We start from the raw sequence: 41,300 nt of genomic DNA, 5'->3' as shown, positions 1-41,300 counted from the left end.
TCCAGACAAAGACTGGCCTGGCTCCGCTCTCGCTTCGCCAGGCCAGTCTTTGATTCGTTTACTTCTACCCCTTGCAGGCCTCTTTTTTGTACTGTCCGCACAATATGGGGCGGTTCAAAGGGGAGAGGCGCCGGGCGCTTTTATATGCCGGGCAGGATTCAGCCCGAGATGGCGTTCTCGATGACGCGGCAGAGCAGGGCCAGGTCGGAACCGGCCAGCAGCTCAAACTTGACGGCCCCCAGGCCGGAATACCACAGCTGCAGCTCGCCGTCCAGATCGCCCATGCCGGCGGACTCGATGGCGTAGGCCTGCACCCGGCGGTAGGGCAGGGAGGTGAAGGACTTTTTCATCCCAGTGACCCCCTGGACGTTGATGGCGATGACCCGGCGGTCGGTAAAGACGACGCCGTCCCGGACGCTCTGGAAGGCCTGGACCACCTGTTCACCGGGGGTGAGCAGAGGCTGGATCAGGCGCTCCAGCTTGGAGTCGTTGACCGGGCGCAGCTTGAGGAAGGACGGGTTTTCAAAATCAATCATGGCGGACACCTCTTTCGTTGGATGGTTAGGGTGAGTATAACAGATTCAGACGCCGGGGGCAACCCCGGCCAAAAGGTCCAGCGCCTGCCGGAAATCCCTCCGGCGCAGTCCCCGCATGCTGTCCACCTCCACCAGCCGGGCTTTCAGGGCCGGCGTGCCGGTGAACTCGTCGGGCCGGTCGTCCAGGATGACAAAGCCGGCGCCGGGGTGCTGTTCCAGCCAGGCGGCGATCTCCTCCCCCTTGCTCCGGCCCAGAATGGGGGCCAGATCCCATACCGGGGTGCCGTTGGCCTCCAGGGTGCGGTAGAAGTGGTCCCGGATGGCCTGCATGAAAGGGTCGTCGTCCTCAAAGCTGTACCGCCAGGAGGAGGACAACACCACCCGGGCGCCGGTGCGCCGTACCAGCCGGCGCAGCAGCCCCAGGGCGATGGGGTCAAAGAAGGGCCGCTCCATGGGCCGGCGGAACAGCCAGTTCAGCCGGACGCTGAGGGGCGTGCAGAGAACGCCGTCGATATCCAGGAAAATCACCGTCATAACAGGGCCTCCGTCGGGGTGGGCAGGTGCTGGCTTTATTGTAGCACGGCCCGGCCCCGCCGGCAACTGCCGATTGACGAAACGCCCCAAACGCGGTATACTATAGAGCAGTGCCGGGGTGTTGCGCAGTTGGTAGCGCGCCTGCTTTGGGAGCAGGAGGCCGCGAGTTCGAGTCTCGCCACTCCGACCAAGAGAAAACCCTGCATGAATGCTTGAAAAATCAAGTGTTCATGCAGGGTTCCTTTGCTTTTGTGCCCCGTGTGCAGGTGTCCGCAAATGCTTGCTTTTGAGCCGTTACGATTTTAAGAAATCGTAAAAAACTCGTAATGCAAAACGAAAAGCCCCCGTGTTACACCGTCAAGGTGCAGCACAGGGGCGTTTGTTGTCTTTGGAGTTCAGTTCTTTGACGATCTGCCGCTCGCGGGCGGACAGCTCCCAGATTTTGGCGGCGGTGTCTGGATTGGTGAAGGTTTTCTCTACGGCTGTTTTACGGGCAGCAGCTCGGTCTGAGATCAGCAGGGCGCCGCCGAAGGCTTCTTTGCCTTCAGCCCGCATGGCATCCAGGCCACGGACAAACACCGCTTCCCGCCGGGGCAGCTCATAGAGGACACCGTGCCGGGCAAGGGCGAGGACGCCCTGAGTGGTGAGCAGGTTGGCCGGGTACTGGTAGACCGTCCGCTTGATGGTGCGACCCTTTTGCTGGGCGGCCTTGATGGCCTCGCCGAGATCGGGGGTGATCTCCACTGCGTTGTCCCCGTAGGAGGTCACAAAAGCGGTGTTGACCTGGGCTCCGTTGTGGTAGGTGATGCGGCTGTCGGCGTAGACCACGCCCGCACCGTGCCGGGTCAGGCCCAGCGCGGTCAGCCCGGGCGCAAAAAGGAAAAAGGGGATCTGGCGCGCCTGGTAGAACTGCACGATCTTGGCCAGGCAGGAAAACGGCGGGTTGTCCAGCACTACCGCCCCGGCGGGGTAGTCGAAGTGCTCATAGTCGCCGCCGGGCCAGAAGGGCCGCACCGTGCAGGCCGGGTCGATGCCGTACCGCCGGCAGGCCCAAGCCTTGACCGCCTCATAAACGGCGGGCGGGGTGTAACAGTCATCGGTGGTCTTTTTGGGCTTGAACTTTTCCACAAAGCCCTCGTAATCGTTGAATTTTTCCTCGCGGGTCATAAAATACCTCCTAAAAATCAGAAAAAGGGCAGCCCCCATGTGCGGGGGCTGCCAGTGGATCGATGGGTTTACTGCTTGCGTGCGGCGTTCATGTGCTGGTCACCGATGCGGGCGGGGAGGGTGAAGCTATTGTTCTTCCACCAGGCGGCCAGGGATGCGGCCACCGTGAAGCCGGTGGTCACCAGGGTCTCCAGCTGGCTGTCCTCGATGGGCAGCACAGGGTGGCCGGTGGCCGACAGGATCTGGTTGGTTAATGCCATGGCCAGACAGACGGTGCGGGCGATGGTGCCGGCGGTGGTGGTCAGATTGGTATTGGTGTTCATATTTTTCCTCTTTCTTTCAAAACGTGTTCAAAAACGGGTTAAAAAAGTGAATGAGACTTTGAAAACCCTTTGAAACCTGCTAAAAAATCTTAAAAAAGCAGGTTTCAGACATCCATTTTCTGGGCCACCTGGTCCCGCCAGAGGGCGGGCACCTCGGCCAAGGTCATCCGGTCAGTCTTGATCCAGCGGACATAAATTGCCACCATTATGCCTCACCTCCTGCCTCGGTCGTGGTCTGGGGCGCCGCCAGGGTGAGCAGCTGGGCAACCTGCCCGGCCAGCTCGATCAGGGCGGCATCATGCTCCAGGCTGGCGGCTTCCAGCTGCTGGAGCCGGGCCTCGGTATCCTGGGGCGCGGCGCTGCCATACTGCTGGGCCAGGGCGGTCAGCTCATTGGCCTGGTCCTGGGTGATCTCCAGGGCGTCGGCCAGGGCGGTGATCCGGGCGACAGCGGCCTCCACCGTGAAGGGGCGGCCGTTGGTCAATCTGTTTTTCAGGACTTCATAACTGGTCATGGTTTAGTTGCCTCCTTAAATGCCGGTCTGCGCTGCCTCCAGGGCGGCCAGGCGCTTGTCTATGGATTCGCGGTATTTGTTGCCATCTATCACATAGCTAACCTCCAGCCCGGCCACCGGCTCGGCGGTCGAAACTACGGTGGTTCCGGAGTAGGTTTGCAGTGCGCGGTAGGCGGCGATTTCTTCATCGGAGAGCGGGGTGGTGACAATTTCTGTCGTTGGATAAAGCACGCTAATAGGATTTTGCGCCAGCCAATTTCTCCATGAAGCAATGTCTCCCGTTATGTTGTTGTAAAAAAACAAGTTGCTTCGATTGCTATAAACTACTGCAACGTCTGGTTCAGTACCGCCACTAATAACTTCTGCTTTAAATCTGTCGCATAAAAAGTTTGCGCTGTTATTAGTAGTATCATAATACAAATCCGAAATTTGGATATAAGCGCGATTTGTACTCCCGTCTCCCACTGCTTGAATCATCCATTTTTCGTCGTCCGATCCGTCAAAAATCACTTTTTTTGTATACTTTTTAACTCCATTTTGATCCACCACATCACAAATCCGCTGCTGCCCCGCACTGTCTACATAGTTTCCCCCGCTGGTTACCGGAACGCCGGACAGGCCGGATGGGGTAGAGAGGGGGAGGGACTGGGAGACGTAGGGTTGCCACGGTAACGCAGATGCACCAACGTTAAGCATTGGATAAAACAAGTTGTTAGCAAATACTGTTGATTCCAGAAATTGTTTGCTAGTAACCCAAGTTACCGGAAACGGTGAATCAAGAGTGAAAGCCGCATCTTGATACCCAACACCAGAAATCATATTTACAATTCGCACATCTTTAACATAGTAAGTGCCCGGCAGTAAAGTAAACAATGGGTTTCTATTGCTATAGCTTCCAGCAATATTTACCGAAATGTTTATGCCTTCTTGCATTTGTCCATTATAAACAAGCACTCCGTTTTGATTTTCTACGCTGACTCCGTTTGCAAAGCCAGAAGAAAACCCTGAAATATCAAGTAAATTTGCGCCCGTCACATTCAGCTCAACACTCCCGCCCTCTCCCGCGCTGACGATCGGCACGGGACTTTCAGGAGACGGTGTTCCATTCTGGACACTCTTGCCATAGATCTTCAGCCCCTGCAGCCCCCATGCCGCGCTGTTTTCGCAGACGGCGGGATTGCCGGTGACGGTGGGCCGGATGGTCGCCTCAATGGGTGCCAAGGCTGCCAGGTTGTAGCCGGTGCCGTCGAGCTTGACGGTGACCGACTGCCAGGCGGCGTCAGAGGACACAGCGGGCAGGGCGGGGGCCGCTGCTGCGATTTTGTCCAGGGCCTCGGTCTCAGCATCCTTGACTTTCTGCTGGGCCTCCTGGCCGGCGGTCTGGACCTGGGTCAGGGCTTCGCCGGCGGCTGCGGCACTGCCCGCCGCCTGGCTGGCGCTGGCAGAGGCTTGGCCCGCGCTGGTGTTGGCGGCGCCTGCGCTCTGCTGGGCATTTGCTGCACTGCCGGCTGCCTGGTTGGCACTGGCAGCTGCGGCCTCTTTAGCCTGACCGGTTTGCTGGGCGGCCTGCAAAATGGCATCCTTGTCAGCTGCCATCTGGTTCAGGACGCCCTCCACAATGCCGGGGGTGTAGGGTTCCTCGTCCCGGCCCAGGGCGGGGCTGTGGCTGGCTACGGTATAGGCCAGATCGGTGGAGTTCACCAGGCGGTCCTGGTCGAAGCCCTGAAAGACGATCCTGCCCTGCATCATGCTCAAGGGCTGTGCGGTGGCCTCCCAGGGGACATCCAGCAGGCCATTGGCCGGCAGATGAACCGCCACTTTGCTGGGGTGGAAAACCACCTGGATGGTCAGACCCTCCCAGCCCTTGCCCTGTGTCACTTGGAGCTGTTCGTTGCCATGGCTGCCTGCGGTGCCCAGATGAATGGTGCTGCTTCCGCGGGAGCGTGCATAGTAGCCATCCAGCTCAATGGAATGGGTATTCATACATCAATCTCCTCCTATGTTTTTTCTTCGAGTTGTGTTCGGAGCCGTTCGGTGGTCTGTTCCAGGTCATGGATGCGGTGGTCGGCAGCCTTGCATTTTTCCTCCAGTACCGGGACCCGCTGTGCAAAATTGTTATGGAGCCGGACCTCCCGGGTCAATTCCTCCAGCTTGGTGTCGGTGACGGCCTGGCTTTTGCTGTTGGCAATCAGGACGCCGATCAGGGTCACCACCCCCGACAGGGCGGCCGCAATGATGCTTTCCAACGGCATCACCCCCTCTCAGGTCCGGTAGTCGAAGCGGCTTTTGTCCGCCCGGACGTCGATGTGGACAAAGGTGTTGTAAATGCCCAGGCCGCCATGATTGCCCAGCAGCTGGTCTGCGTAGGCGTAGACCTCGGCGGGGGTGTGGCCCTCCACCCAGATGTCCGCGGCCAGGCCGCTGCAGTGCTGGCTCTTGGGGCTGCTGTCCTTGACGCTGGCGTTGTAGCTGACGGTGCGGTAGCCCGAGTTGATGTGTAGCGGTGCCCCGAAATGCACCCGGATGTTCTCCAGGATGTCGATCAGGGTCTGGCTGATGAACACCGGCCGGGAGCCGTCGCCGCAGGCCACCTCGTGGACTTGGATATGGGGCGACAGCTGCCGGTTGGCCTCGGTGTTTCTGTCATAAACTTTCACGTCGTACATAGAAAAGACTCCTCTCTTACTGGGCAGCTGCTGAGCGGATGGTGCCGCTGACTGCTGCAATATACCCGCCGGTGCCTGAGCTGCCCCGCTCCACCGTCAGCTTGAACTGAAAAGCCCAGCCGTTTTGGGCGGTCTGGTTGGTGAAGGTGATCCGCTCACCGGCTTTGCTGGCCTGAGTAGCGTCCTGCCATACGGGGGCGTCGTCCAGAGCGTTGTTGGTGATCTGGACGCTGTAAGCGGCATCGTCGGGGATGCTGCCCTCCACCAGGATGGAAGCAGAAAGAATTTGCCCATCGGTGCAGATGGGGCTGGCCAGGGTCAGGCTGGCCGCAGCAGCGGCCTTCTCGAACGAGGCGGTGAAAACGGTGCTCAGGTCTCCGTCGCTGGCTGTCACCTGCAGGCTGTGGGGGCCGATGCTGAGGGAACCAAAGCTCTGGTCGCTGGTCATGGCCTCAAAATTGGTGAGGATGCCTCCGCTGCCGCTCCAGGTGCGGGTGGTTATTTCGTCCACTGCTTCGGTGATGGTCAGGCTGTCGCCATCGGGATCGGAGGGGGTGTACTGAAAGTAAAAAGGCGCATTTTGGCTGCCCAGGTTCACCCCGCTGGCCCCGCTGGGGCTGGTGATGACAGGGGCGGAATTGGGGACCAGGGTGCCGTCAACATCCACCGAAGCCCCCGGCGGAAGGATCAATACCGGCCGGAGGCCGTAGCTGCTGGATGCTCCACGGTAGGTACAGTCGCCCGAGGTGCTGGAAACAACCCAGACGCTTTCGTTGCTGTCGGAGTAAAGAGAACGGGTCCAGTACCAGGTGGGGGTGCCGTCCAGGCTGGCGACACGGCGGATGTCGGCGGTGCTGAACCCTTCAAAGTAAGCCAGGCACTTGCCGTCTTCTTTCATGCCGGTTTTGTCCTCGGATGTCCATCCCAGCTCATAGGCCGAGAGCAGAAAAATCTGGGTTTCCAGGCCATCGGAACCGCTGTGAATGGAACCACTTTCTAGATAGGGAATTTTCACCGTCTTAACCTGAGCCTGGACGGTACTGTCCAGAACGGGCAGAAAATTCCCTTTCAACCAGGTATCTGTGGCCGCAAGGCTGCTCCACGACCGCTTGGCGTACAGGTCTTTCATCATCAGCCAGGTGCCGTCACAGCTGGCGTCGTAGAGGGCGGGATCAGGGTTGCCCTGGTGCACCACCAAAAAGTCTGTGAGGCTATTGCTTACCTTCAGTGACAACGTGTCGCCTACAGCGAAATCACACAGTTTTTTCATGCTGCCCTCCTTATCAGAACTCCAGGCGCTGAAGGGCCTGATTCCAGACACCGGTATAGACCAGGCCGCTCATGGTGCCAAAATCTGCGCTGTAGGGCTGATCTACGGCGCCCGAGCCTCCGCCGCCGGTCAGTTCCAGTGCCTTGACCCGGGCTTCCAACGCGTCCAGCTGCCGGTCCATTTCTGTGGCACTGGCCGCGCCGATGGTGCTGCGGACACTGGTCCGGTCTCCATCGGTCCAGGCGGCGGAAGCCCAGGCTGAGGCCAGGGCCAGCTTGACCGCCAGAGGCAGCAGGGCAGGCACAATGGGAGCCCAGGCATCGGTCATGGCGGCCAGCTGCTGGGCGCTGGCCGGCGTCAGCTGAAGGCGACCGCCGGAGGTCTCCAGGCCCCCGCCGCCGATCAGGATGGTGCGGGTGGTGACCGCGCCGGTCTTGGGGTCCACGGCATCCACTGCCAGCAGACCGCCGGCCGCAGGGGCAGAGGGCCGGGCCACCGCACCCACCGCCTGGGCGTCCAGGGTGACGGCGCCGCCCATCCCGTTGACCGACAGCACAAGGCCTTCTTCGGGGGCAATGGCTTCGGCCCGCTGGGCAGCAGCTTCGGCCCGGTCTGCGGCCGAGGCCAGAAGGTTGGCGGCCTGCACAGCCTGTTGGGCGGCTTTTTCGGCACGGCTGGCCGCCGAAGATGCGGCCTCATTGGGGGCAGTGGGGTCGCTGGCGTCGGCCACGGCTCCCCGCTGCACCATGCACAGCAGCTCCCAGGTGTGCAGGCGGCTGCCGTCGGTCCCCACCAGGGCGACGTTGACCGCCACAGGCCCCGCCTGGCGGCACAGATTCCAGTCCAGCTCAATGGTCAGCACGCTGCCGGACAGGTTCCAGGCGCTGCGGGTGGTGCCGTCCGGGTCCATGATTTGACTGTAACTGCCCACAGTACCCGAGGCCCGCCGCCAGCCGATGATGCAGCTGGTGCCGGCCGGCGGGGTGTAGGGCTGGCCCTCGACATAAAGGGACAGCGCCGCCAGCCGGCTGTACTGGTCTCCGGCTGCGGCATACAGGACGGCAGGGGGGCCGGGCTGGGTCAGTTCGATGGGGATGTTTTGGGTGGTTGTCATGGTCTCACCTCGTTCACAGAAAGCCATAGAGGATATAGGGCACGCAGCTGGACGGGTCGGGGATCAGCTGCTGGTCAGCGGTACAGCTGGCGCCTGCGCCGAAGGTGATGCCCTTGGGGCCGGCGGTGAAGCTGCGGGCCCGGGGCACCCCGTCCAGACAGACCACCCGGTTTTCCACCCCGTTGGTGGGGGATACCACAAACTGGAGCGGCCCGGTCGGGGGCTGGCCTTCGGCGGGGTTTTGGGTCGGGGCCGAAGCCAGAAACCCCACATGGACCGCGGCATAGCCGGACAGCTCCAGCTCCAGCACCGTGCCCTCGGCCATGCCGCCGGCCGGGTCAGGATTGCGCCAAAGGACGGTCTGGTTGCGCACCCCGCAGAACCGGAGTCCGTCGCTGCCCACCTGGACACTGACCGCGCTGCCGGCGCTGGCCCGGCCAAAGGTGATGGTATCGCCGGCGTCGGTAATGTAGGCAGTGGCGGTGGAGGCGGCGGTGACAGCTGCCTGGTTTGCCTTGGCCGCAGCCAGCTGGGCCGCGGCGGCTGCGGCGGAAGCCGAGCCGACCTGTTTGTCTGCACTGTAGGCCCGGATGGCCGCGTCACGGGCCACCGAATAGGTCTGCCCGGCGGTGGCCGACAGGGTGCCCGGGACAGTGGACAGGGTGACCTCGTTTTTCTCGGGGCGGCAGGGATAGCGCTTGAACCGGGCGATCTCCTGATAGCTGCGGCTGTAGTCGTCCCGGTCGATCAGGATGACGGTGTCGTAGAGGTCGATTTTCAAATGGGCGTATTCCTGGGGCCGCAGGCGATAGAGGTCCGCCACCTTGCAGGTGTAGCTGCGGGAGATGGCTGCCGCCGTTTTCACCTGGCTGGCAGCGGTGGTCTGGAGGGTGTCCAGGTCGGTGATATCCTCGTTGACTTCCACATGAGAGACGATGGGCTCGTTTTCTGCCCGGTGCTCCACATAGAAAGGCTCCGGCAGCATCAGGCCGTCGGCCCCGATCAGGTACAGCCGGTTGTAATATTCGCCCCGCTGGGCCTTGCCCCGAATCTGGGGCGACTCCAACAGGTTTAAATCCTCGGTCAGGTAGGCGCCGGTGGGCTGCCGCTGGCCGGGGGAACACAGGTGCACGATCTTTTTGGCGTTGTCGTACTGGGCCCCCAGGTCGTTCCCCCAGACCTCCAGCGCCTGGGTGATGGCTTCCAGCGGGGTGCCATAGAAGGTTTCCATCTGCTGCACGTCCACCCGGCCCGACTGGTCGTCCACCGTCCAGCCGGTGCCGTTCAGGATGGCCCGTACCGTCTCGCCCAGGGGCAACCATTGGGTGCCATGGGCGTCGGCCCGGTTGTCCCAGCCGATCAGCGCCCCCGCGCACAGGCTGTCCAGATCCAGCTCGGCTTCCAGGTCCAGGCTGCTTTTGCCCCGGTCGTACTTGCTGACCCGATAGACCTGGCCGTCCTCGCTGTCATAAATCTGGGTGCGCTCCTGGATGGAGAGCAGCTGGGGATGGCCTTTGGGCAGGCTCAGATGAAGAACGTTGTCCGCGCCGTTCCACTCGTCCTGGATGTAGTAGTCCTCGCAGTCCACAGTCTGCATGGCGCCGTCCTGCATGATTTCCAGCATGGGCACCTCCTCACAGGTAAATAGGGTAATATTCCACGGTCAGGGCGTCGGGGGCGGTCAGGATGTTTTCCCCCGGCGCCAGCAGAGGCCAGCGGGTCAGATCGCACTGGTTCAGGGCGTTTTCGCCGTTGCGGGTAACGATTCGGTGGATTCCGTCCAGACAGAGCACGTCCCCCGCCGACACCGTGACCCAGAGAATCCCCGCCATCAGGTAGGAGGTGGACAGGGCCCCTGCGGTGCAGGTGATCCGGCATTCCATGTCGGGGGCGGTGCCCTTGACCCAGATTCTGCCGCCCCCGGCGGGCAGGCAGACTGTCTCCAGCGGCCCATGCCGGAAGCCGCTGAGCTTGTAGCTGCCCGCCAGAATGCAGCCATCCTGGGAATATTCGGTCACTTCCCCGATCTCGTCACAGCTGGCGGTGTAGAGAAAGCCGTCCGGCAAAGCCAGCTCCACCGGGTCGGCCAGCAGGGCGGCGTCCAGGGCGCTTTTCTTCTGCTGGGCGTCCCGGGGGCTCTGGCCGAAAACGTGGACCGGCAGGGAAAGCTGTTTCAGCCCCACCCGGCTGCCTGCCGGCACAAAACGCATCCCGGCAGCGGGACGCACCCGGGTGCGCTCCAGGCTGGCCCCGCCCACGCTGTAGCTGGCCAGCAGCCGGGCCCCGAACTCGGAGGAACCCCGGCCGTCAATATAAAAGTCATCCATCAGAATGCAAGCTCCTCATCCATGTAAGGCGCGGTGGCCCGTGCGATTTCTTTGCCGTCCAGTTCCAGCACCGTGGTGCTCTCGCCATGCCAGCTGGCGTTCAGCCGGGCGGTGGTCTGGCCGCTGCCGGCCTGGTAGTTGGTGACCGCCCGGGTGTTCTGAAGTTGGACGGCCGCCCGGGCCGCCGCCAGCATGGCGCTGTAATCGGTGACGCCGGTGGTGGGCCCGCCTCCGCCGGTCTGGTACCGGGGCGGGTTGCGGATCAGCTCGGTGTTTTCCTCCAGAGCGGCGGTGTTTTCTTCCAGGGCATCGGTATTGGCGGTGTAATCGGGCAGGTCGGCGGAGAGGTCGGTTTGGGTGTCTGCCTTGGTGGGGGAGGCGCTGGTGATGGTGTTGGCGGCCTGTCCTTTCCGGCTGGCGGAGCCGTCCGGCAAATCAATCACCTTGAAGCCCAAAAACCGCAGCAGTGAATTGATCAGGCTCACCACCAGACGCACCGCTGCGTTGATGGCCTGGGCCACCCAGAGAACCGGCTGCAGCAGCCAGTTCAGCAGCTCGCCCAGGGCTTGCAGCGCCGGAGACAGCAGGGCCGACACGATGGAAGCAATGGTGTTCAGCAGCAGGGCCAGGGTCTCCAGCAGGGGGCCAAGGGCCATCAGGATGGGCTGCAGGGCGGTGAGGGCACTGGTGACCAGGCTGCCGAACAGCCCCAGCAGGGTGCGCAGCAAATCGCCGGTGGCTTCCAGGGCGGGCTGCAAAGCCAGCAGCACGGGCAGCAGGGTGCTCAGAATCTGCTGGATGATGGGGACCATGGTCTCCATCATCTCGATGCCGATGCCTGCGATGGTATCCGAGATCAGGGCGGTGAGCTGGTCCAGCTGGGCCAGCATTTCGCTGCTCTGCTCCAGGAAGGGCTGCAGCACATCCAGCGCGGCGCTCAGCCCGGCGGTGAGGGCCTGGCCGTCGGCGGTCAGTTCCTGGACTTTGGCCTGCAGAGCCTGGCTCTGCTCCACCGTATAGGCGAAGGCGGAGGCCACCCCCGCCACCCCCGCGGACACAGCGGCCGCGGCGGCCGCCACACCCAGCACGACAGGCCCCAGCTCGGCGATAACGCTCAGCAGACCCTCCACCCCGCCGGAAATGCCCACCTGGCCCAGCACGTTGTCCAGCAGGGCGCCGGTGACCGAGCTGGTGTCCTGCAGGCCGGCCACCAGGCTTTCGGCGATGGTTTTGCCGGCCGCGGCCAGGCCCGCAAAGCCGTCCTGTGCAAAAGCGGTTTCCAGGGTATCGGCCCAGCTCTGGGCCAGGTTCACCAGTTGCTGCCGGGTGGCAATGTCCAGCTTTTGCCAGGCGATTTCACCAGCATCCAGCAGCGCATTGTCCAGATTCCCGCCCAGGACGTCGGCGGCAAGACTTTGCAGCTTTTTCAGGTAGCCGCTGTTCCAGGTGTCGGCCAGCTGCTCCTGGGCTGCTTCCAGCTGCCGGGCGGCCTGCTTGGCTGTATCGAGGCTGTCCCGGTAGGCGTCCAGGGCTTTTTTCGCGCTCTCGACGGCGTTTTCTTCCTGTTCCAGCTGCTGGGCCAGATATTGGCTCATCTCGCTGGCCGCGCCGGAGCTGGCGATGCTGTCGTCCAGCAGCTGCTTGTACTTGCCGACGTTGGTCTGGGCGGTATCGTAGGCCGCCTCCAGGACGGCCAGGCGGCTGGCCTGTTCCTGGGCGGCGCTGCCGGTATAGACAAAGCTGTCGCCCAGGCCGGCCATGGCCTTTTCGGTTTTGTCGGCCAGAGTTTCGGTCTGCTGGGCGGCCTTGGCGCCCGAGGCGGAGAGGGTGTCCAGGGCAGTGGAAAAGGCATAGGTGGACGCCGCAGCCTTTTCGGCTGCGGTGCGGTAGTCACCATCCTTCTGGTCTTGATCGGTGGTTTGGAAATGGTCGCCGAGCTGCTTCCAGTAGTCGTCGTTCTTGACGCTGCCCCGGTGGTAGGGGTTGGCGGCCTGGTCAATGGAGGCCCCTGCGTCCTGGACGGCCTCGCCGCTCATGATGCTCTGAACTGCGTTCCAGCCGTCCCGGGCTACTTGCTTGGCGCTCTCCACCAGGTCGCCCACCGCGTTGATGACGGTGTTGACCAGGTTGGGCAATGCGTCCACAAAACCCTGGATAATGCCCGAGATGATCTGGATACCGACGTCGATAAAGTCGCCCGACAGGAAAAAGTCGATGATGGCCAGGACGATCTGGGCGACGGCGGCTTCCAGGTTTACCATCATGCCCAGCAGGCCGGCGATCAGGCTGCCGATCATCTGGCCGCCCGAGTTGGCGACGGCAGGCAGGTTCTGAATCACACCGGTTATAAAATCGGTGACGGTCTGAACCGCGGTATTAACCACCTGCGGAAGGGCAGAAATCGCGCCCTGGGCAAATTCAAAGACGATCTGCACACCGGCGGCCATCATGGCGCCGGGGCCTTCGCTTTGCAGGGTTTCACTCAGGGTGTCAACCCATCCCGCGGCGGCGGATACAAGCTCTCCCTGGGCCTCGAACAGGCCCTCGGTGAGGGCGCCGGCAAGCTGGGCGGCATTGTCGCCTAGGGTGTCCATCTGGCCCTGCAGGGTCTGGCTGTAGGCCTCCATGGCGCCCGCATACCGGCCGCCCTCGGCGCTGGCGGCTTTCAGGGCTTCGGCCAGCAGGTCATAGCTGATGGTCAGCTGCTGGACTTCATCCCGTGCCAGACCGGTATAGTCGGCCAGCAGGCCATAGATGTCGATGCCGGCATAGGCGAACTGCTTGATGTCCACCGCCGCTGCCTCGCCCACGTTGGCGATCTGCTGGAGGTTGGCAGCCATCCGCTGCAATTCCTCGTTGCCGCCGCCCGAGGCGCTGACTGCATTGCCCAGGGCGTTGATGACCTGCCGGGCCTCCTCGGCGCTCTGGCCGGTGGAGATCAGCAGCCGGTTGGCGGACACCAGCCCCGCCACGTCAAAGGGGGTCTTGGCGGCGTCGGCCTTGATGGCGTCCAGGGCCGCGTTGGCGGATTCGGCGTCCCCCAGCAGGTTTTCAAAGGCCAGCTGGTAGTTCTCCATCTGGCGGTTGAACTCCAGGCCGGTGGAAACCACCGTGGACACCATCTGAACTGCCTGGGCGCCGATTTTGGCCAGTGCAGTGCCGGCGGCCACCGAGATGGCATTCATCCCCATCGAGATCAGGGCGGAAGCTTTGCCGGCTTTGCTGGCGCCTTTGTCCATGGCGTCGCCCAGTTTTTCGGTCAGGCCCTGGGCGGACTTCTCCGCCTGTGAAGTGTCAATCCTTGCTTCGCCGTTGATGCTGAAATCTGCCATGTGTCCTATCACCTCTCAAACAGGCGCGGGCACAGTGGCACAGGCTCTTAAATCTTGATCTCAAACTCCCGGCGACAGGCCGGATTCTTACATTTTACCCACAGATCGCGGGCGGCGGCGCCGGGGCCGGCCCAGACCACGGCAGCTTTGCCACAGTAGGGACAGAGGACAGGGGACCGGTCATTTCTTCCCAACTTGCCGCCGCAGCCGTTCGATGAAGGCGGCATCCCAATCGGCTTTGGTTGCATAGACCCGTTTCTCACCTCCCAGATCGGCCGGCAGGGCAAACTTGCGCTTCATGTCGGAGTAAAAGGCCAGCTGCTTGCCCTTCAGGCCGGTCAGATCCGCCGTCCGCCAGCCGATCACCCGGCAGAACCGGCACTCGTCTGGCAGGCCCTGCATCAGAGCCTGAAACCGCCACCAGTGGAGGGTGGTGCCGGGATCGGTCAGATCAATCTGGTATGCAGCCTGGAAGGCTGCCGTGATCAGCGGCCCGTCGATGATGTAATCGAAGGCCAGGGGCGGCCGGGGGCCGGCCGATTTGCTCGGGTCGGGAGCAGCCTGGCCGCCGCGGTAAAACCAGAGAAGCTGGTCAAAGGCTTGCTGTGTGGTGTACTCTGTCTGCCAGCCTGCCCCCAGGAACCTGTCCAGTGCAGAGGCCATCCGCGGGGCGGCTTCCTGGTCGTCCTTGACCCGCAGCATGTCCGCCTCAAACTGGACAAACAGCCGGTAGTCGGGGTCGATCAGGTCAAGCTGCGGGGTTCTGCCGGGCAGCGGGTCAGCGATCAGACAGTGATCCATCACTTGCGGCCTGCCAGGGCTTTGACGTAGGCCCGGCGTTGGGCGCGGTTCATCCTGGAAAAATCCACCGGCGCGGGGGCGGCCGGCTGCGCCGGTGCGGCGGGCATTTCCGGTGCGGCGGCGTCCATGGCGTGATTCTGCGCAGCGGGCTGGGGCAGGCTCTGGGCGGCCTGTTTGGCGGCGGCCGCTGCCCGGGCCTTGACGTCCACACCGGCCGCCGTGGTCACCGCGCCCATGGCCTGAATTTCCTTCTGGACGGCGGTGCAGGAGTCCAGCATCTCATAATAGACGGCCTGCAGCTGGCGCAGGTTGTCGGTGTCGATGCCCAGCCGCTGGTCGTAGTCCTCTCCCAGCAGGTCGGCCAGGAAATTGTCGATGGCGGCGCAGTTGGCCCGGATGATGGACCCCAGGCCGCCGACCTTGGGGACGGCTGCCGCGGCGGCCTGCATCTCGTTCACGGCCTGCTGGAACCGGTCGGCGTCGGCGGCCCGCAGGATATCAAAATCAAACTCCACGTTGCGGATGTTCATGGCGTGTCCTCCTTATTCCGCGGAATAGGTGTACTCGGTCGGCTTGCCCACGGCATTCAGCTGGGCCGAGAAGCCGGCGGGGTTGTTGGCGGCGTTGGATACGTCGTTGTTGACGATCAGCACGGCTTCGCCCTGTTCGCCCTTGCCGGTGCGCAGGGAGAAGTAGACGTACTTGACCACGGCGTCCTGCCCGGTGGCAAACAGCATCTTGTTGGACAGGGCGAAGTCCTGGAAGGGATCGCCCGCAAAACGCTCGCCGTTGATGGTGATCTGGCGCTGGGCGCCGGTCTTGGTGGTGACGGTGCCGGTGCGGATGTAGGCGGTGTCGGTGGTGCTGGCGTTGATGGCGCCGCTGTGCTCGGTGACGTGCTCCTGCACCACGGTGTACAGGTCGGGGGTCTCCTGGCCGGTGGCGGCGGTCTGGACGCCCAGGATGAAGTTGTCGGTGGTCTCGACGCCGGTGTATTCGGGATCGGGCACAATGCCGGCGGCGGTAAGTGCTTCCTTGACGGTCATGTGGTTCCTTTCTGCTGGTAATACTCCAGCCTGATTTGGATTTGAAAGCGGCAGGTGCCGTCCTCGCTGGTGATGATGTAGCCGGAATTGGTGACGGCCACCCGTTCGGCGGTGCGGCCCTCGCCCAGGTCGGGCAGGCGGCGGGCATCGCTCTGGGCCTCGATCCAGTCGGCGAAGTCATCCCAGAAGCCCGAATTGGCCGCCTGCTGGGCGATGCTCTCGCTGTACTCCATCCGGCTGGCCAGGACGTAGTTTTTCGCCTTGCGGCGGCCGCTGAAAAACTCCTGCAGCACGGGGTCGCCGGGGGAATCCTCAATCGAAAACTGGGTGGTGTCCTCGGGCAGGTAGTCGATGTGAAAGGCGACGTTGTTCCCCAGCTGCCCCGCTACCAGGGGGCAGGTTTTGAGCCACTCTTGCATGGCTTTGATAGCTGGTTTCATAAGGTGAGCGCACCTCCTGAAGGCTCTTTCCTCTTGCGCTTAGCCAATTTCCCCGGCGGGCCGCAGATGCGCCCTTGTGAAAATTGGAGCGCTGCGCCAGCCGCACCCCGCCTGTTTCGTCCACTGGACGCGGCGGGGTACGGCTGCCATTCCTGCATGGCTTTGATGGCAGGTTTCATTTCTTCAGCTCCTTTGCGACAGCCCGGCGGGCGAACTGGACGAAATAAGGGTGAAAGTCGGCGTCGCACCGCTGGCCCCAGTAGGAGCCGCGGCGGCCGCCTTTGACATCCTTCACGCCCTCGCCCATGGGATGCAGGTAATACTGTTTGCGGGCGTAGGGTGTGTTATAGATCAGCACGCCGCGCTCGTAGTCGCTGGCCAGGTGGACGCTGTTTTTCAGGGTGCCGGTCCGGAAGGGGACGTATCGGTCCATCTGTTTGGCCACTTCCTGGGCGAAAATGGCCTGGGCGCTGGTAAACCCTTGAGTGAAACGAGGACCGAAGCCGGGCGCCCACTCGATCCGCCAGTACAGCTGTCCCTTGTACTGGCCTTTGGTGTAGACCTGGGAGACCACCTTTCCCCGGGGCGTCTGGAAATAAATCCGGTCGTTCTGAAAGCTGGCCATGGCTCACAGGCTCCCTTCCAGGTAAATGTGGGGGAATGCGGTGCCCAGATGGTCATGCCAGGCTTTCACCCGGGCGGTCTGGACCTGTTTGCGGAGGGCGGAAAGCTCCGCGTCCGTTTCCACCACAGCGGCCCCCAGCACCAGCAGATCGCTGGTCTGCGGGGTCCAGCCGGGCTCCGCTGCCTGGATGGCCTCGGCCGGGATGCGCACCTTGACGGTGGGGGAAGGGGCGGCGCCGTTGCGCTCGGCCCGGGCGGCGTGGTCGGCATACCAGCTGCACCCCGCAAAGGTGCGGCAGGTATAGCTGGTCTGGTCGGCGGCGCCGTCAATGGTGCAGCGGATGACGGTGACGGTCTTGTCGGCCTTAAACACAGCAGCCCACTCCTTGATAAAGCAGCCCATAGACATCCGCCCCCAGGGCGTCCCGCAGCAGGTCCCGGCAGCCAACCTCGGCGGCCCGGCGGGCGGCCTGGGCATCCAGATACTGTTCGCTGTAGCCGTCGGTGGCGGCCGCCGCCCCGATTCCCCGCACTGCCCGCTGAAAGGCCATGTGCCTGCTGTACAGGGTGTCGGCGATCTGGAAGCAGGCAGTCTCCAGCGGGCCGATCAGGTCGGGGTGGGCTTCCAGCGCCGGCTCGGCCCGGCCCAGGGTCAGCCGGTCGATGACCGCCGACGCCCTGGCCCCAAACACGGCGTACTGCTGCTCCAGCAGCAGGCCGCCATATTTGCCGCGGTAGTCCTCATAGGACAGGTAAAGCATGGGGCGTCACCTCCCTGTGGATCAGCCGGCGGTGGTCTCGACCCGCTTGATGTAGAGGGTCTGGGGCTTGGACACCTTCAGGCCGTAGACCTTGCGGCCCTGGACGGCGGACGCGCCGATGTACTTGCCGGACCCGGCCAGGTCCTGCAGATGGACGGCCACCTGCCACTCCTGGACGCGGTGGCACCAGTTGGGGTGCCCGGCGATGAACTCGGTGGTGGTCTTTTTGCTGTCCACACGGGTGGTGTTCTCAAAGTCCATGTTGTTGGTCTCGAGGACGTTGAAGCCGGCGATCCGGCCCACTACGCCAGACTGCACCAGCTGCTGGGACAGGTCGCCCTGCTTGATGTAGTGGTCGTCCAGCATCAGGACCTCCAGGAACTCAGGGGACGCCAGCAGGAAGCGGCCATTGGCGGGCACCCCCCTTGCGGGAGAGGGTCCGCTTGGCGGCCAGAACTTCCTTGTAAGCGGTGGTCTCGGTGCAGGCGGTCTTGGTGGCGGAAACGGTGGCGCCGCCGGACGCCTCGCCGCAAGCCTCCAGGGCGCCGATGGACGCCTTGTCCAGGCTCAGGGCCAGAGAATAGCCGGCGGAATCCAGCCGTTCAGCCACAATGCCGTCGGGGACCGAGGCAGCGTCGAAGCCGTCAATCAGCTCGTTGACCGCCTCGTCGTGGTCGATGGACAGGTCCAGATAGGTGGTGGTGCCGGCGTCGGGGTCGATGCCGTTGGCCTTGTCGTAGTCCTTGACCTCCACCTCGGTGTCACGGACGGGGATCTTGACCTTGCCGGCCTTGGGGTCGCCCTCGTAGCGGTTGTTGAAAACGAGGTTGTCACGGGTGACAAGGGTGTTGCGCAGCTTCTCGTCTACCAGACGGGACCAGCGCTCCTGGTTTGCATGTGCCATACTTGGCTCCTTTCCGCTCGATCAGAGCTTCAATTCAGGGTTGAGTGCAGCGAAGGCGGCGGCCACACCGTCCTCCTCGCCGGCGCTGCCGCCGGTGCCGTGCTCGCCGCCGGTGGAGAAGGTGGCGCTGGGCTTGCCGCCGGCGCCGCCTTCGCTGCCGCTGGGGGCAGTCTCGAAGGCCCAGGGGTTTTCCTTGACAAGGCCCTCGATGGCGGCCTTGATATCGGCGGAGCGGTCCTTGGAGGCCTTCAAAGCGTCCAGGTCGAGCATCCCGCGGATGGCTTTCAGGTTGCGGCCCTTGGCGTCGCGGATCGCGCCGTCGAGCGCGGAATCGAAGGCCCAGCCGTCCTTCATGTCGGCAATCTCCTGGCGCAGTTTGTCGCTTTCGCCCTTGAGCTTGTTCACGTCGATGCCATCGAAGGCCTTGAGCTTCTCCTGTACGCCGGACAGCTGGGAGTTGGCGGCGTCCAGCTGCTTCTGCAGGTCGGCGGCCTTGTTTTTCTCGCGGTTGATGTCGGCGCCGTTTTCGTCCATCAGCCACTTGAGGGCCTCGTCGGTGATGTTGGGGATGTGGTTCTTTACGTCTTCGCGTTTCATGGTCTGTCCTTTCTCTCTACGGCCTTTTAACGCCATGCCCGGGGCAAGGTGGAAAAGGCGGATAAAAATACAAAAAGCCGCCTGGTTCAGCGGCTTTTCAACAGGGGAGTGGGGAAAATGGGCAAAACAAAAGCACGGTGCGGTTTCGCATCGTGCTTTTTAGGTGATATAGGGAGAGGGACTGCATTTCTGCAGCCCCTCATGGGATAGGCATTTGGCAGGCGTACCCTCCTCCTGCATCTCTCAGGGTCAAAGCCCTTGTCAATACCAGCGGCGCGTGGTCGGTACGAAATCTACCACCTCAAATGCCCATCTTATCCTATGCTTATTGTAGCATTTTTACACGGCAATGTCCAGTATTTTATTTTGCCCGGTAAAGGATCTCTTTGTTGCGGATCAGCCGTTCCCATTCTTTTTGCCGGATTTTCAGGAAGGTAATGATGGAATTTTTGTAATGCTGTGGGTCTTTGGACGTTACCAGCCGGAGCGCAATGCGGAAATGCTCTTCCTGGTCGCCCACGGCGATCTCTTTCAGAACAAGGCCTGTGTTCGGGCGTTCGTCCCGGATGATATAATCAGGCCGCTGAATGATGTCGACCAGATAGCTGCTGAATCTTTCGTAGTCATCGGGGTGCCGCTCCTGCACATGTCGGATGCGCTCCTCGGTGATGATGACTTCATCGGTCTGAATGTCGTCGGATATGACGCTGTACAATTTTCGGTCCAGTTTGCATACAAAATTCACGTCCGGGTTCCTGCCATTCCTGTTGGATGGTTCTATTATAGCATCGGCGGCCGGCGTGTGCAACTACCGCGCCTGGGCCGTCGCCCGGCTGGATTCACTCCGCCCAAACCCTGCAACGAGCGTCCGGGCGCTGTCGTTCCGGCCGCCGGTGTCTTTGACAAACTGGGCCAGGCTCTGCCGGGCCTGCCGCAGCTTGACGGCGCTCTGGGCGGTGTCCAGCCCGGCGGCATCCTCGGCCAGAAAGACCTTTTTCGCGGCCCGGACTTTCCGTTCCAGGGCGCGCTGCTTTTGGCTGATCTCGTACGGACTGTACATCTTGCCCTGATAGGAGATGTTTTTGGCGTCCAGGGCGGCCAGCTCCTCCTCGGTGTAGGCGGGCCGGGGGTCCAGGTCGGGGTCGATGGCGAAAAAGCCGTGGCGGCAGTTCCAGCCGCACAGGCCCGCGCCGGTGCCGTAGCCGGTGGACCGTTCAAAATCCGGGTAGTATTTGCCGTTGTAGGTGATCGCCCCGCCCCGGTGGTACTGGCGGCCCTGCCACTTGGCGTGCTCGGGCCGTGCGCCGGCGTGGGCGGAAACCTCCACGAAGCCCCAGCCCATTTCTTCCATCCGGGCGATCTGCAGCTTGCCGGCGGTCTGGTTCACGCCGGTCAGCACCGCGCGCCGGACGGCCACTTCCAGCGTATCCCGGTGGCCGGTGGGGTAGGTGACGCCCGCCATGTGCGCGGCAAGGCCGTTCACGGCCCGCCGGACGGCGGTGTTGTAGTCAAAGGCCCCGCTGGCCACCTGCAGCCAGGCGCGGTCTGCAGCGGCTGTAAACTGCCGGGACACGGTGTCCGCCGTAGTGGCGGTGAGGTTCTGCCAGGTGCCTGCGGTCTGCTCGTAGCCGGCGTTCAGCAGGTTCAGCAGGGCGGGGTCCTCGTTGGGGGGCAGGGGGTCGAGGCCGGCGGAGGTGTAAAGCCGGTCGTCCTCCTCCAGGGCTTTGGCAGCGGCTTCCTGGAAGATGCGCCGCAGCTCGGCTTCGCTCCTGCCGGAATACCGGGCCAGGATCTTGAGAACCTGCCGGTTCACAAGCCGGGTCTGCTCCCGCCGCCACAGCTGCCAGTCGGCGGTGGCGGTCACGTCGTCCATCTTGCCGATCCGGCGGGCCACATCCTGCAAAATATCTTCTTCCACCTGCTGCCACAGGCGCATCATGGCCGCGGGGACGTTTTCGAGGTAGTCCGGGGTCAGCATCAGGATTCACCAAAGGATAGCGCAGGGGCCGCGTTTGTCTCGTTCTGGGCCTCCCGCACGGCGTTGCGTGCTTCGTCCTCGCTCATGCCGTACCACTCCATCAGGTACTGGTACTTGGGCAGGAAACCGGACAGACAGTCGTCCTTCATCTGCGCCCGGCGGGTCTCGCTGTCGGTGATGTAGCTGTCGTCGAAATTGACGGTGACGGCGGTGCCGGGGTCGATGTCGGCCCCCAGCAGGTTCCGCCCGGCCCACAGCAGCGCCCGGACGATGCCCAGCAGGGCCGCCTCAATGCCGATCTGGTGGCGGTTGGCGTGCTGGACCATGTCCTGGCGGTCGCCGGTGTACTCGGTGGCAGTCTTGATGCCGGAGGCCTCAAACCGGTACCGCCTGGTACCCAGGCCGCACTTGAAACTGAAATAGTCCAGGGCATCCTGGACCGCCTTGCCGTTCTGGTCGCAGCGGAGGTCGGGGTTGTACTCGTGCCAGCTGTCGGGGGCGTCAGGGTCGGACTTCTCGGTCTGGACGAAAAGCTGCTGCCGGATGTCGTCGGGAGCGGCCCAGTGGGCGTTTCCGTCGGCATCCAGGATGGGTTTCAGCATGGTGGCCGAATAAAAGACCTTTTTGCCGCCCAGGTAGAGGTCCCGGCAGTAGTTGTCAAAGGCCAGGTCACACATCTTGGCCTCGTCGATGGCCTCGGCAAACACCGCCTGCCCCAGCCCGGCCCCGCCGGTGCGGTTTTTCACCGCCGCCGGCCGCAGCAGGGAAAACCAGGGCACCGGGCTGCCGGTACAGAAACTGGCCGCCATCCCTTTGGGCAGCGCGGCGGGGGAGTAGCCCTCCTGGTCGGTGTCCTCGTTCTGGCTGGTGAAATACTCGTTGGTGATCTGGTAGCCGGCGTCGGTGCGGGTGTGGGTCTGGAGGTAGATGCAGCTTTTGCCCTCCACCGTCACCTCGCTGGCAAAGGCCACGTCGATCACCTGGCCGTGCCGGATGGTGATGGGCAGGATGCACTCGGCGGGCAGATAGTCCAGGCAGAGCCTGGCGTCGGGACTGGGGACGGCCTTGCCGCCCTCTACTTTCAGCCCCTCGCAGCTCATGACAAAGGCCCCGGTGCCCGACCGGAAGGCCAGCTCCACCAGGGTGTTGGCGTGGGTCCAGAAGTCCAGCTGCCCCAGAATGCCGCCGGTCTGGTCGGCGTCCTCCCCAAGCAGCCAACGAGCCGTGGCTGCGTCCTGGACCGTGAGGGTGGTTTTCTCGTTCAGCAGCAGGGATGCCCAGTCCTCGCAGGCCCGCTTCGGCATCCCCAGCCGGTACATGGACCGCTTGCACGGCTGCCCCCGGAGGTTCATCTCATGGACGGTGTGGAAGGGCTCAAACCAGCCCCGCCACCAGTCCCGCCACTGGATGATCTCGGAGTAGTAGGCCCCTTCGATGTGCCAGTCCTTCAATCTGTTCAGGTAGGCGACGAATTTTTGAATGTTCATGCAGCTAACCTCAAAAGGCGGGCGCGTTCCCGCTCAATGGTGTACTCGAAAGCGTCCAGGGTGTCGATGTCGGTGGTGCCGTCGTCCAGGCGCTGGTCCTGGCCGGGGGTCTGGCCGCTCCACAGGGCGGTGGAAAGGGCTTCGGCCAGACTGGCCGCCCCTGGCATAACCCAGAACCGTCCGCCGCCCATCAGGATGCAGGTCAGGCGGATGCGGTCGTTGATGGGGATTTTCTTGGAATTGCCCACCCTAGCCGCCAGCCAGGAAAAACGACTGGCCAGCAGGGCCGACCGGAGGGAGTTCTTCAGCACCTGCTCGGCGCTGTCACAGTAAACGGCGTGGATCTCGCCCCAGCCGGCAAAGACCTGCCGGACAAAGTCCAAAAACTTCCCGGCCAGGAAGGCGGTGTCGGTGCCCTTGGGGTCCACCCGGTCGGAGCACAGGGCCACCACCCCGGCGGCAGCGGGCAGGATACCCACCGCCACAAAGGCGTGCTGGCTGCCGTTCCCGCCGAAGTCCACCCCGATCTGCACCCGTGTGCCGGCAGGGAGGGGCTTGTCCCGGGGCCAGAGAAACCGGCCGTCGTGGGCGGCCTGGCTGTCGGCAAAGATTCGGTAGATGATCCCCTCGGCGGCGCACCACTGGCCCAGGATGAATCGGTTATAGTAGACGGTGCCGGCCAGCTCCTGTTTCAGCTGGGCCACAAAAGTGGGGTCCAGAGTGGGGTTGTCGTCGATGGTGGAGGTCTGGCAGAAGATGTCGGCCCCTGAGTCGATGAATTTTTTCAGCCAGTGGTGGGGGTCCGCCGGGTTGGCGGTGCCGTCAAAATGGGAGTGGGCGCACCGCAGGCGGGTTTTGAGCATCTGGAATAAATCTTCGTTCCAGGTGGTGACTTCGTCTCCGTAGGCGTACTCGATGGTCATGCCCTGGATGCGGGCTACCTGGTTCCGCTTGTCGGCGCCCAGGACGTAGACCTTCCGGCCGAACAGCCGGGCGGTGTTGTCGCTGGAAATGGTGCCCACCAGAGCCTCGCCCCAGATTTCCCGCATGGGGTCCAGGATGTTCCGGGACAAAGTGCCCTGGGTGTGGCCCAGCAGCACCGCGGCCCCTTCGCCCCGGAGGGCCAGCAGCCGTTTGGGGATCACCACCGCATAGTCCAGCCAGCTTTTCCCCGAGCCGGTGGCGCCGATCTTGAAGTTCCAGCGGTGATTGCAGGCCGCCAGATATTCCAGCTGCTTAGTCGATAACACTGTCGATCCCTCCCAGCAGCTTTTCGGCGGCGGCCAGCTGGGCCGCTGCGGGATCGTCCCGGCCGTCCTCGCCCAGAATGTCCAGGATCAGCCGCCCCGCCCGGGCGTCGCCCTCGGCGGCCGCGTCGGTCAGGCCCGCGATCATGGCCATCTGGTTGTCCACGTCCTCGGGATCAAGGCCCCGGCGGGCCAGGGCGTTCCACCGCCGCTTGTCCGATACCGGCAGGGACAGGTACAGGTCGGCGGCCTCCTTCAGGGCCCGCTTGCGGCGGCGGGCCGCGCCGGATGCCCGGCCGCCGGAAGCAGCTATTTCTCGGAGTTCCTTCGGGGTTCGCTCGGAGTTCGGAATCAGATTTTTCTCATTCGACACGGTCACCACCTTCCTTGTTGTGTGTTGCTTTGGTGCGGCTGCCCGGAGTTGAACCGGGCCGGGGAAAAATCGGGAGGTCGATCATGCCTGCAAACGTGAACCCAATCTGCGAAAAGGAGAAACCCCGTATCCCAACGATCAGCCGCATATAAAAAGAGCACCGGCCCTTCTGCCGATGCTCTGCGGATACAGTTTACCATGGGCGGACAGTGAAATTCAATGAAATCTTATGCAATTTCCATCCGGTCCACAGTGCTGCGGTGGAGCTGGAGCACCCGCCGCAGGGTGAAGTTGTTGTCCGCGGCGATCCGCTCCCACCGCTGGCCCAGGATGTACCGCCGTGTGAGAATGTCCCGCCGCAGCGGGTCAGCCACCCCGTCGATGGCGGCTTTGACCTGGTCGTGGACATTGACCGCCCGGACAGCTTCAGCGGCCAGAAGCATCTGCGTTTCCATGATCCGCTCCACCGCCCGGGGCAGGGCCTGGCCGTCCCCGCCGCCGGGCATCCCGGTGAGGGCCTGGGTCACCCAGGCCGCCTGGCAGCGCAGCTCCTCGATTTCTTGGGCGATGATTTCCTGCCTGTGAACAGCCTGGCGGTAGCTGCGCAGAAAGGCGATTTTCTCTTGGTAAGTCATCTACGCTCCTTTCGATTTATCATTTGCTGCCTGACGCATCTGCAAATCGCCTGATTTGCAGATTTCGGGCCAATTTATTCAAAGCATTATGTTTGATCTGTTCAATCCGGTTTCTGGAAATCTTTTTGTCCGTTGCAATTTCGGTCATTTCATGCCCTTCCCAGTAAATACAGCGGATTACATCAATTTCATTTTGGCTCAGCTTCTTCATGGCATCTTCCAGAACGGCGTGCAGTTCTTCGATGTAGATATCAGCCTCTGCTGCCTCAAATTCTGCCGATGCAGCCGGGTCTGGTAGAAGACCGGCCAGCGTGTATCCGTCTTCATCATCAGCGCTTAAAGGGGCGTCCAGACTTGTGCAGCTGTTCAAAGGATTGGCCGATATTTGCGCCTGCCGGCCGTTTCCCATGGTAACGCTCATCGAGTGATCGCCTCGAATCGTCAAGCTGATCTGCCGTTTTACAGCTATGGCAAGAAATGTCGTAAAACTGCCTTTTTCTGGGCTGTAATGCTCTGCGGCGTACTGAACGGCAAAAAATCCCTCCTGCTTGAGGTCCTCCATCGTCAAGCCGTGAGCTTGCGCGGTGTCCCGATTCTTCCTATACCACCTGCCAAGCTTTTGAACAAGAAACCACCGATTGATTTCCCACAGTTGCCCCAGGGCAGAGCGGTCTCCGGCAGCGGCCAGGGCGGCCAGGGTTTTATTGCATTCTTGCTGATCTGGCGTTTTAGCGTGCGCGTTCGTATTCATTTATCCATAGTCATCAACACGTTTTGAAAATGTGGCAGTGATACTACACAATTCTCATTCCGATTTTGTTACCACGGTATCAGCGCCCTGGACGGTCACCCAGCCGTGTTCCATGCGGGCCTGGGCTTCCAGATACTGGATCAGCTCGGGGGTGATGGACTGGGCGACGGACTGGTTGGCCGCAGCTTCGGCATCGGCGGCAATCTTGGCGGCGTCGGCATCTGCCTGGGCTTCAATCAGGGCAACATCTGCGGCGGCCTGGGCTTTGACTTTATCGGTCTCCGCCTGGGCCATGGCAGTCTGTTTTTCCAGCTCGGCGATTTCGGCGTCCTGTTTTGCTTGCTCTTTGGCCTGCACCTTTTGCATGAGGGTGTCATCCAGTTCCACATCAATCACCAGAGCGCTCACAACGTTGATGCCGTACTCGCTGGACAGCTTCTCATTGAGATATTCGGTGATGGCCTGATTTACCTCAGACTTTTTATCGGCATAGATGTCCATGACGGAGAACCGGGGCGTCACCTCCTTTACATAGGCGATGATGCTGTTCTGAATGCGGCTCTCCATCAGAGATTCGCCGTCCATGCCGTTGAAGCGGCTGTACAAATCCACCACACGGTCCGGCAGAAAGTTGTAGTTCACGGTCAAGTTGATCTTGACCATGCCGCCGTCTGCGGGGGCGTCGATGGACCAGTCGGCATGTTCTTTTTCGTTGTAATCAGCCGGGTCATCCGAGAAAACAACCTGCTGCTGGGAAATGGGGAATCGACTGACCTTCTTCAGCGGAGACATAACGTGCCAGCCCTGAGAAAGCGTCTGGTCTTCCACGCCGGCCGCTGAGTAGACCACGCCCACATAGCCCACGGGCACCCGCTCAATGCAGGCCATGGCCCCAACGGCCAGAACCACGGCGCATGCGCCGCTCGCAGCGATGATTGCAATACGATTACGATTCATAAAAATCTCCTTTTCTTAATCATCAAAAAAAGACCGGACGATGTAATAGCAGATTCCCCATAAAACAAGAAACAAGGAAACCGTCTGCTTCATTGGGAGGTTCTCACTTCCTTTCTGCATGCCGCCCGGGGGAGGATTCAACTTCCCCGGTTAATCCAGCAGCCCATCCTGCGCAGCATATACGGCCAGAGTGCTCAGGATATCGGTCAGCGCCTTGTCATAGGATGTGGCACTTATATGGCCTTCCTGGATGGTTTTGCTCCTGGATAGTTTCCGCCGAAAATGCAGGTCAAACACGATGGCGCTGATTGCTCCTTCCCGCGTGAGGTAGTAGGCCTCGGTTTTCTGAATCGCAAGCAGCCAGCGCTGTTCTTTGGAGTCGGAACACCTTTCCAGCAGGCCCCAGCAGTTCAGATAGAACAGGCAAAGTTTACGGTGCTTGGCTGTCATAATGCTGCGCCTCTCTTTCATTGGGCCAGAAACATCGGGCCGTTTCTTCGCGGGTCATCCCGAGGACAAAACTCAGCTGCTGAGCCTCTGAAATGCTGAAATCTGTTTTCTTGAGTAATTTGTTCCGCAGGGTGCCATCGCTCATGTGCAAAAAGTGGGCCAGGTATTTGCGTTTGTATCCACTGCGAGCAATCAGCTTCTGCAAGTATTCGGTATCAACCATTCTGATCTGCATCCTTTCTGATCCGTCTTTGTCGTCTGCTATGGATGTATGATAGAAGCCGCGGGCGAAAGCCCACGGCTTCAGCGGCACCATTATACCCTAGATTGAGAGCTCAAAAATTCAGTTTTTCAAATCAGTCCATAATTTTTTGCAACCAAATCCATGAACTCAGTATTCCAGTCAATCGCCGTATGAGCGGAAACCCCAACCTTCAGAGCTGCGCCATAGAGCTTGTGGGACTTTTTCCAGTAGTACAAGTCAATGACTTCCAGTTTCGCATCCCCGTTTTTAGTAGCTCTGACGGCATCGATCGCCTGACGCACGGCTTCCAGCTGTCGGCGCTTGGCTTCCGGCAGCTCGCGCAGATTTGCATCTGCGGTTTTGCCAGTGTGCTCTTCTTCACGGCACAAGTGTGGGTAGTTGTAGATCATGTACCGTACAAAGCCTTTCCACGGCCGTCTCGTTTTGCTCACTTTCCAGCCTCCTTGTCGTGGATATTTCCGACCACTTTGCTGCGTGCTATTTCTTCTTTCATGTTGAAATAATACGAAATCGCAGGATTGGGATCTCCTCCCACCCAAACAAGTTGCCAGCCCCACATAGATGCGTCGTACGCGTCTCCGAATTCAAGCATTCCGAGCCACGTGCGCGGATCGGGCCTTTCCGTGAATTCGAGGATGTCATTTTCAAAAACTTTGTTGCCATCGCTGTCGGTCAAGCCTGTGTACCGGCAAATAGTTTCGGGGGCGACTTCGTAAAAGTTACTACCGTTGATGCTCCAGTCGTCGCAAGCTGTCCCTTGATATTTGGAGATACTAAGACCGCCCACGAAAAACTTTCTCATTTCAGGCCTCGTCTCATCGTTGTCAAAAACGTAGCCCTCAACCCATTCGCCATTGTCAATGCGTTTGGCCTTAAACAGAATCTCAAGTTTGTTCACTTGGCGCCTCCCGGCTTTTTTCTTCACGGTCGGTCCGGCCTGATAGGATCGCCGCACAAATGGTCCCGGCTGTGCCCGCCAGCAAAAAGAGCACCAGCACACCCCCGCCCAGGCCGGCGGCAATGCGGACAATCCATTCCAATCCGTTCATCCCAGCGCCTCCACCCGAATGAAAATCCCTGGGGTATTGGCCCAGAACTTTTCCGAAATCTCGCTGGCCACCTGGGCGTCGTCATGCCAGAAGTGCAGCCGGGTCATCTCGTCTTTCAGGGCCTTGTCCAGGTTGTCGGTGTCGGGCCTGGAGGTTTTCCAGGCGCCGTCGGGGTGGCGGCCCTCGGCGGGGAACAGCCATTTCACCACCAGCCGCACCGGCCCGCCCAGAGGGGCGGCGGGGGCATGGGGCGCAAGGCCGGCCCGCAGTTTGGCCCGGGCGGCTTTCAGCTCGGGGCTGTCGTGGAGCACCGCACAGGGTTTGCCGCCCCGCATGAAGGCGTGAAGGTCCTTGTCGTGGTGGGTGACGGTGGGCGGGCGCATGGGGATAAAAAACTGCATGGCTTGTCTCTCCTCTCTCGAAACATGGCACAGTGTTGGGAGGGGGTTCCCCGTGTGGGGCGGGGTCTGACGCCCCCACACAGGGGACACCCAACACAAATGCAAACTTGCTATATATAAGGCATTTTCCCATCCGAAATACGGAAAATAGCGGTATTTTACAGGCATTTTCCCGTTTTCGGAAAATGCAAAATTCCGCTATTTTACTTTCCCGTTTTCGGATAATGCAGGCATTTTCCCGGATTATCCAGCGCTGCCAGGTTCGCGCCGGCCTACCTGTTCACCGTCAATCCAGTAACCTCCGTCGGCCCGCAAGCGCCGCTTGATCGTATCTGGTTTCAGATCCATGTACTCGGCCAGTGCATAGATGGTGACTTGCCCATCCATCAGGCAGGCATCGAAGGCGGCGGAAAGCTCTTTTCGAGAGCGCTTGGCGGATTCCTCTTTGCCGCCCGGCCATCGTGCGGCAGCCCCCGCTCTGCCCAGCTGTTGGGCGGGGCTCTCGGGGTTCAAATCCTCCAGCACCCCGGCCTTCACCAGGATGTCGCAGGTGGCCTCCATCAGGTTCACCAGGTCCACACGGCGGTGGTCCGGCATGTAGTAAAGGCAGCGCACATTCACAGCCTCAGAAATGGCCCTGTGAGGCGTTTTGATTTGCCACAGACATTTTTCCTGGTACAGCAAGAAATCCTTGCTAGGGGCCACAAATGGCCGCCCTGAGCGGTTTCTGAGGATTTGCTGGTGATTTTTCTTGGTTCGGGGTGCGCCTTTCAGCGTGGCGCACCAGAGCAGGTCATTCATTGGGTGCCTCCTTTGGCTTGAATTTGCTGCAGAAATCATTTTCCTTTACGGTCTCCCCGCTATGTCCGCACTGTTCAGCATTTGGCCAATAACAATCGCAGTCTTTGCACCGGCCGATCGGAGGCGCGGGGCGGCGATTCCAATACGCAATCGCCTTTTGAAGTGTTGGGCAAGTGCTTCCATAGGCCCCGCAATAGCTTCTTTTGCAAACTACAGCGTAAATCGGCTTTCCTTCGGAGTTCAGTCGCCGAACTTCAGCTGATCCGCCGCAACGCCAACACGGTATGGCGATACCCTGCCTTGTGCATTCCTCCTGTGCCTGCTGGTCTCCCAGCAGGGCGCGGCGTTCAAGGTTGTCCATGTTCATTTTCTCTTCTTCCCCCAGTCAAACCCAAAGTCAGAGCGTTTGATCTTGCAGCCAGGCGTTCCGTCTCTCCAGAACACCAGGCCCTCCACATAATGCTCTTGCAGCCACTTGCGGATGCCCTCAAAGGTCCGTGGCACATCCACGATCTTTTTGCCGTGAGGCACCATAATATCGGCGTCAAGGTTGTATGGGTTGCCCTGGAAGTGCGGTCCGATGGCCTCATAAGTTCCATCCGATGCCTGGCCGTAAAACGCCATCCAAAACCATTTGTCGCCCGGGTCCTCCCGGCGGCACTTTACCCAGTGCGGCCAATGACCGGTCACCGGGTCAGGCTCACAACATGGAATTGCGCCCTCGGGCGGCATCTTGCCCTTTCGCGCATCATAGCGCTTGTAAAACTCGCCGTTAATCACGGCGCAGCAAGAGCCGTCCACCTTGATGGTGGCCACGCCTTCGCCGGCAAGTACCCATTCACAGCCGGGCGTCACCTTGTCCGAAATTCCGGTGACTTTGTGGTTTGCAAAGGTACGCTCGAACAGGGTCGGAATCTTTTTCATGGTTAGGTCTCCTTTCGTTTGTGTCTCCGCGGCCTCTCCACCGCGTCGGCCAGAAAATCGTTCCCGCTGGGCTGGGGCCGGTCCACGCGGGGCGGCTCAAGCCGCGGAACTTCCGGCTGCAAAGCCAGCGCCTGGGGCTGGGCGGCCTTTACCGCCTTGGCAAAGGACGGCCGGACAAACTGCGTGACCTCCGCCAGTGGCCTGGACATCTGCGCCACCAGTTCGCTGGGGCTGCCGGCCCAGTCCTGGACGGCCTGGGGCAGAGACTTGAACACCTGCCAGACGTGCTCCCGCAGGTATGTGGGCGTGAGTTTACCGCTGCCTGTCACCATGCCGCCGGTGGCGGCCCAGTAGCTTTCCTGCTCGATCTGCCTGGCAGCCTTCTGGGCCTGCTGCCACAGGTCGCTTTCAGACGGCAAAGTCTGGGCGCTGGCGGTTTTGATCTCTGCGCACCAGTCCACCAGCAGCTGGGAAGGATACCGGCATACCGTCAGCGCCCGCATCAGGGCCGGCATGGCCACCTCGTCCGGGACGTCCCGCAAAGCATATGTATACACCTCCGTGCGGGCCCGGCGTTCGTCATCGGTGAGCTGGAGCCTAAAATAATCGTCGATCTTGCTGAGTGCTGTAGCCAATCTATTTGTTGTCATGTGAGCCCCATTTCTTCAAAAATAGCGTGATAGGCTTCGGCAGAGCTTCGGGTCCGTTTGCCGTCTTGCCCGCCGACTTTGTCCCTGCGTTCCCAGGTGCGAACAGCAGCCTTCCAGTCTGCCATGGGCTTCCCGGTGCCATACCTCCAGCCCCTGGCCTCGTAGTAATCAATAAAAGCTGCCGGGCTGATGGAGTTGTGCCTCTCGTTGCAATACTCTGCCACCTCGTCCAGTGTGGGCGGGGTGAAGCGCTTGCGCTTCGCCTTACTCTCTCCCTCTATCCTAACCTTACCTACCCTATCCTTACCTAACCTTACCTGTGTATCCAAAGTGGACACATCCTGGACACATTCTGTATCCAAAGTGGATACATAGGCACCGGACTGGTCAGGAGCAATCTGGGCCTTCTCCTGCTCGTAAAGGGTTGGCTTGTACCGGTCTTTTTGGATGTAGTTGTGAATGCGCCAGTGCCGGATCACCACAATCCCACTGTCGAAGGGGATGATGAACTGTTTGGCAATCAGGATGCGGCAGTCATCGTCACTGGCTCCGATCATGCGTTGGATCTTCCGTGGATTGTTGACAAACCCGTCATCATCCGCCCGCATGGCTAAGTGAAAATAAAGCGCCTGGGCAGTCATCGGCATATCAAGAAACAGATCGCTATCAATGACCGACTTGGCAAACATACGACGCTCAGCCATGCCGTCATCCCCTCAACCTACGATCCAGCATTTCGCGGGCCTCAGCAGTCAGCGGGCGGCCACACTTGGAGCAATGCGGGAGCGGTTCAAACTTGTCCATATGGTCGCACCAAAAGCAAGCGTTTCTGGAATCTTTCGCGTTTTCTACAACGTGTGTGCAAGAAAAGCAAGACCGGCATTTTTCGCACGGTTTCCATGCGTCAAAGTTAATCGGCTTGTGTGCGTAGGCCAGCCAAACTTCCCCGTAGTTCTCGGGGAATGCTATATCGTTCACTTCGTTGCCGGGCCACCAAATGTTTGCTTGTTCGTCATCCGTGCCGACATCCATCATTTCAATTCTGCACCAGCCGCTTGACTGGATAAAAGTTCTTTTCGGGTCCAAAACCTCAAGGTATACCGGATCACGGCCCGATTCCCGAAGCTGCTCCAGGGTCAAAGACTTATTCTCATGTTCCATGTCACAGCCTCCTCAAAACGGCAGATCATCGCTCTCGTCCAGCGGCGCGGACAACGACGGGTCAAACACAGCAGACGCGGGCGGCGTGGACACCACCGGCTCCGGTGCGGTGTTGGCGTAAGTCTGGACCATGCGGGCCACCACATCCAGAGAAGGGAAGATGGCTTCAGCGATGGCGTTATAGTAGAACCCGCCGTCGTCCCTGGGCTTCTTTTCCACTGCGTGAGTCATGATTTGCAGCCGGTCAAACTTCTGGATGTGAGCCGCGCTGTCCGCCGAATCTCCCCAGACCGTCACGCTGACAACCGGGCCGTCGTACTTGCCGCCGCCCTCGGCGGCAGGGCGGGTGTCCACCTTAAAGGAAATCCGGGTATAACGGTTGCCGTTGCTGGATGTCTTGATTTCTGCATCTTTGAGCGCCTTGCCGATCAGCAGACAGCCGGACTCTTTGCTGATAATCACAGGCTATTCACCTCCTCGGGGCCGTCGGCCATGTCGATGTTGGCGCCCATCAGAACCTCGGGGCACTCGGTTCGGGCAAAGTAGGCGGCGGCACGGTACCGCAGCATCATCTCGGGCATCTTGGGCCAGTAGGACCCGTTCTTGCTCCACCAGCCGCTGTCCTTCGCCATCTTGACGCTGACAGCAGGGCCCACCACAGGCTCCCCGGTCTTTTTGCTGATGGCCACCAGCCGGCAGCTGCGCTCGTCAGTGCCCTCCGCCCCGGTCATCTGATAAGTGGAGCGATCGGCATAAATGCCGCTGTTGTCGATCAGAGCCTTGCAACTCTTGCCGCTCCAAGTGGGGTTGCCCTGGACGACATACAGATTCTGCATCACGAAAACAGGGTCGGTGTTCATGCGAATAGCCATATTACAGGCCACAGTGCAGGCCGCCTGGTTGCCGGCATAGTTCTTGGGCACCATACCATCGGGAAGGATGGCATAGGCCTTGCCCATGCTGCAGGACAGCTTCCAGGTGTCCATTGCAAGGGCAATGTTCTGACGTTCTGCGGGAACAGGGGCGACCACCGGCGCGGCGGGTTCCATGGCGGTCGAAGCGCTGGGGTTGATCATAGAATCAGACATTTTTCAAATCCTCCTCGTAAGGTTTCAGGCCAAGCGCAAAACAGTAACGCTTGATCGATTCGTATTCGGTTCCGGTGCACCGCACCTTGAGACAGCGGTCGCGGGGTTCTTCTTCGCCAACAAAGCTTTCATACTCCCCGTCGTCGAAGTCATCCGCAAAGTCGCCCATAAATGCGATGGCAGGCTTTCTCACATTGACAACATACGGGTTCTGCTGGGGGCCCTTGTAATCGTCCGGCATGCCGTTGATGATGGCCTGGCGCAAGAACTCGTGATACTTGACCCGGTAAGAATGCTGGATGGCATCCGCAACTTCTGGCCGGATCAGCTCACCGGCTGCAGCGTGGATGATGTCCAAGAGGCAAAGCAAGTTGCCCATGTGTGTGGTGATGCGTTCAATGGCTGTCCTGGTTTCCCAGTCGGGAAGTTTTCCGGTGCGATCAAAGCCAATAAATAGCGCCACCGCGTTATTGACTGCGCTTGCCAGCTCGTTGCCTTCCTGAATCATGGCCATCAATGTGTTTTGAGGGCCGATGTAGTGGTAGATGCCCTCCGCCTTGTTGGACAGGGACTTGATTTCCTTAAGTTTCATTGATTTATACGTTTACCTCCTGTATAATAGGGGCGAGCGCTTGCAACTGCTCACCTTTTGGCCCTGCCCGATCCAGTCCATCGGGTGGGGCCGCTTTGTTTAGAGCCAGCCGTGCCAGTGGGTCAGGCGGTGCATATCCCGCACAAGGGCGGCCATCCAGACCAGGCATAAAACAGCCAGCACCGCGGCGGGGATGTACAGGCGTTTCATGGAATCTCTCCTTTCTCCTCTTGATACTGCCGGATCAGCTCGGCCCGGGCGTCGGGGCTTTTGGCCATCAGTGCGCCGTAAGAGATGCCGGCCCAGTCGGCCACGCGGGCGAGAAGCCGCAGGGAGGCTTCCCGGGTTATGTCTTTTGCCAGGGCGGCCTTTTGTTTTTGATAGTAGGCGCTGGACTGCTGGGCCCGGACGGCCAGCCGGCAGTCGGGGCAATACTTTTGGGCGAGGCCGGTGGTGGTGTAATAGGCCCCGCAGCGCAGGCAGGCGCGGAGTTTACCGCCGGCCATGGCGCCGCCTCCTCTGGATGGCTTTGCGCCGGGCCCGTTTTTCGGCCCGGTCGCACCACCAGCCCACCACCAGGGACATCAGGGCGAAGGCCACCAGCGCCCACAAAAACGGGCTCAGGCAGGTGGCGTGGTAGTCGGCATAGCCGGCCAGCTGAAGGATCGTCTGCATGGGGGCCTCCTTTCACTTGGCCCAGGCCACCAGCTGCCGGGCGAAACTGTATGTACGAATCCGCTTGCCCTGGCGCTCGCCGTGCCATTCCTCGGGGATGATGGTCCGGGCTGCCCGGGGCGTCTGGACGTGAAGCTCCTTGCAAGCGTCCTGCATGGTCATGGTCTGGCCGTACTTTTCGGACAAGGTGCGATAGACGGCCTCCAGCTCGGGATTGTCGCGTTTCATAAAAGACCTCCTTGTTCTTGTACTTTCTGCCGTGTTACAATGGCGGAAGAAAGGGAATGATGCCGATGGATTATGATAAGGTTTATTTGAGTGAAAGAGAACGAAATGTAATGAACGACATCCGATATGGTGCTGTATTGCGGCTGCACATTGTGGAAGCAAAGTACCTTTTATCGATGCGTTTTATAGCTCCGTATGCTTTATCAGAACAAGATGATGAATATGTAGTAACGGCAGAAGGTTGCCGCTATATGGAATATCTCGATCAGAAGCAACAGGAGAAAAAGTTGAGTGAAATAGCACAAAAGCAAAAAGAAGCATTTGACCGCAAAGCAACCTGGGCGTCGATCATTATTTCAAATCTGATTGCTCTGGCAGCACTTATCGTTTCCATAGTGAAATGATAATGGCAGCCAAGGACATGACCAGGGCGGGAAAATACATCCAAAGAGCAGGTTTTTTCATGGCAACCTCCTTGTGCTTGTACTTTCTGCTGTGTTACAATGGCGGCAGAAAGAGGGTGTTTATATGTTGTTTGTGGCGGATGCTGTCTCTGCATCACAAGATTTGTCAGTGATATCGCTAGATACCTTGGTAGACATAGCAGGAGTTCTGGGGTTTGTTCTTTCCGTTGCGGGGTGGATCAGCACCTGGATAAAAAACCGAAAGAGATTAAAGATTTTCATTTTGGATATCAAAGCCTATAAGGACGTGGTGTTTCTCCTCATGGTCTTTGAGAACAAATCACGGCTTCCAATCGCTATCACTCGTGTGGCGCTGCTTATGAACGGACGAACCATTGAGTGTACGCCTATTCCTCAAACAATTTGGAGAAAGGTTGATAGAGATAAAAGTGGAAGTGTTATAGACGTGGACAACGAAAAATCTTTGCGGATTCCCATCCAGCTCCAGGAACTTGGGGCAATCAGTGGTCAAATTCTTTTTGAGCATCTGCCAGAACTTCCAGAAGACGCCGCCACAAGTCTGAACTTTCTAATTGCGACCAATCGTGGTAAGGCATTTCAAACGACACTTGAACTACCTGAGGGGTGGGCTTCCCGAAGAATCCCATATTAACGGTGTAGCATTTCTTCATTTACGCCTCCTTTCCGCCCGCTGTCAGCGGACTTTTATTTGATTTTGTGTAATTTTATTCCACTATTTTGCGAAAAAAATTGCGTCTTTTTCACGCAGAGACAGATGCAGCAAGCTGGAGAGCAAGTCCACTTCGCTCACCTTGAACTCGTTGTCGTTGTCGATCTTAAGCTGCAAAGTGTAAGGACTGATGCCAAGTTTTTGAGCTACATACTTGTATTTCAACCCGGCAGCCTCAATGCGGCGGCGCAATTCTTTTGTGTCTGTCATAGAATCACCTCACTTTCTTGTGGAATTTTATTCCACAACTCTACTATACCATGGTGTGGAACAAAAGTCAACTAATTTTTAAGAATCTTTCAATTTTACTTGAATGTGCTTCCACTCTATGCTATTATAAAATCGAAAGTGGGTGATCTCATGTCAGAAATATACGATAGGATCAAAGCCCGACGTCAGGAGCTGGGCCTTACGGTGGAAGAACTGGCGAATCGCATGGGGTATAAGGATAAATCTTCCATCAGCAAAATTGAAAACGGCAAAACAGATATTCCGCAATCAAAAGTAAAGGCCTTTGCAAGGGCATTGGACACCACGACCGCTTACTTGATCGGGATTGACGAGGAAAAAGAAGTCTCAACACCTGTTCCTCCAGGTTTTCAGCCGCTTCCTCACATGGTCCAGAAACCTTTGGTTGGTCGTATTGCTTGTGGGGAACCCATCACCGCCGAGCAGAATATTGAGCGCTATGTGGATGTGCCCGAAGGGGTTTCTTGTGATTTCTGCCTGGAGTGTGAAGGGGACAGCATGATTGATGCCGGCATCCATAGCGGCGACATGGTGTATATCCGCATCCAGCCCGAGGTGGAAAATGGAGAGATCGCCGCGGTGCGCATCGGCGACGAAGCCACCCTGAAAAAGGTCTACTACGACGGCGAAAGCCTGATCCTGATGCCCTGCAATGCCTCCTATCTGCCCAAGACCTACAGCGGCCCCGCGCTGGAAGATATAAAAATAGAGGGCAAGGCCGTCGGCTTTACCCATTGGTTTTAAGGAGGCTTGCAAATGGCGAGACGACGCATATCAGCCTACGATCAAGAAGCGAGACGCCTGAAAAAATTTGAAAAAGGCTTTTTCGGTTTGATGTGGGCTATGTTTATGGCTGTGATCGCAGGCATTGGCCTCTTAATGGTCAAATCAGTCCGTGCAATCGCTGGGCTATTTTCCCATCCTGGAAAGAACAATTCCGCTGGCGAGGAACCCACATCGCCCTCTTTGGAATTTTTTGAAGCTGCTGTTCCTTCCGATGACTTTTATCAACCAAATCCCATGTGGGCGCTCGTTAACGTATCTGTGACGAATCGAAAAGAAGCAATGGTCCTTGCGCCGCAGATGCTCAAGCAGGCGAAAGAAACGGCCGATATCTTAAACAGTACCACCAATCCTGAAACGTTTTTCCAGCGCTATGACTTCTTGATGGGCCGTCTTGAAATCTTAAAAGAGTGTGGACAATACGGAGTCACTTTCACCGGGGAAGATCCCTCCGCTACCCTTGCGCAGCTGTCTCATAAAAGTTTTCGCAACAAAAGCAGCTGCCACATGATCGACCGCTGCTTTGATAAGGCCAATGAGAAAATCGCATCCCTGAAAACAGCCAAGGGCAAACAGAATGCAGCTGAGCGTTTCAATGAAAGTTTTGAGCCCTACAGGCCCTACATGAGCGAAGAGATGATTCAGCATCAAACACACAAATACAACGAGTTGCTGGCTGTTGTGAGGGGAGCTCTTGCGTCAGAGGGAAAGGAATCCGAAGCAAAAATGCCGCAGGTTCCCAATCTGGAACATGACCCATATCTTGAAAGATGGAATCAGCGAAAACCCCCGCAGCTGGTGAACTTGGAGATGCCAGAGATTCCATTTACTTCCCGCTTTGATTTTTCCCATGTAAGAGGATTCAATTTCGGAATGGAGGATAACCGGATTCCCATTCTCATTGATGGCGATAATCGCAAAATAGCGTCAGAAGATATTCTTTCTTTGAATTCTGTTATTCGGCAGGCGCATGATAGGGATGCATCCATTCCGGTTTTTGCCTTTTCGAAAGATAAAATTCGATTTGAATCAAAAGATCTTGCTGGTGACGATTACACCACACTTACCATACTTCCTTTGACCAAAACTGGAAAGCTGCCCAAGTATCCTTTGCGGATGGACGTAAGGACTTTATCCAATGATGAAGCCTGGGACATGAAAGCACAGGATGGCCCTGGCGGCGATGAAATTTGGGGAGAAATTTATTATTTACAATCCGGCGATATTGGAAAAGCCCGCATTGTCTGTTGGAGACATATTAGGACCAAAAAGAATACGGTATCTGAAAATTATATTTTTAATATTAAAAGAAACAAGGATGGCCTTTATCTTGCTGAATAGCTGATAAAACAAAAAATCCCGCCCACCTGTTGGCGCAGGTAGACGGGACAAGCAACCGGCTCCCCTCAGAGAGGATCATCGCACAGTCGTGGAACACTGTGATTATACCTCTTTTGGGTGGGGTCTGTCAAACCATACCCAAAAGGAGGTATCTCTATGGCAAAAAAGAAGAAGGGACAGCGGGCGGATGGCCTGATCGAGATCGCCCGCAAGATGCCGGACGGCAAGGTGCGGCACTTCTACGGCCACAGCCGCGTCGAGGCGGAAGGGAAGTACCGGGAGGCGCTGCAGGATCTTGCCCGTGTCCAGGAGCAGGCAGCCGCCGGGCTGATGTTTGAAGAAGTGGCCGCAGCCTGGTGGGAACAGGCCCAGCCCACTTTGAAGCCCGGCAGTCTGCGCAGTTACAAGGCGTGTTATCGAGTAGCGCTGGAGCACTTTTCCGGGCGCAGGATGCGGGAGATCAAACCCCAGGACATATCCTACTATCTCAAAAAGCTCAAGGCGCAGGGTCTTGCCCAGGGCACCATGCGCAACCGGCATAGCCTGGTGACCATGATTTTTGCATATTGGTGTACCGATATGGGCGGGGATGCAAACCCTTCTCTACTGGTGCGTAACCTGAAAGGAAATAAGACTGAGCGAACCCCGCCGGATGACGCTGCGATCCAGACTATCCTGCAGCACCAGGAGGGGAAGATGGGGCTGCTGGCTGTCATGGCCATGTACACGGGGCTGCGGCTGGGGGAGATCATGGCCCTTACCTGGGCCGACGTTGATCTGGAAAGCCGGGTGTTGTCGGTGACGAAGTCGGTGGCATGGGTGAACAACCGTCCCGTAGTATCGACGCCCAAAACGAAGAACTCTGTCCGGCAGGTGCCTATCCTCGAACCGCTGGCTAGACGCCTGGCGACCGAGGGAAAGCACCCGGCGGGGGAGTACCTTATCAGCGGCACCCGTGAGCCCCTGACCGCCAGCCAGCACAGCAAACGGTGGCTTGCCTACTGCAAAGAACTGGGGCTTGCCCACGATGTGGGGGAGTACAAGCCCTATCACGGCAGGCGGCAGGCCCATTTGACCGTGGACGTCACCGCCCACCAGCTGCGCCACTACTGCGCCACGTTGCTGGACCGCGCCGACGTGCCCATGAAAGCCCGCCAGCTCTGGCTGGGCCATGCGGACATTCATACCACCATGCAGATTTACACCCACAGTTACACCGACGAGATGCAGCAGGCAAAAGACCTGATGGACAAACTCGTATAATTATCGTACTTGTGCATAAACAACGTGTTTGCGATATATTTAAAGTGTTCGAGTCTCGCCACTCCGACCATCGAAGAGACCGTTGACAAAAGTTGACGGTCTCTTTCTATTGTATATATGCCGGTTTAAAGAAACGCTCTTAAAAGGAAAGCCTATCATTGCACTTACAAGTTAAGTAAAATGGAGTGACAAGGATAAAGGAGATATGCCATGGATAAAGCAATAGAGTTAATTGTGTTTTGGATACAAAAAAACCTTAAAAATCCAAAACTATATGCTTTGTTTGCGGCCTTACTAATTATCGTAGCTATTGTTTTTCCATATATAGATGCGAATTTTTTCTTCTATAATAGAATTGAAAAAAGAGTGAGCATTTTGCAAAGCCTTTCTGAGATCGATATGGATAAAGTATCCCAATATCCAGCGTTGCAGGAAGAATATGATGCAATCATTTCAGAAATTGAGAAACAGCGAGAGTTGTCAATTTCCAATGCAATCTCTTCGGAGCAAACCGCAAACAATATCCCATTGTTTAAATTCCTGTCTGGTGGAGCATTGGCATGGATTATTGCATTATGTGTGCCGGCTATGAATACATTTAAGGACAATAAAACAAAGGTATTAGCATTCTTATTACTTATATTATTCGGTGGAATTCTAGGTGGGATTGGCTATATTATACCAATTATCCTCAATCCATGGATTAACTATATCGGTTATCCTGTTTTACAGTTGATTGCACTAATTGCTTTGGCTATTAAGCCCAAGCAAGGATAAAAACCTCATTCTTGCTGCGCTAAAACCATTGATATGACTGGATTTTTCCAAGTCCTATAATTACACTCCGACCACAAGCCTCTGAAATCGCTTGATTTCAGGGGCTTTTTTGTGTGTGGAGCGCATCCGGATGCGGGAATCTTCCGGGAATCCCGCGCGGTTTTTGCTTTGGCTGCATAACCCCCGCCCGTCCGGCCCAAGCTGGGAGGAGAAAGGGAGGGAGTTTTTCATGCGCATACCAAAGCATATCGGGATCATCCCGGACGGCAACCGCCGCTGGGCCCAGGGGGCGGGGATGCCCAAACAGGACGGCTACACCCACGGTCTGGCGCCGGGGGTGGAGGTGCTGCATCTGGCCCGGCAGGCCGGGGTGGAGGAGATTACCTATTACGGCTTCACCACCGACAATTGCCGCCGCCCGGCGGAACAGGTGGCGGCCTTTTCCAGGGCCTGCGTGGAGGCGGTGGAACGGATTGCCGCCGAGCCGGTGTCCCTGCTGGTGGCAGGGGACGACCGGGCTGCGGCCTTTCCCGAGCCGCTGCGGCAGTACCGCACCCGCACCGACCTGAACGGCGGGGGCATCCGGGTGAACTTTCTGGTGAACTACGGCTGGGAGTGGGATCTGGCCGACCTGGACCGGCCCGGGTCCAGCCGCCGGAAAATCACCGAAAGCCTCCGCAGCCGGGATATCTCCCGGGTGGATCTGGTGATCCGCTGGGGCGGCATGCGGCGTCTGTCGGGATTTTTGCCGGTGCAGGCGGTGTATGCGGACTTTTATGTGGTGGACCGGCTGTGGCCCGACTTCCGGCCCGAGGACTTCGCCGCCGCGCTGGCGTGGTATCAGAAGCAGGATGTGACCAGAGGCGGGTGAAGCGGGGGGAGGCCCCGCTCACCGGACGCGGCCCGGCGCAAAGGAAAAACACCAAAAAACCGCCGTGCCCGGCCGTGAACTGCACCCCATTTGTTAGACAGTATGGTATACTGGATAACAAGTGGGGTGTTTTATTATGCCAAAAGGAATACCGAACAAACGCTACACGCCGGAATTTAAGCAACTGGTAGTA

57 protein-coding genes and 1 tRNA gene are annotated in these 41,300 nt (G+C 59.3%); 8 read left to right on the top strand and 50 right to left on the bottom strand.

Annotation, left to right across the window (positions count from 1 at the left end):
- Nucleotides 1–158 precede the first annotated feature (158 nt).
- Both B5G28_RS08755 and B5G28_RS08750 read right to left on the bottom strand, forming a co-directional pair.
- A complete protein-coding gene (locus B5G28_RS08755) occupies nucleotides 159–536 on the bottom strand; it encodes a PH domain-containing protein (protein ID WP_087247936.1) in 378 nt (125 codons plus the stop codon).
- A 45-nt stretch (nucleotides 537–581) separates the two neighbouring features.
- Nucleotides 582–1,070, bottom strand: a complete 489-nt coding sequence (locus tag B5G28_RS08750; protein ID WP_087247934.1) for an HAD domain-containing protein — start codon at nucleotides 1,068–1,070, stop codon at nucleotides 582–584.
- 114 nt (nucleotides 1,071–1,184) lie between these two features.
- Here B5G28_RS08750 and B5G28_RS08745 point away from each other — a divergent pair.
- Nucleotides 1,185–1,260 (top strand) — tRNA-Pro (locus B5G28_RS08745).
- Nucleotides 1,261–1,427: 167 nt separating this feature from the next.
- Here the strand turns inward: B5G28_RS08745 and B5G28_RS08740 are convergent.
- From B5G28_RS08740 to B5G28_RS08520, 47 genes are all read right to left on the bottom strand, one after another.
- Nucleotides 1,428–2,237 (bottom strand): hypothetical protein, encoded by an 810-nt coding sequence (locus B5G28_RS08740; RefSeq protein WP_087247932.1) that lies wholly within the window; start codon nucleotides 2,235–2,237, stop codon nucleotides 1,428–1,430.
- Between the two features lie 68 nt (nucleotides 2,238–2,305).
- Complete coding sequence (locus B5G28_RS08735; RefSeq protein WP_087247930.1) at nucleotides 2,306–2,560, bottom strand: phage holin; 255 nt, start codon at nucleotides 2,558–2,560, stop codon at nucleotides 2,306–2,308.
- A 104-nt stretch (nucleotides 2,561–2,664) separates the two neighbouring features.
- Entirely contained in the window at nucleotides 2,665–2,766 is a 102-nt protein-coding gene (locus B5G28_RS15150) for a CD1375 family protein (RefSeq protein ID WP_255396777.1), read from the bottom strand.
- Complete coding sequence (locus tag B5G28_RS08730; protein WP_087247928.1) at nucleotides 2,766–3,074, bottom strand: hypothetical protein; 309 nt, start codon at nucleotides 3,072–3,074, stop codon at nucleotides 2,766–2,768. Before B5G28_RS08730 ends, B5G28_RS15150 begins: the two co-directional genes overlap by 1 nt.
- A 15-nt stretch (nucleotides 3,075–3,089) precedes the next feature.
- Complete coding sequence (locus B5G28_RS08725; RefSeq protein ID WP_087247926.1) at nucleotides 3,090–5,057, bottom strand: hypothetical protein; 1,968 nt, start codon at nucleotides 5,055–5,057, stop codon at nucleotides 3,090–3,092.
- 14 nt (nucleotides 5,058–5,071) lie between these two features.
- The gene (locus B5G28_RS08720; protein ID WP_087247924.1) at nucleotides 5,072–5,326 is read right to left on the bottom strand and encodes a hypothetical protein; all 255 of its coding nucleotides are present in this window, start codon (nucleotides 5,324–5,326) and stop codon (nucleotides 5,072–5,074) included.
- A 9-nt stretch (nucleotides 5,327–5,335) separates the two neighbouring features.
- Nucleotides 5,336–5,740 carry a D-Ala-D-Ala carboxypeptidase family metallohydrolase gene (locus tag B5G28_RS08715; RefSeq protein WP_087247923.1) on the bottom strand — a complete coding sequence of 135 codons (405 nt, stop codon included), beginning with the start codon at nucleotides 5,738–5,740 and terminating at the stop codon, nucleotides 5,336–5,338.
- 16 nt (nucleotides 5,741–5,756) lie between these two features.
- A complete protein-coding gene (locus B5G28_RS08710) occupies nucleotides 5,757–7,010 on the bottom strand; it encodes a DUF6273 domain-containing protein (RefSeq protein ID WP_087247921.1) in 1,254 nt (417 codons plus the stop codon).
- A 13-nt stretch (nucleotides 7,011–7,023) separates the two neighbouring features.
- A complete protein-coding gene (locus B5G28_RS08705; RefSeq protein WP_087247919.1) occupies nucleotides 7,024–8,124 on the bottom strand; it encodes a hypothetical protein in 1,101 nt (366 codons plus the stop codon).
- 13 nt (nucleotides 8,125–8,137) lie between these two features.
- The gene (locus B5G28_RS08700) at nucleotides 8,138–9,748 is read right to left on the bottom strand and encodes a phage tail protein (RefSeq protein ID WP_087247917.1); all 1,611 of its coding nucleotides are present in this window, start codon (nucleotides 9,746–9,748) and stop codon (nucleotides 8,138–8,140) included.
- A 10-nt stretch (nucleotides 9,749–9,758) separates the two neighbouring features.
- Nucleotides 9,759–10,451 carry a hypothetical protein gene (locus B5G28_RS08695; RefSeq protein WP_087247914.1) on the bottom strand — a complete coding sequence of 231 codons (693 nt, stop codon included), beginning with the start codon at nucleotides 10,449–10,451 and terminating at the stop codon, nucleotides 9,759–9,761.
- Entirely contained in the window at nucleotides 10,451–13,783 is a 3,333-nt protein-coding gene (locus B5G28_RS08690) for a tape measure protein (RefSeq protein ID WP_087247912.1), read from the bottom strand. The genes B5G28_RS08695 and B5G28_RS08690 overlap by 1 nt, the downstream gene beginning before the upstream one ends.
- A 180-nt stretch (nucleotides 13,784–13,963) precedes the next feature.
- Entirely contained in the window at nucleotides 13,964–14,584 is a 621-nt protein-coding gene (locus B5G28_RS08685; protein WP_087247910.1) for a Gp15 family bacteriophage protein, read from the bottom strand.
- Entirely contained in the window at nucleotides 14,584–15,114 is a 531-nt protein-coding gene (locus B5G28_RS08680) for a DUF6673 family protein (RefSeq protein ID WP_087247908.1), read from the bottom strand. The genes B5G28_RS08685 and B5G28_RS08680 overlap by 1 nt, the downstream gene beginning before the upstream one ends.
- Before the next feature lie 12 nt (nucleotides 15,115–15,126).
- Nucleotides 15,127–15,630, bottom strand: coding sequence for a hypothetical protein (locus tag B5G28_RS14710; RefSeq protein WP_087247906.1), 504 nt, complete (start codon nucleotides 15,628–15,630; stop codon nucleotides 15,127–15,129).
- Complete coding sequence (locus B5G28_RS08670; protein ID WP_087247905.1) at nucleotides 15,627–16,070, bottom strand: hypothetical protein; 444 nt, start codon at nucleotides 16,068–16,070, stop codon at nucleotides 15,627–15,629. Before B5G28_RS08670 ends, B5G28_RS14710 begins: the two co-directional genes overlap by 4 nt.
- 175 nt (nucleotides 16,071–16,245) lie before the next feature.
- The gene (locus B5G28_RS08660; RefSeq protein WP_087247901.1) at nucleotides 16,246–16,695 is read right to left on the bottom strand and encodes a minor capsid protein; all 450 of its coding nucleotides are present in this window, start codon (nucleotides 16,693–16,695) and stop codon (nucleotides 16,246–16,248) included.
- 3 nt (nucleotides 16,696–16,698) lie between these two features.
- Complete coding sequence (locus tag B5G28_RS08655) at nucleotides 16,699–17,067, bottom strand: DUF6751 family protein (protein ID WP_087247899.1); 369 nt, start codon at nucleotides 17,065–17,067, stop codon at nucleotides 16,699–16,701.
- Nucleotides 17,060–17,455, bottom strand: coding sequence for a hypothetical protein (locus tag B5G28_RS08650; RefSeq protein WP_087247897.1), 396 nt, complete (start codon nucleotides 17,453–17,455; stop codon nucleotides 17,060–17,062). Before B5G28_RS08650 ends, B5G28_RS08655 begins: the two co-directional genes overlap by 8 nt.
- A gap of 21 nt (nucleotides 17,456–17,476) precedes the next feature.
- Nucleotides 17,477–17,875, bottom strand: coding sequence for a hypothetical protein (locus tag B5G28_RS15030; RefSeq protein ID WP_242967540.1), 399 nt, complete (start codon nucleotides 17,873–17,875; stop codon nucleotides 17,477–17,479).
- Nucleotides 17,838–18,359: a hypothetical protein gene (locus B5G28_RS15025; RefSeq protein WP_242967538.1), complete on the bottom strand. Its 522-nt coding sequence runs from the start codon at nucleotides 18,357–18,359 to the stop codon at nucleotides 17,838–17,840. Before B5G28_RS15025 ends, B5G28_RS15030 begins: the two co-directional genes overlap by 38 nt.
- Before the next feature lie 21 nt (nucleotides 18,360–18,380).
- On the bottom strand, nucleotides 18,381–18,956 hold the full coding sequence (locus B5G28_RS08640) for a phage scaffolding protein (RefSeq protein ID WP_087247895.1): 576 nt from the start codon (nucleotides 18,954–18,956) through the stop codon (nucleotides 18,381–18,383).
- Between the two features lie 361 nt (nucleotides 18,957–19,317).
- A complete protein-coding gene (locus B5G28_RS08635) occupies nucleotides 19,318–19,701 on the bottom strand; it encodes a PBECR2 nuclease fold domain-containing protein (protein ID WP_087247893.1) in 384 nt (127 codons plus the stop codon).
- 63 nt (nucleotides 19,702–19,764) lie between these two features.
- Nucleotides 19,765–20,934 (bottom strand): phage minor capsid protein, encoded by a 1,170-nt coding sequence (locus tag B5G28_RS08630; protein WP_087247891.1) that lies wholly within the window; start codon nucleotides 20,932–20,934, stop codon nucleotides 19,765–19,767.
- Entirely contained in the window at nucleotides 20,934–22,421 is a 1,488-nt protein-coding gene (locus tag B5G28_RS14705) for a hypothetical protein (RefSeq protein ID WP_087247889.1), read from the bottom strand. Before B5G28_RS14705 ends, B5G28_RS08630 begins: the two co-directional genes overlap by 1 nt.
- Entirely contained in the window at nucleotides 22,418–23,671 is a 1,254-nt protein-coding gene (locus B5G28_RS08620; protein ID WP_087247887.1) for a phage terminase large subunit, read from the bottom strand. Before B5G28_RS08620 ends, B5G28_RS14705 begins: the two co-directional genes overlap by 4 nt.
- Nucleotides 23,658–24,041 (bottom strand): hypothetical protein, encoded by a 384-nt coding sequence (locus B5G28_RS08615; RefSeq protein WP_087247885.1) that lies wholly within the window; start codon nucleotides 24,039–24,041, stop codon nucleotides 23,658–23,660. The genes B5G28_RS08620 and B5G28_RS08615 overlap by 14 nt, the downstream gene beginning before the upstream one ends.
- A gap of 227 nt (nucleotides 24,042–24,268) precedes the next feature.
- The gene (locus B5G28_RS08610) at nucleotides 24,269–24,676 is read right to left on the bottom strand and encodes a hypothetical protein (protein WP_087247883.1); all 408 of its coding nucleotides are present in this window, start codon (nucleotides 24,674–24,676) and stop codon (nucleotides 24,269–24,271) included.
- A gap of 19 nt (nucleotides 24,677–24,695) precedes the next feature.
- Nucleotides 24,696–25,427, bottom strand: a complete 732-nt coding sequence (locus B5G28_RS08605) for a sigma-70 family RNA polymerase sigma factor (RefSeq protein WP_087247881.1) — start codon at nucleotides 25,425–25,427, stop codon at nucleotides 24,696–24,698.
- A 54-nt stretch (nucleotides 25,428–25,481) separates the two neighbouring features.
- Nucleotides 25,482–26,384 carry an SPFH domain-containing protein gene (locus B5G28_RS08600; RefSeq protein WP_087247879.1) on the bottom strand — a complete coding sequence of 301 codons (903 nt, stop codon included), beginning with the start codon at nucleotides 26,382–26,384 and terminating at the stop codon, nucleotides 25,482–25,484.
- A 150-nt stretch (nucleotides 26,385–26,534) separates the two neighbouring features.
- On the bottom strand, nucleotides 26,535–26,834 hold the full coding sequence (locus B5G28_RS08595) for a hypothetical protein (protein WP_087247877.1): 300 nt from the start codon (nucleotides 26,832–26,834) through the stop codon (nucleotides 26,535–26,537).
- Nucleotides 26,815–27,057 carry a hypothetical protein gene (locus B5G28_RS08590; protein WP_087247875.1) on the bottom strand — a complete coding sequence of 81 codons (243 nt, stop codon included), beginning with the start codon at nucleotides 27,055–27,057 and terminating at the stop codon, nucleotides 26,815–26,817. Before B5G28_RS08590 ends, B5G28_RS08595 begins: the two co-directional genes overlap by 20 nt.
- Before the next feature lie 128 nt (nucleotides 27,058–27,185).
- Complete coding sequence (locus B5G28_RS08585) at nucleotides 27,186–27,530, bottom strand: hypothetical protein (RefSeq protein ID WP_087247873.1); 345 nt, start codon at nucleotides 27,528–27,530, stop codon at nucleotides 27,186–27,188.
- Complete coding sequence (locus tag B5G28_RS08580; RefSeq protein WP_144265509.1) at nucleotides 27,527–27,997, bottom strand: YopX family protein; 471 nt, start codon at nucleotides 27,995–27,997, stop codon at nucleotides 27,527–27,529. Before B5G28_RS08580 ends, B5G28_RS08585 begins: the two co-directional genes overlap by 4 nt.
- Nucleotides 27,984–28,148: a hypothetical protein gene (locus B5G28_RS14700; RefSeq protein ID WP_158099605.1), complete on the bottom strand. Its 165-nt coding sequence runs from the start codon at nucleotides 28,146–28,148 to the stop codon at nucleotides 27,984–27,986. The genes B5G28_RS08580 and B5G28_RS14700 overlap by 14 nt, the downstream gene beginning before the upstream one ends.
- Entirely contained in the window at nucleotides 28,145–28,549 is a 405-nt protein-coding gene (locus tag B5G28_RS08575; protein WP_087247871.1) for a RusA family crossover junction endodeoxyribonuclease, read from the bottom strand. The genes B5G28_RS14700 and B5G28_RS08575 overlap by 4 nt, the downstream gene beginning before the upstream one ends.
- Nucleotides 28,550–28,792: 243 nt before the next feature.
- Nucleotides 28,793–29,350: a hypothetical protein gene (locus B5G28_RS08570; RefSeq protein WP_087247869.1), complete on the bottom strand. Its 558-nt coding sequence runs from the start codon at nucleotides 29,348–29,350 to the stop codon at nucleotides 28,793–28,795.
- A 363-nt stretch (nucleotides 29,351–29,713) separates the two neighbouring features.
- Entirely contained in the window at nucleotides 29,714–30,274 is a 561-nt protein-coding gene (locus B5G28_RS08565; RefSeq protein ID WP_087247867.1) for a hypothetical protein, read from the bottom strand.
- A 2-nt stretch (nucleotides 30,275–30,276) separates the two neighbouring features.
- Nucleotides 30,277–30,909 (bottom strand): hypothetical protein, encoded by a 633-nt coding sequence (locus B5G28_RS08560; RefSeq protein ID WP_144265508.1) that lies wholly within the window; start codon nucleotides 30,907–30,909, stop codon nucleotides 30,277–30,279.
- 11 nt (nucleotides 30,910–30,920) lie between these two features.
- Nucleotides 30,921–31,628 carry a hypothetical protein gene (locus B5G28_RS08555; protein ID WP_087247862.1) on the bottom strand — a complete coding sequence of 236 codons (708 nt, stop codon included), beginning with the start codon at nucleotides 31,626–31,628 and terminating at the stop codon, nucleotides 30,921–30,923.
- 4 nt (nucleotides 31,629–31,632) lie between these two features.
- Nucleotides 31,633–32,085, bottom strand: coding sequence for a hypothetical protein (locus B5G28_RS08550; protein WP_087247860.1), 453 nt, complete (start codon nucleotides 32,083–32,085; stop codon nucleotides 31,633–31,635).
- 12 nt (nucleotides 32,086–32,097) lie between these two features.
- Nucleotides 32,098–32,547, bottom strand: a complete 450-nt coding sequence (locus B5G28_RS08545) for a single-stranded DNA-binding protein (RefSeq protein ID WP_087247858.1) — start codon at nucleotides 32,545–32,547, stop codon at nucleotides 32,098–32,100.
- Nucleotides 32,544–33,173 (bottom strand): hypothetical protein, encoded by a 630-nt coding sequence (locus tag B5G28_RS08540; protein ID WP_087247855.1) that lies wholly within the window; start codon nucleotides 33,171–33,173, stop codon nucleotides 32,544–32,546. The genes B5G28_RS08545 and B5G28_RS08540 overlap by 4 nt, the downstream gene beginning before the upstream one ends.
- On the bottom strand, nucleotides 33,166–33,765 hold the full coding sequence (locus B5G28_RS08535; protein WP_087247854.1) for a hypothetical protein: 600 nt from the start codon (nucleotides 33,763–33,765) through the stop codon (nucleotides 33,166–33,168). Before B5G28_RS08535 ends, B5G28_RS08540 begins: the two co-directional genes overlap by 8 nt.
- Nucleotides 33,766–33,971: 206 nt before the next feature.
- Nucleotides 33,972–34,271 (bottom strand): hypothetical protein, encoded by a 300-nt coding sequence (locus B5G28_RS08530; RefSeq protein ID WP_087247852.1) that lies wholly within the window; start codon nucleotides 34,269–34,271, stop codon nucleotides 33,972–33,974.
- Nucleotides 34,258–34,440, bottom strand: a complete 183-nt coding sequence (locus tag B5G28_RS08525; protein WP_087247850.1) for a hypothetical protein — start codon at nucleotides 34,438–34,440, stop codon at nucleotides 34,258–34,260. Before B5G28_RS08525 ends, B5G28_RS08530 begins: the two co-directional genes overlap by 14 nt.
- A 12-nt stretch (nucleotides 34,441–34,452) precedes the next feature.
- Entirely contained in the window at nucleotides 34,453–34,668 is a 216-nt protein-coding gene (locus B5G28_RS08520; protein ID WP_087247848.1) for a hypothetical protein, read from the bottom strand.
- Between the two features lie 56 nt (nucleotides 34,669–34,724).
- Here B5G28_RS08520 and B5G28_RS08515 point away from each other — a divergent pair, with 56 nt between their 5' ends.
- Nucleotides 34,725–35,072 carry a hypothetical protein gene (locus tag B5G28_RS08515; RefSeq protein ID WP_087247846.1) on the top strand — a complete coding sequence of 116 codons (348 nt, stop codon included), beginning with the start codon at nucleotides 34,725–34,727 and terminating at the stop codon, nucleotides 35,070–35,072.
- Between the two features lie 124 nt (nucleotides 35,073–35,196).
- Complete coding sequence (locus B5G28_RS08510) at nucleotides 35,197–35,745, top strand: hypothetical protein (RefSeq protein ID WP_087247844.1); 549 nt, start codon at nucleotides 35,197–35,199, stop codon at nucleotides 35,743–35,745.
- Nucleotides 35,746–35,826: 81 nt separating this feature from the next.
- Here B5G28_RS08510 and B5G28_RS08505 read toward each other — a convergent pair whose 3' ends face one another.
- Complete coding sequence (locus B5G28_RS08505; RefSeq protein WP_087247842.1) at nucleotides 35,827–36,033, bottom strand: hypothetical protein; 207 nt, start codon at nucleotides 36,031–36,033, stop codon at nucleotides 35,827–35,829.
- 150 nt (nucleotides 36,034–36,183) lie between these two features.
- Between B5G28_RS08505 and B5G28_RS08500 the strand changes: the two genes are divergently transcribed.
- The 5 genes from B5G28_RS08500 to uppS all read left to right on the top strand — a co-directional run bounded on the left by B5G28_RS08500 (nucleotide 36,184) and on the right by uppS (nucleotide 41,107).
- The gene (locus B5G28_RS08500; protein ID WP_087247840.1) at nucleotides 36,184–36,816 is read left to right on the top strand and encodes a S24 family peptidase; all 633 of its coding nucleotides are present in this window, start codon (nucleotides 36,184–36,186) and stop codon (nucleotides 36,814–36,816) included.
- A 12-nt stretch (nucleotides 36,817–36,828) separates the two neighbouring features.
- A complete protein-coding gene (locus tag B5G28_RS08495) occupies nucleotides 36,829–38,196 on the top strand; it encodes a hypothetical protein (protein ID WP_087247838.1) in 1,368 nt (455 codons plus the stop codon).
- 156 nt (nucleotides 38,197–38,352) lie between these two features.
- On the top strand, nucleotides 38,353–39,459 hold the full coding sequence (locus tag B5G28_RS08490) for a site-specific integrase (protein ID WP_087247836.1): 1,107 nt from the start codon (nucleotides 38,353–38,355) through the stop codon (nucleotides 39,457–39,459).
- Nucleotides 39,460–39,669: 210 nt separating this feature from the next.
- A complete protein-coding gene (locus B5G28_RS08485) occupies nucleotides 39,670–40,236 on the top strand; it encodes a hypothetical protein (protein ID WP_087247835.1) in 567 nt (188 codons plus the stop codon).
- A gap of 229 nt (nucleotides 40,237–40,465) precedes the next feature.
- Nucleotides 40,466–41,107 carry a polyprenyl diphosphate synthase gene (uppS, locus tag B5G28_RS08480; RefSeq protein ID WP_087247833.1) on the top strand — a complete coding sequence of 214 codons (642 nt, stop codon included), beginning with the start codon at nucleotides 40,466–40,468 and terminating at the stop codon, nucleotides 41,105–41,107.
- Nucleotides 41,108–41,300 lie beyond the last annotated feature (193 nt).

The organism is Faecalibacterium sp. An77 (assembly GCF_002161315.1).
Classification (GTDB): Bacteria; Bacillota; Clostridia; order Oscillospirales; family Ruminococcaceae; genus Faecalibacterium.
The sequence above is the reverse complement of the archived record's forward strand: the minus strand, read 5'-3'. Positions and strand labels throughout refer to the sequence as shown.

What these genes read in the sequence shown, in the direction of transcription:
- B5G28_RS08755 (WP_087247936.1), bottom strand. Translation starts at nt 536, where the DNA reads ATGATTGATTTTGAAAACCCGTCCTTCCTCAAGCTGCGCCCGGTCAAC.
- B5G28_RS08750 (WP_087247934.1), bottom strand. Translation starts at nt 1,070, where the DNA reads ATGACGGTGATTTTCCTGGATATCGACGGCGTTCTCTGCACGCCCCTC.
- B5G28_RS08740 (WP_087247932.1), bottom strand. Translation starts at nt 2,237, where the DNA reads ATGACCCGCGAGGAAAAATTCAACGATTACGAGGGCTTTGTGGAAAAG.
- B5G28_RS08735 (WP_087247930.1), bottom strand. Translation starts at nt 2,560, where the DNA reads ATGAACACCAATACCAATCTGACCACCACCGCCGGCACCATCGCCCGC.
- B5G28_RS15150 (WP_255396777.1), bottom strand. Translation starts at nt 2,766, where the DNA reads ATGGTGGCAATTTATGTCCGCTGGATCAAGACTGACCGGATGACCTTG.
- B5G28_RS08730 (WP_087247928.1), bottom strand. Translation starts at nt 3,074, where the DNA reads ATGACCAGTTATGAAGTCCTGAAAAACAGATTGACCAACGGCCGCCCC.
- B5G28_RS08725 (WP_087247926.1), bottom strand. Translation starts at nt 5,057, where the DNA reads ATGAATACCCATTCCATTGAGCTGGATGGCTACTATGCACGCTCCCGC.
- B5G28_RS08720 (WP_087247924.1), bottom strand. Translation starts at nt 5,326, where the DNA reads ATGCCGTTGGAAAGCATCATTGCGGCCGCCCTGTCGGGGGTGGTGACC.
- B5G28_RS08715 (WP_087247923.1), bottom strand. Translation starts at nt 5,740, where the DNA reads ATGTACGACGTGAAAGTTTATGACAGAAACACCGAGGCCAACCGGCAG.
- B5G28_RS08710 (WP_087247921.1), bottom strand. Translation starts at nt 7,010, where the DNA reads ATGAAAAAACTGTGTGATTTCGCTGTAGGCGACACGTTGTCACTGAAG.
- B5G28_RS08705 (WP_087247919.1), bottom strand. Translation starts at nt 8,124, where the DNA reads ATGACAACCACCCAAAACATCCCCATCGAACTGACCCAGCCCGGCCCC.
- B5G28_RS08700 (WP_087247917.1), bottom strand. Translation starts at nt 9,748, where the DNA reads ATGCTGGAAATCATGCAGGACGGCGCCATGCAGACTGTGGACTGCGAG.
- B5G28_RS08695 (WP_087247914.1), bottom strand. Translation starts at nt 10,451, where the DNA reads ATGGATGACTTTTATATTGACGGCCGGGGTTCCTCCGAGTTCGGGGCC.
- B5G28_RS08690 (WP_087247912.1), bottom strand. Translation starts at nt 13,783, where the DNA reads ATGGCAGATTTCAGCATCAACGGCGAAGCAAGGATTGACACTTCACAG.
- B5G28_RS08685 (WP_087247910.1), bottom strand. Translation starts at nt 14,584, where the DNA reads ATGGATCACTGTCTGATCGCTGACCCGCTGCCCGGCAGAACCCCGCAG.
- B5G28_RS08680 (WP_087247908.1), bottom strand. Translation starts at nt 15,114, where the DNA reads ATGAACATCCGCAACGTGGAGTTTGATTTTGATATCCTGCGGGCCGCC.
- B5G28_RS14710 (WP_087247906.1), bottom strand. Translation starts at nt 15,630, where the DNA reads ATGACCGTCAAGGAAGCACTTACCGCCGCCGGCATTGTGCCCGATCCC.
- B5G28_RS08670 (WP_087247905.1), bottom strand. Translation starts at nt 16,070, where the DNA reads ATGAAACCAGCTATCAAAGCCATGCAAGAGTGGCTCAAAACCTGCCCC.
- B5G28_RS08660 (WP_087247901.1), bottom strand. Translation starts at nt 16,695, where the DNA reads ATGGCCAGCTTTCAGAACGACCGGATTTATTTCCAGACGCCCCGGGGA.
- B5G28_RS08650 (WP_087247897.1), bottom strand. Translation starts at nt 17,455, where the DNA reads ATGCTTTACCTGTCCTATGAGGACTACCGCGGCAAATATGGCGGCCTG.
- B5G28_RS15025 (WP_242967538.1), bottom strand. Translation starts at nt 18,359, where the DNA reads ATGGCACATGCAAACCAGGAGCGCTGGTCCCGTCTGGTAGACGAGAAG.
- B5G28_RS08640 (WP_087247895.1), bottom strand. Translation starts at nt 18,956, where the DNA reads ATGAAACGCGAAGACGTAAAGAACCACATCCCCAACATCACCGACGAG.
- B5G28_RS08630 (WP_087247891.1), bottom strand. Translation starts at nt 20,934, where the DNA reads ATGCTGACCCCGGACTACCTCGAAAACGTCCCCGCGGCCATGATGCGC.
- B5G28_RS14705 (WP_087247889.1), bottom strand. Translation starts at nt 22,421, where the DNA reads ATGAACATTCAAAAATTCGTCGCCTACCTGAACAGATTGAAGGACTGG.
- B5G28_RS08610 (WP_087247883.1), bottom strand. Translation starts at nt 24,676, where the DNA reads ATGACTTACCAAGAGAAAATCGCCTTTCTGCGCAGCTACCGCCAGGCT.
- B5G28_RS08605 (WP_087247881.1), bottom strand. Translation starts at nt 25,427, where the DNA reads ATGAATACGAACGCGCACGCTAAAACGCCAGATCAGCAAGAATGCAAT.
- B5G28_RS08600 (WP_087247879.1), bottom strand. Translation starts at nt 26,384, where the DNA reads ATGAATCGTAATCGTATTGCAATCATCGCTGCGAGCGGCGCATGCGCC.
- B5G28_RS08595 (WP_087247877.1), bottom strand. Translation starts at nt 26,834, where the DNA reads ATGACAGCCAAGCACCGTAAACTTTGCCTGTTCTATCTGAACTGCTGG.
- B5G28_RS08590 (WP_087247875.1), bottom strand. Translation starts at nt 27,057, where the DNA reads ATGGTTGATACCGAATACTTGCAGAAGCTGATTGCTCGCAGTGGATAC.
- B5G28_RS14700 (WP_158099605.1), bottom strand. Translation starts at nt 28,148, where the DNA reads ATGAACGGATTGGAATGGATTGTCCGCATTGCCGCCGGCCTGGGCGGG.
- B5G28_RS08575 (WP_087247871.1), bottom strand. Translation starts at nt 28,549, where the DNA reads ATGCAGTTTTTTATCCCCATGCGCCCGCCCACCGTCACCCACCACGAC.
- B5G28_RS08570 (WP_087247869.1), bottom strand. Translation starts at nt 29,350, where the DNA reads ATGAATGACCTGCTCTGGTGCGCCACGCTGAAAGGCGCACCCCGAACC.
- B5G28_RS08565 (WP_087247867.1), bottom strand. Translation starts at nt 30,274, where the DNA reads ATGAAAAAGATTCCGACCCTGTTCGAGCGTACCTTTGCAAACCACAAA.
- B5G28_RS08555 (WP_087247862.1), bottom strand. Translation starts at nt 31,628, where the DNA reads ATGGCTGAGCGTCGTATGTTTGCCAAGTCGGTCATTGATAGCGATCTG.
- B5G28_RS08550 (WP_087247860.1), bottom strand. Translation starts at nt 32,085, where the DNA reads ATGGAACATGAGAATAAGTCTTTGACCCTGGAGCAGCTTCGGGAATCG.
- B5G28_RS08540 (WP_087247855.1), bottom strand. Translation starts at nt 33,173, where the DNA reads ATGTCTGATTCTATGATCAACCCCAGCGCTTCGACCGCCATGGAACCC.
- B5G28_RS08535 (WP_087247854.1), bottom strand. Translation starts at nt 33,765, where the DNA reads ATGAAACTTAAGGAAATCAAGTCCCTGTCCAACAAGGCGGAGGGCATC.
- B5G28_RS08530 (WP_087247852.1), bottom strand. Translation starts at nt 34,271, where the DNA reads ATGGCCGGCGGTAAACTCCGCGCCTGCCTGCGCTGCGGGGCCTATTAC.
- B5G28_RS08525 (WP_087247850.1), bottom strand. Translation starts at nt 34,440, where the DNA reads ATGCAGACGATCCTTCAGCTGGCCGGCTATGCCGACTACCACGCCACC.
- B5G28_RS08520 (WP_087247848.1), bottom strand. Translation starts at nt 34,668, where the DNA reads ATGAAACGCGACAATCCCGAGCTGGAGGCCGTCTATCGCACCTTGTCC.
- B5G28_RS08515 (WP_087247846.1), top strand. Translation starts at nt 34,725, where the DNA reads ATGATGCCGATGGATTATGATAAGGTTTATTTGAGTGAAAGAGAACGA.
- B5G28_RS08510 (WP_087247844.1), top strand. Translation starts at nt 35,197, where the DNA reads ATGTTGTTTGTGGCGGATGCTGTCTCTGCATCACAAGATTTGTCAGTG.
- B5G28_RS08505 (WP_087247842.1), bottom strand. Translation starts at nt 36,033, where the DNA reads ATGACAGACACAAAAGAATTGCGCCGCCGCATTGAGGCTGCCGGGTTG.
- B5G28_RS08500 (WP_087247840.1), top strand. Translation starts at nt 36,184, where the DNA reads ATGTCAGAAATATACGATAGGATCAAAGCCCGACGTCAGGAGCTGGGC.
- B5G28_RS08495 (WP_087247838.1), top strand. Translation starts at nt 36,829, where the DNA reads ATGGCGAGACGACGCATATCAGCCTACGATCAAGAAGCGAGACGCCTG.
- B5G28_RS08490 (WP_087247836.1), top strand. Translation starts at nt 38,353, where the DNA reads ATGGCAAAAAAGAAGAAGGGACAGCGGGCGGATGGCCTGATCGAGATC.
- B5G28_RS08485 (WP_087247835.1), top strand. Translation starts at nt 39,670, where the DNA reads ATGGATAAAGCAATAGAGTTAATTGTGTTTTGGATACAAAAAAACCTT.
- uppS (WP_087247833.1), top strand. Translation starts at nt 40,466, where the DNA reads ATGCGCATACCAAAGCATATCGGGATCATCCCGGACGGCAACCGCCGC.